Annotated in this window: 55 protein-coding genes (1 of these 55 running past the window's edge); 26 read left to right on the plus strand and 29 right to left on the minus strand. The window is 57.7% G+C overall.

What is annotated here, in order from left to right; translation table 11 throughout:
• The 5 genes in view from NP603_RS08200 to NP603_RS08220 are tightly spaced (at most 45 nt apart) and all read right to left on the minus strand, a layout consistent with a single transcriptional unit that may run on beyond the window.
• Nucleotides 1–1,830, minus strand: partial view of a peptidase domain-containing ABC transporter gene (locus NP603_RS08200; protein WP_256610374.1) — the 5' portion only. 291 nt of this gene lie to the left of the window's left edge; 1,830 of the gene's 2,121 nt are visible here — the first part of the coding sequence; the start codon lies at nt 1,828–1,830; its stop codon lies off the left edge, out of view.
• A gap of 2 nt (nt 1,831–1,832) precedes the next feature.
• Nucleotides 1,833–3,080, minus strand: coding sequence for an HlyD family secretion protein (locus tag NP603_RS08205; protein WP_256610375.1), 1,248 nt, complete (start codon nt 3,078–3,080; stop codon nt 1,833–1,835).
• A 45-nt stretch (nt 3,081–3,125) separates the two neighbouring features.
• Nucleotides 3,126–3,560: a nitrogen fixation protein gene (locus NP603_RS08210; protein ID WP_256610376.1), complete on the minus strand. Its 435-nt coding sequence runs from the start codon at nt 3,558–3,560 to the stop codon at nt 3,126–3,128.
• A gap of 7 nt (nt 3,561–3,567) precedes the next feature.
• Nucleotides 3,568–3,849 carry a hypothetical protein gene (locus NP603_RS08215; RefSeq protein ID WP_256610377.1) on the minus strand — a complete coding sequence of 94 codons (282 nt, stop codon included), beginning with the start codon at nt 3,847–3,849 and terminating at the stop codon, nt 3,568–3,570.
• A gap of 31 nt (nt 3,850–3,880) precedes the next feature.
• Nucleotides 3,881–4,072: a hypothetical protein gene (locus NP603_RS08220; protein ID WP_256610378.1), complete on the minus strand. Its 192-nt coding sequence runs from the start codon at nt 4,070–4,072 to the stop codon at nt 3,881–3,883.
• Nucleotides 4,073–4,580: 508 nt separating this feature from the next.
• Here NP603_RS08220 and NP603_RS08225 point away from each other — a divergent pair.
• The 7 genes from NP603_RS08225 to NP603_RS08255 all read left to right on the plus strand — a co-directional run bounded on the left by NP603_RS08225 (nt 4,581) and on the right by NP603_RS08255 (nt 11,502).
• Nucleotides 4,581–4,739 carry a hypothetical protein gene (locus NP603_RS08225; protein WP_256610379.1) on the plus strand — a complete coding sequence of 53 codons (159 nt, stop codon included), beginning with the start codon at nt 4,581–4,583 and terminating at the stop codon, nt 4,737–4,739.
• Nucleotides 4,740–5,135: 396 nt separating this feature from the next.
• Nucleotides 5,136–6,593: an FAD-linked oxidase C-terminal domain-containing protein gene (locus NP603_RS08230; protein ID WP_256610380.1), complete on the plus strand. Its 1,458-nt coding sequence runs from the start codon at nt 5,136–5,138 to the stop codon at nt 6,591–6,593.
• A complete protein-coding gene (glcE, locus tag NP603_RS08235; protein ID WP_256610381.1) occupies nt 6,593–7,642 on the plus strand; it encodes a glycolate oxidase subunit GlcE in 1,050 nt (349 codons plus the stop codon). The genes NP603_RS08230 and glcE overlap by 1 nt, the downstream gene beginning before the upstream one ends.
• 4 nt (nt 7,643–7,646) lie before the next feature.
• Nucleotides 7,647–8,864, plus strand: a complete 1,218-nt coding sequence (gene glcF, locus NP603_RS08240; RefSeq protein WP_256610382.1) for a glycolate oxidase subunit GlcF — start codon at nt 7,647–7,649, stop codon at nt 8,862–8,864.
• 123 nt (nt 8,865–8,987) lie between these two features.
• Nucleotides 8,988–10,064 (plus strand): SGNH/GDSL hydrolase family protein, encoded by a 1,077-nt coding sequence (locus NP603_RS08245; RefSeq protein ID WP_256610383.1) that lies wholly within the window; start codon nt 8,988–8,990, stop codon nt 10,062–10,064.
• A complete protein-coding gene (locus NP603_RS08250) occupies nt 10,049–10,378 on the plus strand; it encodes a hypothetical protein (RefSeq protein WP_256610384.1) in 330 nt (109 codons plus the stop codon). Before NP603_RS08245 ends, NP603_RS08250 begins: the two co-directional genes overlap by 16 nt.
• Nucleotides 10,379–10,695: 317 nt before the next feature.
• Nucleotides 10,696–11,502, plus strand: coding sequence for an alpha/beta fold hydrolase (locus tag NP603_RS08255; protein ID WP_256610385.1), 807 nt, complete (start codon nt 10,696–10,698; stop codon nt 11,500–11,502).
• A 63-nt stretch (nt 11,503–11,565) separates the two neighbouring features.
• On the opposite strand, the gene NP603_RS08260 is transcribed toward NP603_RS08255, so the two are convergent.
• Entirely contained in the window at nt 11,566–16,023 is a 4,458-nt protein-coding gene (locus NP603_RS08260; RefSeq protein ID WP_256610386.1) for a PAS domain S-box protein, read from the minus strand.
• 196 nt (nt 16,024–16,219) lie between these two features.
• On the opposite strand from NP603_RS08260, the gene NP603_RS08265 reads away from it, so the two are divergent.
• The 3 genes from NP603_RS08265 to NP603_RS08275 all read left to right on the plus strand — a co-directional run bounded on the left by NP603_RS08265 (nt 16,220) and on the right by NP603_RS08275 (nt 18,664).
• Nucleotides 16,220–17,944: a glycoside hydrolase family 17 protein gene (locus NP603_RS08265; protein ID WP_256610387.1), complete on the plus strand. Its 1,725-nt coding sequence runs from the start codon at nt 16,220–16,222 to the stop codon at nt 17,942–17,944.
• The gene (locus NP603_RS08270; RefSeq protein ID WP_256610388.1) at nt 17,941–18,108 is read left to right on the plus strand and encodes a hypothetical protein; all 168 of its coding nucleotides are present in this window, start codon (nt 17,941–17,943) and stop codon (nt 18,106–18,108) included. The genes NP603_RS08265 and NP603_RS08270 overlap by 4 nt, the downstream gene beginning before the upstream one ends.
• A 124-nt stretch (nt 18,109–18,232) precedes the next feature.
• On the plus strand, nt 18,233–18,664 hold the full coding sequence (locus NP603_RS08275; protein ID WP_256610389.1) for a desulfoferrodoxin family protein: 432 nt from the start codon (nt 18,233–18,235) through the stop codon (nt 18,662–18,664).
• Nucleotides 18,665–18,995: 331 nt separating this feature from the next.
• Here NP603_RS08275 and NP603_RS08280 read toward each other — a convergent pair whose 3' ends face one another.
• The gene (locus NP603_RS08280) at nt 18,996–19,313 is read right to left on the minus strand and encodes a hypothetical protein (RefSeq protein WP_256610390.1); all 318 of its coding nucleotides are present in this window, start codon (nt 19,311–19,313) and stop codon (nt 18,996–18,998) included.
• Between the two features lie 120 nt (nt 19,314–19,433).
• Complete coding sequence (locus NP603_RS08285) at nt 19,434–21,239, minus strand: PAS domain S-box protein (protein ID WP_256610391.1); 1,806 nt, start codon at nt 21,237–21,239, stop codon at nt 19,434–19,436.
• Between the two features lie 203 nt (nt 21,240–21,442).
• On the opposite strand from NP603_RS08285, the gene NP603_RS08290 reads away from it, so the two are divergent.
• Nucleotides 21,443–21,898 carry an exonuclease/endonuclease/phosphatase family protein gene (locus NP603_RS08290; RefSeq protein WP_256610392.1) on the plus strand — a complete coding sequence of 152 codons (456 nt, stop codon included), beginning with the start codon at nt 21,443–21,445 and terminating at the stop codon, nt 21,896–21,898.
• 106 nt (nt 21,899–22,004) lie between these two features.
• Nucleotides 22,005–22,544, plus strand: a complete 540-nt coding sequence (locus NP603_RS08295) for a hypothetical protein (protein ID WP_256610393.1) — start codon at nt 22,005–22,007, stop codon at nt 22,542–22,544.
• A gap of 277 nt (nt 22,545–22,821) precedes the next feature.
• On the opposite strand, the gene NP603_RS08300 is transcribed toward NP603_RS08295, so the two are convergent.
• The 5 genes from NP603_RS08300 to NP603_RS08320 form a co-directional block, all read right to left on the minus strand.
• Nucleotides 22,822–23,802, minus strand: coding sequence for a hypothetical protein (locus NP603_RS08300; protein ID WP_256610394.1), 981 nt, complete (start codon nt 23,800–23,802; stop codon nt 22,822–22,824).
• Nucleotides 23,803–23,805: 3 nt separating this feature from the next.
• Nucleotides 23,806–24,906: an AAA family ATPase gene (locus NP603_RS08305; RefSeq protein ID WP_256610395.1), complete on the minus strand. Its 1,101-nt coding sequence runs from the start codon at nt 24,904–24,906 to the stop codon at nt 23,806–23,808.
• Complete coding sequence (locus tag NP603_RS08310) at nt 24,884–26,065, minus strand: DUF262 domain-containing protein (protein WP_256610396.1); 1,182 nt, start codon at nt 26,063–26,065, stop codon at nt 24,884–24,886. Before NP603_RS08310 ends, NP603_RS08305 begins: the two co-directional genes overlap by 23 nt.
• Nucleotides 26,066–26,283: 218 nt before the next feature.
• The gene (locus NP603_RS08315) at nt 26,284–26,832 is read right to left on the minus strand and encodes a M15 family metallopeptidase (RefSeq protein ID WP_256610397.1); all 549 of its coding nucleotides are present in this window, start codon (nt 26,830–26,832) and stop codon (nt 26,284–26,286) included.
• Nucleotides 26,833–27,033: 201 nt separating this feature from the next.
• Entirely contained in the window at nt 27,034–28,899 is a 1,866-nt protein-coding gene (locus NP603_RS08320; RefSeq protein ID WP_256610398.1) for a sigma-54-dependent Fis family transcriptional regulator, read from the minus strand.
• Nucleotides 28,900–29,178: 279 nt separating this feature from the next.
• On the opposite strand from NP603_RS08320, the gene NP603_RS08325 reads away from it, so the two are divergent.
• The 10 genes from NP603_RS08325 to NP603_RS08370 all read left to right on the plus strand — a co-directional run bounded on the left by NP603_RS08325 (nt 29,179) and on the right by NP603_RS08370 (nt 35,278).
• Complete coding sequence (locus NP603_RS08325) at nt 29,179–29,454, plus strand: BufA1 family periplasmic bufferin-type metallophore (protein WP_256610399.1); 276 nt, start codon at nt 29,179–29,181, stop codon at nt 29,452–29,454.
• Between the two features lie 12 nt (nt 29,455–29,466).
• Entirely contained in the window at nt 29,467–30,348 is an 882-nt protein-coding gene (bufB, locus tag NP603_RS08330) for an MNIO family bufferin maturase (protein WP_256610400.1), read from the plus strand.
• Nucleotides 30,332–31,102, plus strand: a complete 771-nt coding sequence (locus NP603_RS08335) for an HvfC/BufC N-terminal domain-containing protein (protein WP_256610401.1) — start codon at nt 30,332–30,334, stop codon at nt 31,100–31,102. Before bufB ends, NP603_RS08335 begins: the two co-directional genes overlap by 17 nt.
• Before the next feature lie 14 nt (nt 31,103–31,116).
• Nucleotides 31,117–31,593, plus strand: coding sequence for a DoxX family protein (locus NP603_RS08340; RefSeq protein ID WP_256610402.1), 477 nt, complete (start codon nt 31,117–31,119; stop codon nt 31,591–31,593).
• 3 nt (nt 31,594–31,596) lie between these two features.
• Complete coding sequence (locus tag NP603_RS08345; protein WP_256610403.1) at nt 31,597–31,983, plus strand: Rossmann-fold NAD(P)-binding domain-containing protein; 387 nt, start codon at nt 31,597–31,599, stop codon at nt 31,981–31,983.
• A 78-nt stretch (nt 31,984–32,061) separates the two neighbouring features.
• A complete protein-coding gene (gene msrP, locus NP603_RS08350) occupies nt 32,062–32,994 on the plus strand; it encodes a protein-methionine-sulfoxide reductase catalytic subunit MsrP (RefSeq protein ID WP_256610404.1) in 933 nt (310 codons plus the stop codon).
• A gap of 3 nt (nt 32,995–32,997) precedes the next feature.
• Complete coding sequence (gene msrQ, locus NP603_RS08355; protein WP_256610405.1) at nt 32,998–33,636, plus strand: protein-methionine-sulfoxide reductase heme-binding subunit MsrQ; 639 nt, start codon at nt 32,998–33,000, stop codon at nt 33,634–33,636.
• A gap of 19 nt (nt 33,637–33,655) precedes the next feature.
• Nucleotides 33,656–34,069 (plus strand): gamma-glutamylcyclotransferase family protein, encoded by a 414-nt coding sequence (locus NP603_RS08360; protein WP_256610406.1) that lies wholly within the window; start codon nt 33,656–33,658, stop codon nt 34,067–34,069.
• Nucleotides 34,066–34,518, plus strand: a complete 453-nt coding sequence (gene dtd, locus NP603_RS08365; RefSeq protein ID WP_256610407.1) for a D-aminoacyl-tRNA deacylase — start codon at nt 34,066–34,068, stop codon at nt 34,516–34,518. The genes NP603_RS08360 and dtd overlap by 4 nt, the downstream gene beginning before the upstream one ends.
• Before the next feature lie 196 nt (nt 34,519–34,714).
• Nucleotides 34,715–35,278: a hypothetical protein gene (locus tag NP603_RS08370; RefSeq protein WP_256610408.1), complete on the plus strand. Its 564-nt coding sequence runs from the start codon at nt 34,715–34,717 to the stop codon at nt 35,276–35,278.
• A gap of 101 nt (nt 35,279–35,379) precedes the next feature.
• On the opposite strand, the gene NP603_RS08375 is transcribed toward NP603_RS08370, so the two are convergent.
• Nucleotides 35,380–35,775, minus strand: a complete 396-nt coding sequence (locus tag NP603_RS08375; RefSeq protein ID WP_256610409.1) for a CBS domain-containing protein — start codon at nt 35,773–35,775, stop codon at nt 35,380–35,382.
• A gap of 234 nt (nt 35,776–36,009) precedes the next feature.
• Between NP603_RS08375 and NP603_RS08380 the strand changes: the two genes are divergently transcribed.
• From NP603_RS08380 to NP603_RS08390, 3 genes are all read left to right on the plus strand, one after another.
• Nucleotides 36,010–38,049, plus strand: a complete 2,040-nt coding sequence (locus NP603_RS08380; protein WP_256610410.1) for a methyl-accepting chemotaxis protein — start codon at nt 36,010–36,012, stop codon at nt 38,047–38,049.
• A complete protein-coding gene (locus NP603_RS08385; RefSeq protein ID WP_256610411.1) occupies nt 38,027–39,202 on the plus strand; it encodes a right-handed parallel beta-helix repeat-containing protein in 1,176 nt (391 codons plus the stop codon). Before NP603_RS08380 ends, NP603_RS08385 begins: the two co-directional genes overlap by 23 nt.
• 72 nt (nt 39,203–39,274) lie before the next feature.
• Complete coding sequence (locus NP603_RS08390) at nt 39,275–39,541, plus strand: hypothetical protein (protein ID WP_256610412.1); 267 nt, start codon at nt 39,275–39,277, stop codon at nt 39,539–39,541.
• A gap of 15 nt (nt 39,542–39,556) precedes the next feature.
• Here NP603_RS08390 and NP603_RS08395 read toward each other — a convergent pair whose 3' ends face one another.
• The 11 genes from NP603_RS08395 to NP603_RS08440 form a co-directional block, all read right to left on the minus strand.
• A complete protein-coding gene (locus NP603_RS08395; protein ID WP_256610413.1) occupies nt 39,557–40,552 on the minus strand; it encodes an alpha/beta hydrolase in 996 nt (331 codons plus the stop codon).
• A 584-nt stretch (nt 40,553–41,136) separates the two neighbouring features.
• Nucleotides 41,137–41,592, minus strand: a complete 456-nt coding sequence (locus NP603_RS08400; RefSeq protein WP_256610414.1) for a YaiI/YqxD family protein — start codon at nt 41,590–41,592, stop codon at nt 41,137–41,139.
• Between the two features lie 901 nt (nt 41,593–42,493).
• The gene (locus NP603_RS08405) at nt 42,494–42,823 is read right to left on the minus strand and encodes a hypothetical protein (RefSeq protein ID WP_256610415.1); all 330 of its coding nucleotides are present in this window, start codon (nt 42,821–42,823) and stop codon (nt 42,494–42,496) included.
• Between the two features lie 239 nt (nt 42,824–43,062).
• Nucleotides 43,063–43,473 carry a type II toxin-antitoxin system MqsA family antitoxin gene (locus tag NP603_RS21990; protein WP_371928801.1) on the minus strand — a complete coding sequence of 137 codons (411 nt, stop codon included), beginning with the start codon at nt 43,471–43,473 and terminating at the stop codon, nt 43,063–43,065.
• A gap of 301 nt (nt 43,474–43,774) precedes the next feature.
• Nucleotides 43,775–44,053 carry a hypothetical protein gene (locus tag NP603_RS08410; RefSeq protein WP_256610416.1) on the minus strand — a complete coding sequence of 93 codons (279 nt, stop codon included), beginning with the start codon at nt 44,051–44,053 and terminating at the stop codon, nt 43,775–43,777.
• Nucleotides 44,054–44,104: 51 nt separating this feature from the next.
• On the minus strand, nt 44,105–44,353 hold the full coding sequence (locus NP603_RS08415; RefSeq protein ID WP_256610417.1) for a hypothetical protein: 249 nt from the start codon (nt 44,351–44,353) through the stop codon (nt 44,105–44,107).
• An 18-nt stretch (nt 44,354–44,371) separates the two neighbouring features.
• Nucleotides 44,372–44,893 (minus strand): DUF4760 domain-containing protein, encoded by a 522-nt coding sequence (locus NP603_RS08420; protein ID WP_256610418.1) that lies wholly within the window; start codon nt 44,891–44,893, stop codon nt 44,372–44,374.
• Nucleotides 44,886–45,569, minus strand: a complete 684-nt coding sequence (locus tag NP603_RS08425) for a TSCPD domain-containing protein (RefSeq protein ID WP_256610419.1) — start codon at nt 45,567–45,569, stop codon at nt 44,886–44,888. Before NP603_RS08425 ends, NP603_RS08420 begins: the two co-directional genes overlap by 8 nt.
• Before the next feature lie 61 nt (nt 45,570–45,630).
• Entirely contained in the window at nt 45,631–45,879 is a 249-nt protein-coding gene (locus NP603_RS08430; RefSeq protein ID WP_256610420.1) for a DUF2442 domain-containing protein, read from the minus strand.
• Nucleotides 45,880–45,882: 3 nt separating this feature from the next.
• Nucleotides 45,883–46,152, minus strand: coding sequence for a type II toxin-antitoxin system toxin DhiT (gene dhiT / locus NP603_RS08435; RefSeq protein ID WP_256610421.1), 270 nt, complete (start codon nt 46,150–46,152; stop codon nt 45,883–45,885).
• A gap of 20 nt (nt 46,153–46,172) precedes the next feature.
• Complete coding sequence (locus NP603_RS08440) at nt 46,173–48,323, minus strand: adenosylcobalamin-dependent ribonucleoside-diphosphate reductase (protein WP_256610422.1); 2,151 nt, start codon at nt 48,321–48,323, stop codon at nt 46,173–46,175.
• A 404-nt stretch (nt 48,324–48,727) separates the two neighbouring features.
• Here NP603_RS08440 and NP603_RS08445 point away from each other — a divergent pair, with 404 nt between their 5' ends.
• Complete coding sequence (locus tag NP603_RS08445) at nt 48,728–49,045, plus strand: hypothetical protein (RefSeq protein ID WP_256610423.1); 318 nt, start codon at nt 48,728–48,730, stop codon at nt 49,043–49,045.
• A gap of 36 nt (nt 49,046–49,081) precedes the next feature.
• Here the strand turns inward: NP603_RS08445 and NP603_RS08450 are convergent, their stop codons facing one another.
• The 4 genes from NP603_RS08450 to NP603_RS08465 form a co-directional block, all read right to left on the minus strand.
• Nucleotides 49,082–53,302, minus strand: a complete 4,221-nt coding sequence (locus tag NP603_RS08450; protein ID WP_256610424.1) for a DEAD/DEAH box helicase — start codon at nt 53,300–53,302, stop codon at nt 49,082–49,084.
• 125 nt (nt 53,303–53,427) lie between these two features.
• Nucleotides 53,428–54,315, minus strand: a complete 888-nt coding sequence (gene sucD / locus NP603_RS08455; protein ID WP_256610425.1) for a succinate--CoA ligase subunit alpha — start codon at nt 54,313–54,315, stop codon at nt 53,428–53,430.
• A gap of 24 nt (nt 54,316–54,339) precedes the next feature.
• The gene (locus NP603_RS08460; protein ID WP_256610426.1) at nt 54,340–55,557 is read right to left on the minus strand and encodes a malate--CoA ligase subunit beta; all 1,218 of its coding nucleotides are present in this window, start codon (nt 55,555–55,557) and stop codon (nt 54,340–54,342) included.
• A gap of 130 nt (nt 55,558–55,687) precedes the next feature.
• Nucleotides 55,688–56,641 (minus strand): HpcH/HpaI aldolase/citrate lyase family protein, encoded by a 954-nt coding sequence (locus tag NP603_RS08465; protein ID WP_256610427.1) that lies wholly within the window; start codon nt 56,639–56,641, stop codon nt 55,688–55,690.
• Between the last annotated feature and the right edge of the window lie 474 nt (nt 56,642–57,115).

Raw genomic sequence — 57,115 nt, forward strand, 5'->3', positions numbered from 1 at the left:
AGCCATCGGCATCGCTACGATGTCCTGGTGTACCGCCGCCAGTTGGGCGCAGGTTTCGATCCAGGCCTGGTCCGGTTCCGGATCGAAGAAACAGATGTTGTCGGCGATCGAACCGGCAAAGAGTTGATCTTCCTGCATCACCGCCGCGACCATGTCCCGATATTCGCGATTGTCGATTTGCGGCAAGCGCACGCCGCCGACCAATATTTCGCCGGAGCTCGGCTGCAACAGGCCGAGAATCAACTTGGCCAGCGTGGTCTTGCCGTATCCGGACGGACCGACGATGGCCACCGATTCGCCGGCCTGGATGTCCAGACTCAGATTGCTGATCACCGCCGGTTCCGACGGCGCATAGCTGAACTCCAGATCGCGGATTTGCAGCGAGGCCGGCAAGTCGCGCTGGCCGCAGCCCAAGCCGGCGCGCTCGGTGTCGGCCAGGGCGATATCGGCCACCCGCTCGGTATGCAGGCCCAGCATTTTGAATTCGATACTTTTCTCGATGAAGCTGCCGACCCGGTGGGTGAATTGGTCCTTGAACGACATGAAGGCAAACAGCATCCCCACCGAAAAACCGCCGTCCAGAATGAACAGCGCGCCAAGCCAGACCACGGCGATGTTTTCCAGACCGAACAACAGGCTGTTCAGTGCCTTGTAGACGATGCCCAGCTTTTGCACGCGGATGCCGGCGTTGAAGTGGTCCACCATCAGATTCTGGTAACCGACCTTGCGTTGCGACTCGCGGTTGAACAACTTCACGCTCTGCATGCAGCGCACGGTTTCCAGCAGATTGGTCTGCTGTTTGGCGCCGCGCAGGATTTGTTCCTCGGTCGCCAGCCGCAACGGCGTGAACAGGCCCAGCCTCAATAGACCGTATAACGCGGCCGCCAGGCAGACGATGGCGGCCAGTTTCCAGCTATAGACCAGCATCATCGCCAGCGTGGCCAGCGCCATCGCGCCGTCGACGATGGCTTCCAGGAAACTAGTGGTCAGCGTGCGTTGGATCACGTTCAACGATTCGAACCGGGAGACGATGTCGCCGAGATGGCGTTTTTCGAAAAAACTCATCGGCAACTGCAGTAAATGGCCGAACAGATTGCTCAGCAATTGCAGATTGGCCGAGGTGCTCAAGACCAGGACCACCCAGGAGCGCAATGCGGTAATTGCGGTCTGGATCAGAAACAGCAACAAAAAGCCCAAGCCCAGTACGGTCAGCAGGTTGTCGTCGCGGGCCACGACCGCGTTATCGACCACCAATTGCATAAAAAAAGGCGCGACGATGGCAAACACTTCAATGGCCGCAGCCAATAAAACGATTTGCCAGATCGCGCCGGCGGCCCCATCCAACTGGCCAATCAGGCGGGAGAGCTTGATTTGTTGACGTTCGGTTTTCGGCGTAAAGCTTTGGGTCGGCGCCAGCTCCAAGGCGATACCGGTGAAATGTTTGGAGATTTCGCTATACGGCAGATTCAGCACGCCTTTGGCCGGATCGTGTATTGTCGCCACGCCGCGCTTGACCTGGGCCAGCACCACGAAGTGGTTGAAATCCCAATGCAGGATCGCCGGCAGGCTCAGCTTGCTCAGCTCCGGCAAATCGACTTTGACCGGGCGCGAGGCCAGATGCAACTGGTCGGCGATGCGGATCAAATGGTTCAGGGTCGAGCCTTTCAGCGACACCGAAAACTTGCGACGTAAACTGGCGACGTCGAGCCGGTGGCCGTGGTAGGACGCCACCATCGCCAGACAGGCAAGCCCGCATTCGGCGGCTTCGGTTTGCAGAATCGACGGCGTTTTCTTGCGGCCGGAAAAATCCAGCATGGCTTGTATGCTCATGGTTACACCCTTCCGGCAATGCTATAGAGCGGTTCGAAAATCCAGTCGATCAAGCGGCGGTGGTCCAGCCAGATGTCGGCATCCAGCAACATGCCGGACTGCAACGGGATCTCCTGGCGATAGGCCTGCACCGACTGTTTATCCAGCACGACCGTGACGCGGTAAACCGCTTCCTGCAAGGTCACCGGCAAATCGGCGTCCTTCGGCGTGATCAGCGTTTTGGCGATTTCAACGATGCGGCCCCGGTGGCTGCCGAAACGCTGGTAGGGAAAGGCCTGGTAACGGATCGCCACGGTTTGGCCGGTCTCGACGAAACCGACCGCGCTGGACGGCACCAGCAGTTGCGCCTGCAATTGAGCGCCGGCCGGCAAGATCGACAATAACGGATTGGCGGTGCCGGCATTTTGGCCCTGTTCGGCCAGAATCGCGGTCGCGGTGCCGTCGTGCGGCGCAGTGATGACGATGTTGCGCCGCGACTCGGATTCGGTGATGTTCTGGGTCAAGGTCGAGATGTTGCGTTCGATTGCCGCGCGCTGGTTTTTAAACTTCATCTGGCTGCTGTCCACTTCCAACTGGGTGGCGCGGATGTCGCGCTGCAGCGTCATTTCGATGCGTTGCAAGGCCTGCAATTTGGCTTGGTGGTCCAGCCATTCGTCCTGTTTTTGCTGGGCCTGTACCGCCGAGACGAACTTGGTCGGCAGCAACTGCTGGTAGCGCTGCAGCGTGGCTGCCGCCCCGGCCAGGCGTTGCTGTTGGGTAGCGATTTCGCTATTGACCTGCTGCAGTTCGCGTTGCATGCCTTGCAAGCGGTCCAGCAGAGCGCGGTATTGAATCCGGTCGATTTGTTCCTGCTTGCCCAACTCGGTTTCCAGGCTTTCCCGGCGCTGCTTGAGCTGTTCGATTGCGGCGGCCTGGGCCTGCGGCGTGTCGCGGGAACTGCTGTCGGTCGACAATACGAACAAGGTATCGCCGGCTTTTACGGTTTGGCCTTCCTTGACGTGTTTTTCGATCAGGGTGCCGGCTTGCGGCGGGTAAACTTTGATCAAACCCATGCTCGGCGCCAAATAACCGCTGACATGGGATTTACGGGTGTATTCGCCCCAGAAGGCGAAGGCGATCAGCAGCACCGCGCTGCTAACCGCCAATGCGGTAAGTAAGGAAAACGGCAAAGCTTCCACCCGTATCACCTCTCCCAAAGGCTTGTCTCTTTTGTAATCCAAGGCTTGTTGCCGAAATAATGCCGGTTTCATGCTGCCGTTCTCCTCTCACCTGTGCTGTGTTAAAGACCAAAGCGCTCAGATAACGCCGTAATCGGCCGCCCGCCGCATCTCGTCGCTGGGTTTGAGGTTATTGGTCACCACTTGCGGACATCTGAAACAAGCCGCCTTCCCCTCCTGGTTCCACCAGCGGCAATCGGCGCGAATCGCGCACACCGGCAATTGCTCGGTAACCGACGGCGTGAAGCGCACGACTTTTTCGGCCAAGCGACATTTCGATTCCTCGGCGGCAAAATGGCCGCATCCGCTGCAGGCGCAAGGCGCGGAGAAGCGAAACACTTCGGCCGGCGTCAACGGGCCGGCCATGGCCAGCACTTGCTCGGTGACCGGTTGCGGCGTATTCAGATAGGCCATTTCCGGCTGTTCCGGGGTACCGGCCACAACTCCGATGACTTGGGCTCCGTCCCACTCCGGCTGCGCGCTGGGGCATAACACTGCGTTATCCGAGGCCATGGCGCGCTCAACCCAGCCGGGTTGCTCCTTGGATACCGGCCGCCAAGCCGCCCGCGGCTGGGTTGGTGGCCAAGCCGTTGACGGCTTTGAATTGGTCGAACCATGGGCCGCCGGCGATGATGCCTTTGCTCAGCACCAGGCTGACCGAGGCGCCGCCGCTGACTTGCTCCAGTTCGGCGGCGCTCAATTCGCTGCCGGCCGCGGCGCGGGCCTGCAATGCGCGTTGCTTGCCTTGTTCGGCGAAAGCGGATAAGTCTTCGGCGGAAATCCGGGTAGTTTTATTTGACATGTTTGCTCTCCAGAATGTGGTTGGAAAATCCCTAGCGCACCAGAACGTTCTGGGCCAAGGTTTTAGCGTTGATCACGCTGGCGCCCGGATTGATCACCGGCCAGAATTTGCGCGGAAACTGGCTCAAGTCGCCTTCCGGGCCGATCAGGCCGCCGGATACCAGCGCCGACTCCTGTGCCGACAAGACCTTCAGGTCTGAGGTAAATGCTTGTTGTTTGGACATGTTCTTGCTCCATCGGAAAGAAAAATCCGGACCGGGTCCGGCGTCGTGAACATGCGGAATCGATACAGCCGTCGGGCCGTCTCGCTACCGCTCCCCGCCTGCGGCCGCTAGCCGTTGGCGGGTGTGGATACTTTAGGGACGCCGGCCGGCCGGAGGCTGTGACAAATTGCACTGCCCGGCTGTGGAGTTGTTAACCTGGAGAATCGGGAAGTTAGGATCGGTCGGGCGGGCTGCAGATTGCGACTGAAGGGTATTGTTCGTCCAGCCAATACCGCTCGATTCCGCGAAGAATAACCCCGATGGAGGCCAAGGCCTGTGGGACGATCGCTTTCGGTTGATAGCGCAAATTTCGCGGCCGCGAAGGTTGGATTTCGGGTCTGGCCCGGCCGCGGCGATTCGGTCGTTAGCGAATCCCAACGACCGTCAAAACGATACCGATCGGCATTGATCCTGCCTGGATATCAAAGACGCCCCGTTAAGAAAGTAATCTCTGAACATGAGGAGTCTTATGGAAAACAAGGATCAAACAGCCGTTACCACAGCAAAGCCTAAACGCAATAAACATACGCCCCAGTTTAAAGAGCAAGCCTTGGAGCGTGCCAAGCAAGATGGCGTCCCCAAGGCAGCCAAAGATTTAGGCATTGCCCAGGCGATGCTTTATAGCTGACAGGCCAAAAGCCGCCAAACCGGTCAGCCATTTGAAGAGCAAAAACTGCAACAAGCAGAAATCGCGCGGCTTAAACGGGAAAGTGCTCGCCTGGAAGCGGAAGTCGCTTTTTTAAAAAATCAAAGGAAAAAACGTCCACCCTCGCCAAGAGCGCAAGCGCAGGAAGCCATGGCCGATGCAATCAAGAGGGTATTTGACGATGAAAAGTCACGCGCCGGTTCGCCACGCATAGCCAAGCGTCTCAACGCAGCGATACTCGCGCGATATAAAAGGCGCCTTCGGCATTTTCCGCTACTCAGTTTCTTGCCTGCGGTTAAAGAACCAAGTCAATGTGAGTCGCCCACCCTCGTATTCATACCCTGGCGAACGCTCGCCGAGTTGTGGTTATAATCCGCTATGCCTTTGTCCGCCGCCTTTACCCGCCAATGCCTCGACTTGCTCGGCGCCGCCAACATCGTCACCGAGCCGGAGCGCTTGCGGGTTTACGAATGCGACGGCCTATCGGCCTACCGCACCCTGCCGGAGTTGGTGGCGTTGCCGGAAACCGCGGAACAAGTCCTGGCGTTGATGCGCTTATGCCGCGAGCAGCGGGTGCCGGTCGTACCGCGCGGCGCCGGCACCGGTCTCGCTGCCGGCGCGATGCCGGTGGCCGGCGGCATCGTGGTCGGTTTGAGCAAGATGAACCGCATCCTGGCGCTCGATCCGCTGAACCGCACCGCCACGGTCCAGCCCGGCGTCAGAAACCTGGCCATTTCCGAAGCCGCCAAAGCGCACGGCTTGTTTTACGCACCGGACCCGTCGTCGCAAATCGCCTGCAGCATCGGCGGCAACATCGCCGAAAATGCCGGCGGCGTGCACTGCCTGAAATACGGCTTGACCGTGCACAACGTGTTGCAGATCAAATTGGCGACGATAGACGGCGAGCTGCTGACGCTGGGCGGCCCCGGCCTCGATGCGCCCGGCTACGACCTGCTGGCGTTGGCGATCGGCTCGGAGGGTTTGCTGGGTATCGTGGTCGAAGCCACCGTCCGGCTGCTGCCGTTGCCGCCGGCGACGCGGGTGCTATTGTCGGCTTTTCCCAGCGTCGAGCAAGCTGGCGCGGCCGTGGCGGCCGTGATCAGCTCCGGCCTGCTGCCGGCCGGCCTGGAACTGATGGACAACCCGGCCATCCGCGCCACCGAAGCCTTCGTCCACGCCGGCTATCCGCTCGATGCCGCCGCATTGTTACTGTGCGAACTGGACGGTTTGCCGGAACAGGTGGCAGCCGACAGCGAACGCGCCATCGCGGTGCTGACGGCCGCCGGCGCCAGCGAAATCCGCAGCGCCGACGACGAAGCGCAACGCAAACGCTTCTGGGCCGGCCGCAAGGCCGCGTTTCCGGCGGTCGGTCGCATCGCCAGCGATTACTACTGCATGGACGGCACGATTCCGCGTAAACACCTGGCCGAGGTATTGCGCCGAATTTCCGAGATGTCGGCCGAATTCGGCCTGGCGGTAGTCAACGTATTCCACGCCGGCGACGGCAATTTGCATCCTTTGATTTTGTACGACAACGGCGTCGACGGCGAATTTGCCAAAGCCGAGGCCTTCGGCGGCAAAATACTGGAACTGTGCGTCGCGGTCGGCGGCACCATCACCGGCGAACACGGCGTCGGCAGCGAAAAAATTCCCTATATGTGCGTGCAGTTCGGCAGCGGCGAATTGCAGCAATTCCAGCGCTTGAAACGCGCCTTCGACCCTTACGCTCTGCTGAATCCGGGCAAGGCGGTGCCGACCTTGCACCGCTGCGCCGAATTGGGCCGGATGCACGTCCATCGCGGCGAACTGCCGCATCCGGATTTGGAGCGATTCTGATGGCCGCCGATAGGAGCGCCGAATTGCGCGAGCACATCGAACGGGCCGCGGCGACCAACACGCCGCTGCGCATCGTCGGCGGCAACAGCAAAGCCTTTTATACCGGACCGGGAGCAGGCGTCGAACTATTGGAAGTAGCCGAACACACCGGCATCGTCGGTTACGAACCCAGCGAACTGGTGGTGACGGTCCGCGCCGGCACCCGCCTCGCCGAGCTGGAAGCCGCGCTGGCCGGACACGGCCAGATGTTGGGCTTCGAGCCGCCTTATTTCGGCGCCGACGCCACCATCGGCGGCACTCTGGCCTGCGGCTTTTCCGGCCCGCGCCGGCCATTCGCCGGCAGCGCCCGCGATTTCGTGTTGGGTTGCAAGATCGTCAACGGCCTCGGCGAAGAGCTGAATTTCGGCGGCCAGGTCATCAAGAACGTGGCCGGTTTCGACGTGTCGCGGCTGATGGTCGGCGCGCTGGGCAGCCTGGGTCTGTTGTTGCAGTGCTCGTTGCGGGTACTGCCCAGGCCGGAAACCGAGACGACCGTGGCATTCGCGCCGTCCGAAGCGGCCGCCGCGATCGAGTTCATGAACCGTCTGGCCGGACGCCCCTGGCCGCTGTCGGCGCTGGCTTACGCCGGCGGCCGCGTCCGGGCCAGGCTGTCCGGCGCCTCAGCCGCGGTGAGCGCCGCCGCAACCAAGATCGGCGGCGATATCGACGCCGGCGGCGACGCGTTCTGGCAGGACTTGCGCGAACAACGTTTGCCGTTTTTCCAGCAGCCGGGCAATTTGTGGCGGATTGCGATGGCGCCGGCCGCGCCGCAACCCGAACTGGCCGGCGATTGGTTGCTGGATTGGGGCGGCGCCCAGCGTTGGCTGAAAACCCGCGAATCGGCTGAATCGGTGCATCGGGCCTGCGCCGCTGCCGGAGCCCAGGCACGGCTGTTTCGCGGCGAGGCCGCTCCGGACCGGCAGCGCATCGCGCCGGAATTGGCCGCGCTGCAACGCCGCGTGCGCCAGGCCTTCGATCCGCTCGGCCTGTTCGTCCCCCTCCCGGATTAAGCCCATGCAAACCCAAATCGATCCAAGCCTGGCCGGGCACCCCGGTATCGACGCAGCCCAAGCGGCGTTGCAGCGCTGCGTCCATTGCGGCTTTTGCAATGCCGCCTGCCCGACCTACCGTTTGCAAGGCGATGAACTGGACGGTCCGCGCGGCCGGATTTATCTGATCAAACAACTGCTGGAGGGCCAGAACGCCACCGCATCCAGCCAACATCATCTGGACCGTTGCCTGGGCTGCCGCGCCTGCGAATCGGTCTGCCCGTCCGGCGTCGAGTACGGCCGCTTGCTCGATGTGGGCCGGGAAATCGCCGCCGGCCGGATCGCGCGGCCGTGGCGGCAGCGCTGGCTGCGCCGGGCCTTGCTGGCGATACTGCCCTACCCGCGCCGACTGTCGCCGCTGGCCACACTGGCGCGGCTGGCGAAACCGTTGCTACCGGCCGCGTTACGGGCCAAGGTACCGGCCAAACCGGCGCCGGAAACCTGGCCGCCGCTAAGCCACCGGCGGCGGATGCTGATCCTGGAAGGTTGCGTGCAGCCGGCGCTGGCGCCGCGCATCAATGCCGCCGCGGCGCGGGTGCTGGACCGTCTCGGCATCAGCGTGATTCGAGGCCAAAGCGCGTGTTGCGGCGCGCTGGCTCACCATCTGGACGAGCGCGAAGCGGCACTGGAGGCGATCCGGCACCGGATAGACGCCTGGTGGCCGGCATTGCAAGCCGGGGCGGAAGCCATCGTCATCACCGCCAGCGGCTGCGGAACCATGGTCAAAGATTACGGCTATCTGCTGCGCGACGACCCGGACTATGCCGCAAAGGCGGCGCAAGTCACGGCCGCAGCCAAGGACATTGCCGAAATCATTCAGGCCGAGGATATCGCCAAATTGTCGGTGAGCCCGCGCAAAATCGCCTTTCAAGCGCCTTGCAGTCTGCAACACGGCCAGCCATTGTCCGGCGTCGTCGAAAGTCTGCTGACCGGCTTGGGTTTCGAGTTGGCGGAGGTCGCCGATGCCGGGCTTTGTTGCGGCTCGGCCGGCAGCTATTCGTTGCTGCAACCGGAACTTTCCGGCCGCCTGCGCCTGGCCAAACTTACCGCACTGCAAGCGGGGCAACCGGAATTGATCGCCAGCGCCAACATCGGCTGCCTGCTGCACCTGCGGGAAACGGCGGGAGTGCCGGTCGTGCACTGGATCGAATTACTGGACAGTGCGGACGGTTTAAACATTTAAGGCCCGGACGATGGCAAGGTTCGGCGCCGCAAGCAGCGCATAGCTTTCGGCCAACTGCACTAAGAATTCAGGAGCAAAATCCGCCGGGAAGGCCTAACTTAAACTGTCAAAAGGGAGAGTCCCATGAACAACAAGCTATCCGTCGTCGCCCTGTTTCTGATCGTGGCAACCGCCGCGGGTCGAACCGAGGCGGCAAATTTTTCCAGCGTCTACGCCTTCGGCGATTCGCTGTCCGACAGCGGCAAAAGCGCCTCGTCGGTCTGGAGCATTTACAATTTTTTAAACGGTTACCCGGGGCCGATCAATCCCAACGGCAATTGCGACGCCACTCATCCTTGCCCGCCCTATTTCGAAGGCCGTATTTCCAACGGACCGACTACAGTGGAGCGCATAGCAAATTCGATTCTGCCCGGCGGCAGCAATTCGAGCAATTTTTTCAATTATGCGGTAGCCGGCGCCACCAGCGGCATCGGTAACTTCGGCGACGGCGGCTCGCAGTCGGCCCCCGGCGGTTTCCTGCTACCGGGCATCGCCCAACAAATCGGTTTTTACCTGAACAACGCCGTCCCGACCGCCAATGCGCTGCACTTCGTTTGGGGCGGTGCCAACGACTATCTGACCGACGTTTATATCCCGCTGGCAACGCAACCCGGCCTCGACCCCAGCGCGGTCGCCAAAAACGCGGCACAAACCGCCGCAACCAACATCGCCAGTTACGTCGGTGCGTTGGCCGATTTCGGCGCAGAAACCATCTTGGTGCCCAACTTGCCCGATTTGGGCTTGACGCCGTTCGTCGCCAGCCAAGGTCAGGGCGTAATCGACCCGGCGCGCGAATATTCGTTGACCTTCAACCAAACCCTGGCCAGCCTTTTGGGTCTGGTCGACAACAAGTTCGCCGCCACCGACATCGTCGAATTCGACTCGTTCGGTTTATTCAACGCGATCGTCGCCAATCCGTCCGGCTTCGGCTTCGGCGACGCGGTCAGCGCCTGCGTCAGCTTACCCGACGCCTGCGCCGATCCGAATAACCACGTGTTCTGGGACGATTTCCATCCGACGGCGGCGATGCATACGCTGGTCGCCGACGCCATGGTCAGCCAGGTACCGTTGCCGGCCGCCGTCTGGCTGTTCGCCGCCGGCTTGTTCGCGCTGTGCCGCCGCCCCCGGTTTACCGCGCCGGCACAGTGCAATCCGCTCTGAGTAAACTACGCTTCGTTACGAGCGCCGCCGGCACCGCGACGGCGGCGACTATCGACCGGGCGGCGAAATATGCCGAAGGCATGATTTTTATCCCCTTATTCCGCCCCGAGCATCCTAACCTTTGCCGAGAACAAGCCCGCATCGGGCGCAGCAAGGAAGCCGGGCGTTTTCGGAGGGCTGGGACAGCCCTTCCGCAAACCCTCGCCAACGGTGTGAAGCGCAGGATCAAGGCGGTATGGAGCCGCCTTCTCTTTGCTTTCTTTTTGGCCGAGCAAAAAAAGCAACTCGGCTGTCGGTCCGAAAACGACCTTTAATGAACTTCGCTTAGCGTTTTGGGAGCCTCTAAAAATTATCCGTTCGTGCTTCGACAAACTCAGCACGAACGGATAATGCTCTGATTTATAAAGGCTGCCGTTCGCACTGAGTTAATCGAAGTGCAATTTTTAGAGGTTTCCTTTTATCGAAATCCGCATCGGTTCGACTGCCACCATCGATTACTCAGCCGGTCGAAAAGCGGTGTCGGAGCTTCTATAATACGGGTTTATCATGGAATACTGATTTCGAATACGCCTGGGCCATAACGCTCCCGCCTCGGCGCAGGATACGGTTTTCCACCGCCCCAGACCCGAGCATGACAGCACCAACGCCTCTGCAAAAAAACAACGTCAATATCGCCGGCAAGCGGGACGCCGGCCAAGCCATGGTATTCGTGCACGGCTTCGGTACCGATCAAGGCGCCTGGCATAAAATCGTTCCGGCATTCAGCCAAACTTATCGCATCGTGCTGCTGGACCAGATCGGTTCCGGCGGCTCGCAAAGTTCGGCGTATTCGATTTGCAACTATCTGAATCTAAAACCCTATGCCGACGATTTGACCGATGTGTTAGCGCATCTCGACATCACAAATGCCGTTTTGGTCGGCCATTCGGTGGGGGCTATCGTGGCTGTCCTCGCCGCACTGCAGACGCCGCAACGCATTTCGAAATTGGTATTGCTCGGCGCGAACCCGCGCTATTTGAACGAAGACGGTTACACCGGCGGCTTCGCCAGACAGGATATCGACGATATCTACCGCGAAGCGACGCAAAGCTACCCCGACTGGCTGGCAAGTTTCGCGTCCGCCGCGATGGCGAATCCGGACCGTCCCGAACTCGCCCGCTATTTCGCCAAGTGCTTGAACAGCTACCCGCCGGAATGGCTGTTGACCGTACTGTGTTCGGTGCTACAGACCGATTACCGGCAGGAAATCGGCCAACTCGAAATCCCGGCCCAAATCATCCAATCCCGAAACGACCCATTCGTGCCGCTGGCCACGGCCGAATACATGCAAAGCCGAATCAAGCACAGCGTGTTGCAGGTCATCGACGCCGACGGCCACTTTCCCCACCTCGGCGCGGCGGAACAGGTCATCGCGGCGATGCGCGGTTTTCTTGGCTAGTCCGGCACCGCTGACCACTGCTGCCTGGCGCTACCGGTCGAGCCGGCGGCCGCATACAAACCGTCACTGCGGACGGCCCTGATTCAACTCGGCGATGGCCCGCTGCAAGGCCTCGATCAACTCGTCGGCCTGGCGCAACGCATGCTCGTCGCCAAGCCGGGCCGAGCGCAGCACCCGGAGAGAAATCGCTTCCAGCTCCGGGGCGCAAATATTGCCGGCCATGCCTTTGAGATTATGCGCGACCTGCTCCAACGCCGTCAGATCGCCGCTGGCCGCCGCCTGCCGCAATCGTTCGGCGTCGCCGGCGTGGCAGTCGACCGCCATTCGCACCAGGCGGTCGACGAATTGTGCTTGGTTGGGAAACTTCCTGGCCAGCGCGGGCCAATCGACAGCCGGTACCCGGATCGGCTCGTCAAGGTCGGCCGCCAATGGCGGCTGCACTTGCTTGCCGGCGGTTTCTCCGGTGTGTTCGAGTATGGCTGCCACCAGCATTTCGATATCGAGCGGCTTGGTTAGCGTCGCCGCCATGCCCGCCGCCAGGCAACGCATATGTTCTTCCTTCAGGGCATGGGCGGTCTGGCCGACGACCGGCAGCGACGGCGCCAGAAGTTTAATCTGGCGAGTGGCCTCGTAGCCGTCCAGCTCCGGCATCTGCACGTCCATCAGCACCAGATCGAAACCCTGCGGCGCTTGTTGCACCGCCTCCACAGCCAAGCGGCCGTTGCCGACCATGCGCACCTCGGCGCCTTCCTGGCGCAAAAAATCCTCCAATACCATTTGGTTGATCGCGTTATCCTCCGCCGCCAGAATTCGCAGGCCGCTGAGGCGTTTATCGCCGACCGTCCGCGGCAAGGCGGCCGGACTGGCGCTTTGATCGATTTCCCGCAGCGGCAGGCGCAAGGTAAAAGTGCTGCCGCGACCCAACCCACTGTTCACGCCGAGCGTGCCGCCCATTAACGCTGCCAGACGCCGGCTGATTGCCAGGCCCAAGCCGGTACCGCCGAATTTGCGGGTCGTGGCGCTGTCGGCCTGTTCGAAGGCTTCGAACAGCCGCGCCTGGTCAGCTTCGGCGATCCCGATCCCGGTATCGCGGACGCTGAACACCAGGTCGCCTTGTTCGCGGCCGGCGGACAGGCAAATTTCGCCCGCTTGGGTAAATTTGACGGCGTTGGACACCAGGTTGATCAGGATCTGGGACACCCGGAGCGGATCGCCGAGGCAGGCTTTGGGCAGCGCATTCTTAAGAGCGTATAGTTGCAGGCCCTTGGCGGCGCTGGCCGCGGCAAAGCTTTGCAACAGCTCGTCGACCAAGAAAGCGGGATCGAACGGCACGCTTTCGATTTCGAGTTTGCCGGCTTCGATTTTGGATAGATCCAAAATGTCGTTGATGATGGTCAACAGCAACTTGCCGGAGTCGAGGATGCGGGAAAATATCTGCTGGGTTTCGCTCCGGCCCACACTGTCGCGGTAACCGATCTGCGCCAATCCGAGTACGCCGTTCAGCGGCGTGCGAATTTCGTGCGACATATTGGCCAGAAACTCGCTTTTCATCCGCGCCAACTGTTCCGCCGAGCGGCGGGCTTCTTCCCTGGCCTGGTCCGCCAGGTAACGTTCGGTGTTGTCGTAAAAGCTCATCACCGCTCCGGACACGCGCTCTGCATCCCGGATCGGGTGAGTCGCCACGGACACCGGAATCGGACGTCCATCGGCATGCCAGAATACTTCGCCGTCCAGGCGCAACACTTTGCCGCCGACCACGGCGTTGAATAACGGGCAGTCGGCCGCGGCGCAAGGCGAGCGGTCGGCCCGGCGATAATGAATCGTGTCGTGCACGTTACGGCCGAGAAAATCCTCGGTCCGGTAACCCAGCAAGCGCGCCGCGGCCGGGTTCGCCATCCGCACTGTGCCTTGGGCATCGAGTTCGAAGATGCCCTCGGCGCTGGACTCGACTACTTGCCGGTAGCGCTGTTCCGCCTGGCGGACTTCCTCGGTGCGGGCCTCGACCAAGCGTTCCAGATGGAAGCGGTGTTTTTCCAGCTCGGCTTCGGCGCGCTTCAGATGGGTCACGTCCGAGACGATGGCGTAAAACCCGCACACCCGGCCGTCCCGAACATCGGGCAGATATTGCACCAGGGCGTGGCGGGCCGGGCGGCCGTTGCGGGCCGGATACTGCTTGTCGAACACTTGCCTCTCGCCGCGCAGTACGGCCTCGATGTGCGGCAAATTCTCCTGGTATAGTTCGTCGGCCAGAACTTCTCGGACATGTTTGCCGGCCATCGTCGCGGTATCGATGCCGAACCATTCGGCGTAGGCGGCATTGCCGAATACGTTGACCAGATCCTTGTCCCAATATCCGATCAGGGCCGGGACGTTGTCGAGAATCGTGCGGTAAAAAATTTCCCGCGCCGCCAATTCCGCTTCCTTGGCCTTGATCTCGCGCAAATCGAAAAGCGTGGTCATCAAGCCGATAAACTGGCCGTGCCTGTCGCGAATGCTGGAGACCGTCAAAAACACCGGTACGATAGTGCCATCCTTGGTAATTCGCACGACTTCCCGCGCACAGCCGCCCAGTTCCACCGCCTGGCGCAAGATATCGCGTTGTTCGGCTTTGATTTCCGGGTCGTCCGGTGCCAGAAAACTCGGGTGGCGACCGTAAACTTCGTGCTCGGCGTAACCGAACAATTGCAGGAAGGCCGGGTTGACGAATTCTATGGTGCCGTCGGCGGCCGTTATCGCATTCGGCGCGGCCGATTGGCGTAACGCTTCCGATAGACGGTAACGCTCGCTTTCGGCGGCTCTGCGTGCGGTGATGTCCTCGGTGAAGATGACGATACCGCCGACCGAACCGTCTCGCGCCGGCCAGGGCCGCACCTCCCATTTCAACCATTGCATACTGCCGTCGCCGCGCCGAAAACAGTCTTCGTCGTTGCGGACCACTTCGCCGGCCAAGCCGCGGCGGTGAACGGCTTTTAATTCCTCGCCGATCTCCGGAAACACTGCATAATGCGATTCGCCGTAGAGCGCCCGGGAACCAAGGCCGTAATCGTCGCGCCAGCGCTTGCTGGCCGCCAGGTAACGCATGTCGCGGTCGAACATTGCCAACGCTACCGGCGCATGTCCGATCAGTATTTGCAGACGCTCTTCGCTGTCCGCCAGCGCATCTTCCGCTCGTTTGCGCTGAGTAATATCCAACGCCGATAGCAGCATTTCGTCACCCAGCCGGACCCGACCGAGCAGTACGGTTTTGATGCCGCCGTCCTTGCACCGCACCGCCAGCTCCAATTGAGTTAAGGCGGTGTCGGTCGACTCTTCCGAACTGCGCTGCCAGATTTGGGCTAGCCGTTGGCGCTGAGCGGGATCGAGAATCACTTTGTCCCGCCAATCCTGCACGGTCGGCAATTCGTCGAGCCGATAACCGAACAGCTTGACGAATTCCCGGTTCATCGAGATTAAGGCGCCTTCGCGGTTACTGGTGGAGAAGGCTACCGGGGATTGCTCGTACATCCGGCGAAACCGGGCTTCGCTGGCGGCTAGCGCCGCGCGCTGTTGCTCGATGGTATCCATCAAGCGCTTGCGTTCGGTCACATTGCGGGCAACCGCGAACATACCGACCGGTAGGCCGTTGCGATCGAGGATCGGCCCTTTGATGGTCTGGAATTCCAACACCAGCCCGTCCCGATTCTCCAAATGCTCGTCGAGCATAATGGTTTTCCCGGCCAACATCGCAGCACGGTCGTTCGCCATAAAGACTTGGCCGATCTCCGGGGGGAACAGCGCCAAATCGTCGTTGCCGATGATCTCCTCCAGCGCTTTACCGACGAATTCGCAGGTGGCGGCATTGGCAAGAAGGTAGCGGCCTTGGGCATCCTTGACGAACACCGCGTCAGAAGTGCCGTCGACGATGGCTTGCAGCATGTAACGGGTCGATTGCGCCTCCTGCAACGACCGCTGCAAACGGCCGCTGAGCCATGACACGACAGTACCGGATATCAGGAATATAACCAATTGCAAACCGTCGACGGTGGATGCGACCGTTAGACTGTTCAGCGGTACCATGGCCCAGTAGTTGATGGCGGCAGCCGACAACAGCGTCGCGCTGAGGCCGGGCCCGGTGCCGCCAAGCAAGGCGCTGATCACCACCGGTAACATAAATAATACCAACAGCGGTCTCTCGCCGAACGCTACGGGCAACGCCAATCTGACCCATAACGTCGCCAGCGTCACGCCGGCTGCAAATAGATACATCGGCCAGCGCCGCGGTTTATCGTAAAACCGCCCGGCTGCGGCTGCCAGGCCGGCCTGGGTTTGGTCGGGAAACGCCGCCGGCGGCACCGCATTCAAAGCGAAATACAGAAAACCGGTGGTAGCGACGATGAACAACACCCCTTTCGCGGTGGACAACCACACCAGCGACTCGATGTCCGGGATGTACCCCAGCAAGAGGTCGGACAGAAAGATCCAGGCCAGGCCGAACACAAGGTAGGCGGCCGTCGCCAAAAAAATGAAGTGGTTTCTCGCCACATCTAACGATCGAAGTGGTTCCAATGGATGATCAGCCGAGTCCGGGCGCGCCTGGGCCTTAACTTACCGGTAAGTTTGGCACAGTTCGCAATTCCGGCCGCCGCCGCCAGGATACCGCGGCCAATGTTTCGCGCTAGCAGCAACCCGGCAGCCGAATCGGTACTGAGCCCGCCGGTGTATAATGCCGGCTCACTCCGTGATTAACTCATATTCCCGCATGCCGCCGCTGAAAATTCTGTTCTGCTTGTTATTCGTGTTTCTCGCCCACGGCACGCTCGCCTGGTACCAAAACCAACCGCAATCCGCTGGCCCGGACGTGCCGTCTGGCAAATTGCGCAGCCTGTCGTTTGCGCCGTACCACGCCGGCTTCAGCCCAATCGCCCATAAATTTCCGTTGCCGGAACACATCGAGCGCGACGCCCGGCTGATTGCCGACAAAACTTATACGATCCGCACCTATTCGGTACGCGGCGGTATGCAGCCGACGCCGGATTACGCCCGCCAATACGGCCTGGACATGATGATGGGCGCCTGGCTGGGCGACGGCCACCCGGAAAACCAAACGGAAATTCAAACTTTGATCGAGGCCGCCAACCGACATCCGGACGTCGTGAAGCGAGTGATCGTCGGCAACGAAGTGTTACTGCGCAAAGACATGGACATCGACACACTGATCGATTACATCCGCCAGGTAAAACAGGCGGTCAAACAGCCGGTGACCTATGCCGACGTCTGGTCCAGCTATATGCAATATCCGCAATTGTTCCGGGAAGTGGATTTCATTACCATCCATATCCTGCCGTATTGGGAAGACGAACCGGTCGCGATCGAACACGCAGCGGACCATGTCGAAAAAATCGTACGCCAGATCGAAGATAAAGCCCGCAGCGTCGGCGTCGACAAACCGATTCTGATCGGCGAATCCGGCTGGCCTTCGGTGGGTAGACAGCGCGGTGCGGCGGTGCCCAGCGTGGTCAATTCGGCGCGTTACATTCGCGATTTGATCCAGGTCGCCAACCGCCACGGCTTCGATTACAACATCGTCGAGGCCTTCAACCAGCCCTGGAAAAGCCACAACGAAGGCGTAGTCGGCGCCAATTGGGGCTTGCTCGATATCGACCGCGAACCGGTGTTCCCGTTGACCGGACCGGTCCTGGAAAATCCGGACTGGCTGCAACAATTCGGCTGGGCGGTCGCATTGAGTCTGATAGCAACCGGCGTCGGCTTCCGGGAATTGCGGCGTTTACCGTTGCCCAAATTGGCGGCTTATCTGGCCTTGAGCCAGGTATTTAGCGTCTGCCTGGTGAACCTGGCCGACCTGTCCTGGGAAACCAGCTACAGCGCGTGGCAACAAGCTTATACGCTGACCATGGTCGCCGCCAACGCAATGCTGGCCGGCCTGTTGCTGATTCAGGTAGCCGCGGCGGCCGGCAACCGAATCGTTGCCGAACCCTACCGCAAAGCGTTGCAGACCGCTTACCTGCTGTTCATGACGTTGGCCGTGGTAAAAACCTATTTGCTGGCGTTCGACGGCCGCTATTTGAGCTTTCCGGTAGAACAATTCGCGATTCCGGCCCTGGGCATTTTCGCATTGGCTTGTTGCCGGCGTCTGGGCGAATTGGTACCGGCCGCCGACGCGGTAGCCGGCAAACACAGCAACCGTCTGGCGTTTTTGCTGGGTTTCGGCATCTTCGGCGTGGTCGCCGGCGAAACCTATTCCTTCATGTCGGCCTACGACTTCATCCAGGCCCATCCCAGCTTCGGCGAAGGCCTGCCGGTCGCGCTCGGCTACGTGTTACAGAACCGGCAATTGCTGAGCTGGCTGCTGTGTATCCTGATTCTGGCGTTACCGTTTTGGCCGAAACCGCGCGCCCGGCGCCAACCGCAAATCGATATCCGAATTAACGGAGAGCAGCGATGAAAGCATCCTCCATCACCCGGCTCAAATGCGCCGCGGTATTCGTGGTGTTCATTATTTTCAGCGTCGGACCGGTTCCGATCACCAGTGCGTTGGGCTTGTACGTGGTGATTTTTCGGCCGCGCTGGTTCAAGGATTTGGTCGCCCGGGTTTACGCCGACGACTAGTAGCGGCTTGCACTGGCCGCATCCGGCGCGGATCGGCGGTTTACCCGGCCGGATTTATCCTTTATCGTTATTGGCCGGGCGCTAACCGCCCGAATCCAGCCACCCTCAACCCAGGAAAATTACTATGGAACGTCGCGATTTTATTAAATTCGGCGCGGCCGGCGCGGTCGCCGGTTTGGCCCTCCCCCACGCCGGTGCGGCAGCGGCCGGCTCCGTGCCGACGCCGCTCGGCGACCTGTTTTACACCAAGGATGCGCAAGGCCGCTGGGCCGGCAAAGCCGCCACCCATTTGCCGGTGGTCGAGGTCAGCAAAGACGGCGGCAAAACCACGGTAAAAGTCACGACTCCGCACGAAATGAAGGGATACGAGCATTACATCGTCAAACACGTGTTGTTGGACAAGGATTACAAATTCCTGGCAGAACATTTGTTCGACCCGGCCAAGGAAGCCGTGCCGGTGTCGACGTTCACGTTGGAGGGCTACAGCGGCAACTTGTACGCGCTGAGTTTATGCAACAAGCACGACTTGTGGGTCAGCACAGTGGAAGTCGCTTAACTTTCGTCGTTAGCGGCTCTCCGCCAACTCCGCCAAACCGCGCGGCCTCGCCGGCCGCGCTCCTCCAAGGGCGTTAAGTCGAACAGTCGTTCCCGGAATGGAATCCGGCTCCAAGGGACGTGGAAAGCCTGCACCAGCCTTGGCCGGGGCAGCGCGATGTTGTTAGCTTAACGGTAGTCCGCGCCCTTCTCGGCCGAACAAACTCGCTGCCTGCAGAGCGGGCATCACAAAAACATGACTGGGTTGCCAAGAACTACCCCGGGACACGGCGTGTTTTGAGCACAAAGCGGCATCTCGTGAACGATCGAAAAGCTTTAATGCCTGGAAGGGATTAGCCATTGCCAACTTCCGACCGGTCGCTTGCGATAAGCTCGCCGACCTCGCAACTGCCAAATTGGGGGCAGTGTCCGCATTTCCGTGCAGCATCGGATAACAGGTCGGTCTGCTTGGCTTCGGCGATATTTTCTATTAATTCTACGGCGAATTTAGTATCCGATAAGTTCTGGCCGAAACGCGGATAGCCAAGTCCGTACAGCAAAGCACCAGCATATTGGGCCTTGCGGCCGCCGCCCTCCAACATCGTTACTTCTTGCAAGTATCGCGTGAGGGCGCAATTTCCATCGAAGCCTATTTTGCTCATCATCAACATCGTGTGGCATCTAAATATAGGCTCAGCATAAGAGATAGAATTAAAAAAGTAACCAACACTTTATGGTAATTATTTAAATAATACAGACTAATTCCATAGCGAGCGTAGGAGCTGTAGGTCTTATTTGCCGGCAAGCAAGCCGTGGTCGATCGCGAAGCGTGTTATTTCCGCAGTGCTGTGAAGATCCAACTTTGCCATCAGGTTGCGGCGATGGCAGATAACCGTCGGCGTCGCCAGGTGCAGCCGTTCGCCAATCTCGGCCGAGGTCATCCCGATCGCAATCATCCCGATAATTTGTCGCTGCCGCTTGGTCAGGCTTTCTACGGCTTTATTTGCTTCCGCTTTCACCGGCGAACGGGACGAACTCTCGCGTATCAGCGACTCGATCCGCTTCAGCAAGTCAATCCCCTCATCATTCAGGCGCTTGCGCTGGCTGATATCCAGTATCGTGCCCACCATGCGTAGCGGATTGTTGTCTTGGTCCCGCCGAGTCACCTTGCCTTTGGATTCGACCGTCACCCAATGGCCATGCTTATGCCGCAACCGGTGTTCGCTTTCGAAGTTGGCGGTTTCGCCCGACAAATGCGATGCAATCTCCTGTTTGACGCGCTGCAGATCTTGGGGATTGATCAAGGCCGTCCAAACATCTTCGTTGTGGCCCAGTTCCTCAATCGTATAGCCGATTAATTCCACCACGCGATTGCCTGCCGTCATTTTATGTTCGGGTATGTTCCAGTCCCACAAAACCAGCTCCGATGCCGCCAGCGCCAGCTCCAGCTGCTCCTCGCTTTGCGCCAAGGCCAATTCGGCCTGCTTTTGCTCCGTCACGTCCTGCCCCATCCCCATCCACTCGACGATACCGCCTTGTTGATCGCGTATCGGTACCGCGCGCATGCTCATCCAACGCCAAGCGCCATCGTCGCGGCGAATGCGAAACTGGCTCAGGAACGGTTCGCCGCTCTCCACCGCCGATTGCCAATGTACGGCAACGGCAGCCGCATCGTCGGGATGCACGACCTTGGTCCAGCCCGCGCCGCGCATTTCTGCCGCTGTCTGGCCGGTAAATGCCATCCAGGCCGGTTGCGGGACGATATTGAGACCATCGGCCGGGCAAAACCAGGTCACGACACTGGTAGTATCGACCAGTGTGCGGTAGCGTTCCTCGCTGGCCTGCAACTTGGCCAAAGCCTCGCGCTGCGGCGTGATGTCGCGGCCGACCGCCTGAATTTCCTTGAGCGTCCCGTCCTCAGCGTAAAACCCGCGATTGACGAATTGCATCCAGCGCAGCGCGCCGCCGGCGGCAAACACTCGATTCTCGATAACGACGACGTGATTATCCGGCGACATCTCGCCCAGCTTGGCCTCGATCATGGCCAAATCATCGGGATGGGCGGCGGGATGCCAGCGGCGGCCGAGCAACTGTTCCGGTGTCTTGCCGAAAAATCGGCAATAAACCTCGTTGACGAATATGAAGGTGCCGTCCGGCAAAAACCGGCTGATGACTTCGGTCTGGTCTTCGACCACCGAGCGATAGCGCGACTCGCGCTGTTCCAGGCTGCGGGCATCCAGGTAGCTTGCGGTTCTATCGACGATTGCGCCCACCACCAGCTCCGGGTCGCCCGCCAGACTGGAAACGTTGAATTCGTACCAACCCACCGTACCGTCCTTGCGTTTCTGCGGGATGGTTCCGGTGTAGGTTTTGCCGTCGGCGATAGCCGAAGCCGCCTCCCGGCCGAAAGCTTCGTAGCTTTCCTGATCCAGAAACAGGTTACGGGTGGATTGCCCGATCAATTCTTTCGGCTGGTACCCGAAAATACGGTGCATCGCGCTATTGGCCCAGACCAGGTGCCGATCCCTGACGATAGCGATGGCAATAAAGTCGCTATTCAGGATTGCGGCGGATTGGCCAATTGAGTTTTCGATCATCGAACAGCCTCGGCTGGAGAGCAATCGGATTATTCTGCCAGAAGGACGCGGTTTAAGCCTCCGCCAATTGCTTCCACATCCACCAGGATTGGAGCCATATCGGTTTTCAACGTTGGCGGGAAGCCACCATAATCCTCAGCCGCCATCCGCTGCGGCACAACTATTCCGCCTATGTGTCGCACGATTGCGACAAAGACAACTACATGTCGCGCAACGTTACGCTGAGCTGCATCGACATCCCCCGCTTCGGCCTGCTGCACCTGGCCAACGTGCATTTGAGCTGGGCCCACCACGGCTTCCATCACGAATACGAACGGCTGAACCGGCTGATCGGTTCGCGTTACCCTTTCGGCGTCCGCGCCGATTTAATGGTTGGCGATTTCAACGCGCCGGCCGGCGAACAGGCTTACCACCATATTGTCGGCAACGGCGAATACGTCGATCAATACCACGAACTGCACCCACAGCGGTTGTACGAACCGACCTTTCGCGGCCAGATCGACGGCTGGCGCCACAGCCCGCCGCGGCGCATCGATTTCAGCTTCAAACGTAACCACCAGCCGTTGCGGGTCCGCGAAATAACACCGATATTCAACGACGCGTTTTATCCCGCCGTATCCGACCACTTCGGCTACCTGGCCCGCTTCGAATTGTTTTGAGCCGAGGGCGCTGGGCTCGCGTCAAATAACCGTAACCGGACCTTAACCGTTCTGTCACGGCCGCCCCCTAAAATCCAGGCTTTATTCCCGGCTCCGGACACGTGCCATGACAATCCGCATTCTGATTTTGTTGGCGATAGGCTGGCTGGGTGGCTGTGCGACCGGCGCCGACCGGCACGCGGCATGGCCGGCCAGCTTGCCGGCGCAAGCCGGATTTACCGCGTCTTATCTGCAAGACCGCCGCAATGCCGAGCTGCAAAGCTTGGACCAGTACCTGGCCTGGGTCGAACGTTTTTATCAGGGCTGGGACCTGTATCCGACCGGCTGGAACCAAATCAGCCGGAATTTGGCCGGCAAAATTACAGACCGCGGCGTTAAACGCGAAATAGAAGCCAAACTGCGCCGCTTGGGCATCGCCATCGCCGCGGAATGGGCCAAAGACAATAGCGTGCGCCGCATCACGACCCGGCACGTCGGGATATGGGGCAACGCGTTGCAGAAATCGGCCGAACGCGCCGAAATCCCGAACATCGTCGACCGCGTGCTGGACGACGTCGACAACCTGCTCAACAACCGCATCGCCGCCGACGTCATCACCGAAAACCGCTTCTACGTCGAAGAAGACGTGTTGAACGAAATTAACTGAGTTTTTGGGTGGATGGTCTGTCGGTATAGGTCGGAACCGTGCGCGTCATTGATCCAAGCAATATGGCATGGCGCATTGGAAGCGGCTATTTCGATCGAGCGTTCACTGCTAGCCAGCAAAGCGTTGAATTGCCGCTCCAATCCTCGCACCGCGCTCGTTCATAGCCGCGTTTGAATTGTCTGAGCTCTACACTAATCGCGGCTCATAATTGCACTTCTTGTCCATTACGACTTTCTAGACTTTAAGAGTCGCCGTTTTTTACTCGTATCTTTCGCAATCAATGCGGAAAAAGCACAGTCGGAAGATGATTTCCGATATAACCGATTATGAAATCCCGCTCATTTCTGTCTTCAATAAAATGAATACGATGACTCTTCGAAAAATCAGTATGGCGTTCAAATACGCCAAATACGTTTCCCTTTGGCATACGGAATTTACGGGCAGCAAGGTGATCGGAGTTGCTCATTGTAGAAGTGCTTTCTCCTCGCCATTGAAACAGGTAACTCGGAGCAACAGATCCGGCGTCACGCCAATGTTCCGCTGTTTCATTCATTTTGGCTAATTTTGCCAGCACTCCGCTAATGTATCGGGAATCAAGTTGTTCGATTTGATCTGCGACATCAGGCGAAAATCGTAAATTTGGGAAAAGCTTCCCTTTCTCAGAATTCAATTCTGCTGCCGTGGTAACCGAGCTAATATATCTTTTCTTGAACAATTCCAGAAGCGAATAACAATGACTTTCGCGACTGGCATGATCAACCATAACTTCTCCAACGATTGATAGATCCTTACAAACATAAGCTTTGAGCTGATGCACATCCCATAAAGGGGATGTAGGCACACTGACTACAATATCTCCGCGGTAAAGAGCGAAACCAACTGCAAAACAGTCTGGCCCTTCAACGGTTGCTATACGGTACTCTTGACCAATCAACGCCTCTTCAAGCTCTTGATCAAGTGATATGCCATTCTCAATTGGTATTTTCGTATCGAGTGTCAATACGAAGGATCGCATTTCACGATCTATGGTGCTATCAAATAACCATTCTTCTACCGCCCATTCATCATCAGACTGTGTCGGTATACGGACATCCTGAAGGCAGCATTGAGACCGGACGACATTATTAGTGGCCCCGATGTCAATTAGTGTACCGATAACCGAAACAAACTCTTCGAAAGCTATACGCGCAGTTGTGAGATCGGGGACGGAACAACTTGTAACAGATGCTTCATTGAAAATGATATCTGGCGTACGCATACATCAGTTTTTCGATTTACGGACGAGTGCCGCGAGCATACGCTCGTGTTCATCAAAAAAGCCATCAGGCCAGAAGGAAAGTCTGCCGTTAGCATCAATTTCTGGTGTTTCAATATAGGCATTTGTCCCTTCACGTTGGAAATAATGAAATGCAACGTTTTCAGGTGTTAATTCTTCTCGTCGAACTGCTACACGCAATCCATTCATGACATGGTCACTGTGAGTCTCTAAAATAACCTGCACATTTTGACCAACTAAAGCAATCAACCTTGCGAGTTCGGCTTGGCCTCGTGGATGTAAATGAGCCTCAGGGTTTTCCAATAGTAATACGGTGCCGGACTCAGCAGAAAGCAGAGCAACTACGAGTGGCAGACAATACGTCAAACCGAAGCCGACATGAGTTGGCCTATAGTAACGTGAAGCCACATCACCCCGCCGTTCGAACCCATAACCTAACAGAGAAACCCCGGCATCGCGTAGCGGCTTCACATCTATGCGTACACCGGGACTAAGTTCGCCTAACCATGCCTGAACATGATGAATAAGGCTATCGCCTTTAGCGGCTGGGTGGCGCACGGCAATATTTGCTACAGGCGCCTCGCCATGTTCGATTAGGTAACGAATTGCATATTCACCATAGATACCTAACCCTTTGGTTTGCTCGACATCTTCGTATGGATAAGTGAGTCGAGGCCCCCAGCGTTCCGCGCTTAGATACGAAAACCGTAACTGATCAAGAGTAGCCAAATCCTTGCGCTCGAATACGTCTTCTGTAATCAGCCGGTGAGTCTGGGGATTGTATTTGAAACGCCACGAATGGGACTGCAGAGACGATTCACAGGCGATTAGTATTTCGTCAGACTCGGCAAACTCGTATAACAACTCTCGACCACTACCTTGAGATACGTAATCGCCATTCGGAAATAACTCGACGTAATCGGTGCTTGGATCTCGTTGATAATCGATTTGCTTTAAAAGCAAGAGCGCTTGGATAACCGAACTTTTACCTGCACTGTTCAATCCGGCAAGCAGCGTGACGTTGCGAAATGGAATTTCTAAAGCCTTAAATCCCTTGAAGTTTTCAAGATACAGCTTTTTCAGCATGCATAACTCCCTGAATCAGCTTTTCGATTTTGTTAAACCGTTCCCGAACATTTGAGACAGAGCCGGTAGCGACTGAAATCGACGATTGGAATGAATAATCTTTCATCATTAGTTCTGCGAATCTCTTCATAAGGTCATCACGATATTTCTCAAGATAATCTACCTCTGCGTTCGAAAGTTTTGACAAATGTACAGCCCAAACTTCGAAAAGTGCCTTGTTAATTGGGCTTAACCTATTTCCATAACCGTAATATTTTCTAAACGCCCATTTACCAAAAATTCGCTTTGCGACATCCATCGTATTTTTGAAGCATTTGGTTAGATCCTGGATTTTATTATCCGGCCACGAATTGATTTCATCCATCGTTTGAATTAACAATGCATCGAGATCGCCGGTATTGTATTTATTAGGGGGGGTAATGTAGAAAGCGCAAAATCTGAGTACGCACTCCCGATCGGCCATGCGCTCGTCGCGAATACTGTTACGAGTAACCTCTTTAAAATTTTTGGATTCAGCCAATTCCTTTAGTAGTTTTGTAGCGGCTCCTTGCTTGATAGCATGGCGAATTTCCTGTGCCGATAACGGCAATCCGCCGGTATTGATACGTTTGAAGATATTAAACATAACCGGTGAAGGAGTACCCGGCTGAATTATGTGAACGGTGACTTCACTTTCTAAGATTCGGCGTTGCATCTGCCGATTAAGATCAACAAATTTTTTACCATTCAGCTTATGAAGAAACTCTAATCCCTGTAACACCAACTCTTTGTCGTGAATGAACTCCTTGAGTGTCGTGATACGTTGCAGGCCGTCAACTACAGACCAGCAATCATGTTGATTTGAAGCGACGTAAAATACAGGTAAGGGAATCCGCAGCAGCAAAGATTCAATGAGGCGCGATTTCCTAGTCAGGTCCCATATACCGGCCCGACGTTGAAAATCAGGCATCAAGTCTATCTCTTCATCACCACCTCGAATCCTTGCCATGATTAAATCGACCGTCATAGGCTTAGTCTTGACATCGATCTTTTCAGGATCGAAGGGCTCAACAATTGCGACGGCGTCATCAGAAGTTTTCTCAACCTCTACTCCAGTACGCTGCTGATCAGAAGTCAATTCTTCCAACAACTCTTGTTCTTGCAAATTTTCTTTATCCATGTAACCCAGATCGCTTTAATCTTTGCCTAACAAATTGCTTATCACCAAAAACTACAAATTCAAAGAATGTTCGGGCAGCAATCACAATATGCTCATTATAAGTGGTTATATCAGGCTGCTGTCAGCGCCCTAATTAGAATTAGCCATGACCTCCGAGCCATGCACCTCAGTCATATCGCAAACCGTTGGCCAGTGCCGCTTCTTTAGCGGATAGCGATTCAGCCCCCTTCCACCCCCTGAAAACACCAATGCCAGGGTTCGTAACGATAACCCGACGCGTTGCCGGGCGGATAGGACATGACGAAGCCGAAGCGGTTGGCGTTGGCCTGCAACCAGGCGAAAGCAGCGGTCAGTTCGAAGCCCTGTTGCACCGCCGGCGCATCCGGACAGGTCAAATCCACGGCGCGGCCGGTGTGGTGTTCGCTGTAGCCGGGCGGCGCCAGCACGGTCAGGATATCGGCAATTGTCGCGCCGGCGTCGAGCTTGGCGCGGATGATCTCGGCCTGGCGTTCCACGCTGCGGTAGGCCGAGATCAGGTAAATTTCGATGCCGTCGGCCGCTGCGGCGGCTTTCATCGCCTGCCAGGCGCGGCCGGCTGCCGGGGCCATTAGAAACTCCCTGCCCTTATGGTCGACGTCGGCGACGGCCAAGCTTTCTGCCGCAGGATACAGGCGCAAGCCGCGGGCTTCGACCGCTTCGACGGCAATTCCCAGCGCAGCGCAGATCGCGCGCGGATCGTAGCTTGCCGTTTCCAGAGAATGCGTCATGTCCGCACCGGGTTAACAGGGCCATCCGCCGAACCGGCCGGCATTTGACTGAGGTGACGGCGATTTCGCAGCGGCCCTATCAAAGCGATCCAGCAACCGCTCCCGCAGGGTTTGGCCGAACGAGCTGAGCCGCCGAGTTACGTCTTTCATTCCCATAATTCCCTCAAAACAAGCCGTTCTGTTAAAAGCCGATCCAAGCATTCAGCGCGGTTTATGGATATCCAATTTCCGCATCCGATAGCGCAACGTGCTGGGCTTAACCCGCAAGCGCTGCGCTGCGCCTTGCGGGCCTTCTATGACCCAGCGGGTTTGCTCCAACACCTGCAGGATATGTTCGCGGGCGACCGCATCCAGGCTGGCGTCGCCGAGCTGGAGCGGCGCGGTTGAAATATCCGTCGCACTGCCCGGCAATTGCTCGGCGCCGATCTCCAGCCACGGCCCGTCGGCCAGGATGATGGCGCGCTCGATGATGTTTTCCAGTTCGCGGATGTTGCCGGGCCAGCGGTAGTTCTGCAAACGCCGCATCGATTCGGCGCCGACGCCGTCGATTTTTTTGCCGATTTTCGGCGCGAATTTGCCGATCAGAAAATCGGCCAGCAGCGGAATGTCTTCCAGCCGCTCCCGCAGCGGCGGCGTGGTCAACGGAAATACGTTCAGCCGGTAGAACAAATCCTCGCGGAAATTTTTGTTCGCCACCTCCTGCAACAAGTCGCGGTTGGTAGCGGTGATGACCCGCACGTCCATTTTGATCGGGGTCTGGCCGCCGACGCGTTCGAATTCGCGTTCCTGGATCACCCGTAATAATTTGACCTGCACGTCCAGCGGAATTTCGCCGACTTCGTCCAGGAACAGCGTACCGCCTTCGGCCAGTTCGAAACGGCCGATACGTTTGCCGATCGCGCCGGTAAATGCGCCTTTTTCGTGGCCGAACAATTCGCTTTCGATCAGGCTGGACGGCAACGCCGCGCAATTGACTTTGATCAGCGGCCGCTGTTTACGCTTGCTGGCGGAGTGGATGGCGCGCGCCACGAGTTCCTTGCCGGTGCCGGATTCGCCTTGAATCAGTACTGAGGCGTCGGTCTGCGCCACGCGTTGCACCTGGTGCAGCAACGAGCGCAGCGCCGGGCTGCGGCCGACGATTTCCTCGAAATTGTGCTCGGCCTTGATTTCTTCCTGCAGGTAGCGGTTTTGCGCTTCTAACTTGGCCTGCTCCCGCTCCATCAAGACTTGGGCGGTGATATCGATGAACATTGTGCGCATGAAGCGGCCGCTGGGATCGGTTTTCGACCACCACCGAATCCAGACCGGCCGGCCATCGTCCTTGCGCCGCAATTCCAGCACCACGCCGGCGCTATCCGTGCCTTTTTCGACCGATGCGAACGCCTGCTGCAACCGGGCCTGGGCTTCCGGCGTCTCCGGCACCAAAGAAATGCCGCGCGTGGTGCTTACCTGCTCCGGAGTTAAACCCAAAATTCGCAATGCCGCCTGGTTGGCTTGGAGAAACCGGGTTTCGACATCCTCGTGCACATAGGCGATCGGCGCTTCGTCGAACAATTCGCGGAAGCGCTGTTCGCTGAGCCGCAGTTGCTGCTCGATGCGCAGCCGGTTTAATTCCGCCGCGGCGCGGGCGGCGAAGATTTTGAAGACATAAAACAGATTGTCCCGCTCCGGCATCGCTTGCCTATCGAACAGCGCCAAGTGGCCGAGTATCTCGCCTTCGCCGTCGCGCAGCGGCACGCCCAAATAACTTTCCACCCCCTGCTCGTGCGGAAACATCTGCGACACGCCGGCAGGGTAATGGCAGAAATTGCCGCGCAACACGTCTTCGCACGGCGTACCGGGCAAATCCCATTCCTGATCGTCCAAAAATTCGCCGTCGGCCCAGAACGCCAAGCAGCGCACCCGGGTCTTAGCCTGGGCGAACTCGGCGACGAAACCGTTCGCCACGCCGGTCGCCAGGCATAAGTTGCGCACCAACGAGCGCATAAAGTCGCCGCCGGTAGCTTGGGCGGTGCCTTCGACCACCGCCTTCAGAATCGAAAAATCACAGGAATCGCTTGGGTCCATATTTACAAAAGAGTGGACGAAAAAAATTGATGCCGCAAAACGCCGCCACATTCTAGCCGCGGCCGCCAATTCAAGGCCACCATATTTGGCGGCCGCCGCGAAATATCGCGGCACTCTTCAGCGCAAACTTGACCAGCGATAGCGCCAAGTTTTGACAAGCCATTGATTAAATTTAACTAATTCCACACAACAGGACCTGGCACGACGCTTGCGATATTAGCTGCGTCGGACGGCGCAGGCTGCCGACACTTCACTAATCTAACTCAACGGAGACTATCCATGAAAAACCCAACTACCGTCGTCAGCACCGCTTTGGCTTCCATCCTTGCCATGAGCGCTATGGGATTGCCATCCACGACCGCTGCCGCCGACAAAAACGATATGGAGAAATGCTATGGCGTCGCCAAAGCCGGCAAGAACGATTGCAAAACCTTGTCCAACGCTTGCGCCGGCCATGCAATCAGCGATAACCAAAAAGATGCCTTCATCGCGTTGCCGGCCGGCACCTGCGAACGCATCAGCGGCGGCAGCCTGCAAGCTCCGGCCGGCATGTAATCCGGATCGGTCATGGCGCAGTCACGCAATACCCTATCCTTCGGCGCCGTTAACGCTTCGATTCCGGCTGCGGCCGGAATCGGGCTGCGTTCGCCGCACTACCGCGATGCCTTGCATAGCCCGGCCAAACCGGCCTGGCTCGAAGTGCACAGCGAAAACTATTTCGCCGCCGGCGGCCCGGCGCTACGGATGCTGGAAAGCCTGCGGCGGGACTATCCGCTCAGCCTGCACGGCGTCGGCATGTCGCTGGGTTCGGTAGTCGCTCCGGACGGGCGCCATTTACGCCAGTTGCAGCAGTTGATCGAGCGCGTCGAGCCGGCTCTGGTGTCCGAACATTTGTCTTGGAGTGCGTTCGGCGGCCGCTATTTGAACGATCTGGCGCCGATTGCCTATACCGAGTCCGCCCTCGCCGCTTGGGTGCGGCGGGTGGCACAGGTGCAGGACTTTCTCGGCCGGCCAATCTTGCTGGAAAACCCGTCCAGTTATCTGCAGTTCGACTATGCCGACTACAGCGAAGCCGAATTCCTGAGCCAATTGGCCCGCCGCAGCGGCTGTGGCCTGCTGCTGGACGTCAACAATCTTTACGTTTCTTGCCGCAACCACGGCTGGGATACGCTGGATTATCTGCTCGCGCTCGACGCCGGCTGCGTGGCCGAATTCCATTTGGCCGGCCACCGCCGCAACCGGATCGGCGCCGACGTGATCCTGATCGACAGCCACGACGGTCCGGTCGCCGAACCGGTATGGCAGTTGTTCCGCATGGTTTTACAGCTGTTCGGCAACCGGCCGACGTTGATCGAGTGGGATGCGGATTTACCGGATTGGCACACCCTGATCGGCCAGGCCGCACGCGCCGATCGCTATATGGAGCAAAATTATGTCCAGGCTGCATGATCTGCAACGCGATTTTGCCGGCTTCGTGTTTGGCGACTCCAGCCGGGTTCCGGCCGGTATTGTCGCCAACGGCATCGCCCCGGAGCGGCGGATGGCCGTTTACCGCAACAACACGCAAACCGGTTTGAGCCAGGCCTTGCGCGACACCTACCCGGTTATAAACCGCCTGGTCGGCGCCGGCTTCTTCGACCGGCTGGCGCGGGCCTATATTGGCAAATATCCGCCGGCCGCGGCTTGCCTGCTCGAATTCGGCGCCGATTTCGCCGAGCTGATTGCCGGCTTTGCCGCTGCCGCCAGCCTGCCCTACTTGGCCGATGTGGCGCGGCTGGAGTGGCTTTACCACCGGGCCTACCACGCCGCCGAATCCCCAGTTCCGGCGTTGACGACGTTGCGCGATTTCAACCAGGTCGATTGCGGCGAGTTGACTGCAAAGTTGCATCCCAGCGTCGGTTTGCTCGAATCCGACTATCCGCTGCTGCCGATCTGGCTCAGCAACCAAGCCGATTATCTCGGCGATCCGCACGTCAATCTGGATGCGGGCGGTTGCCGGCTACTGGTGTTCCGGCCGCAGTGGGACGTCGAGATCCGGCCGTTGGCATTGGCGGAATACCATTGTTTGGCGGCCTTGGCCGGCGGAACCGGTTTAACCGCCGCGGTCGGCGCCGCTTTGGCATGCGATCCGGATTTCGCCGTCGAGTCCTGGCTCTTGGCCGGACTGTGCAGCGGTCTGCTGGCCGATATCGTTTTACTGTAACCGAGGTTAAAGCCATGAATACGCTGATTTCGAATCCTGCCCCGGACGCGCCAGGCAAAGCCGCAAACACATTTCTCCGAAGATTGCAGCGCCTGCTGACGCCGCTCGCCGACGTATTGCTGCGCGCTTGGGTCGGCTACGCGTTCTGGATTTCCGGTTGGCTCAAGTTGAACAGTTGGGACAGCACCTTATATCTGTTCCAATTCGAATATGCGGTGCCGCTGTTACCGAGCCCGGCGGCAGCCGTGCTGGCCACAACCATCGAACTGTTGGGGCCGCTGGGTTTGTTTCTGGGCCTGTACGCGCGCTCGGCGGCGGCGTTACTGTTCGGTTTCAATATCGTCGCGGTGGTGTCTTATCCGGAACTGGGCGCGGCCGGCCTGGAACAACACCGGACTTGGGGTTTGCTGTTACTGGCGCTGATGGCGCACGGCCCCGGCCGTTGGTCGGTGGATGCCTGGCTGGCGCAGTTGCGGCGCCGGCCGGGTTGACGCATGTCGCCTTCCAATACCTTATTGCCTCTGCACGGCAAAACCGCGCTGGTGATCGACGCGACTTGCGCCGCAGGCGCGGCCGGCGCCAGAGTCATGCTGAATTACCCGGATCGGCGCGATGCTGCGGAGCATCTGGCGGAACGCATCCGCAACCGCGGCGGCCAGGCCATGGCGTTTCGGGCCGATATTGCTGTTCCGGGAGAACTACGCAGCCTGTGCGACGTGCTGCTGGCCTATTGGGGCCAACCGGACCTGTTGGTCGGCGCCGGTTCGCACGCCGTAGCGCTATCGGCGGCTTTGGGCTCAACCGATCCGCCGGCACTGGTCCTGAGTTACGACGCCGTTGCGCCGTTTTTGGCCGCGGCTGGCGGCGCAAGCCAAACCTAATCGGAACTTGGCGGCAAAATCCTTATCACTGATCAACGCAATCCGTCTGCTATTTAATTTCCGGACCAGAAGGCATCCATGAAAAATTACCACTACCCCAAAATCCCGGCCGCCGAAATCACGCCCAAGCACTTATTTCAAGCCCGCCGCAAATTCATGCAAACGGCGGGCGGCGCGGCGTTGGCGGCGTTGTTACCGCAACCGCTATGGGCGGCGGGCGGCTTCGGCGAGATCAAAAAGTCGGAATTCAGTACCTCCGAGGCCTTGACGCCGTTGCAGTCGGTCACCGGTTATAACAATTTTTACGAATTCGGCACCGGCAAGGACGATCCGGCCGCCCGCGCCGGCAACTTGAAGACCCGGCCCTGGAGCGTCCGCATCGAAGGCGAAGTCAAGAAACCCATAACCTTGGATATCGACCAGATCTTGAAAATAGCGCCGCTGGAGGAGCGGATTTACCGCCTGCGTTGCGTCGAAGCCTGGTCGATGGTGGTCCCCTGGCTGGGGTTTCCGCTGGCCGAATTGATCAAATGCGCGGAACCGACCGGCAAGGCCAAATACGTCGAGTTCGTCAGTCTGCACGACCCGCAGCAAATGCCCGGCCAGAAATCGGCGGTATTGGACTGGCCCTACCGCGAAGGCCTGCGCCTCGACGAAGCCATGCACCCGCTGACGCTACTGACCGTCGGTTTATACGGCGAGGTGCTGCCGCCGCAAAACGGCGCGCCGCTGCGGATCGTGGTGCCGTGGAAGTACGGTTTCAAGAGCGCCAAATCGATAGTCGCGATCCGCTTCCTGGAACAACAGCCCACCACCAGTTGGATGCAGGCCGGTCCCAGCGAATACGGGTTTTACGCCAACGTCAATCCGGAGGTGGACCATCCGCGCTGGAGCCAAGCCAAGGAACGCCGCATCGGCGAATTCCTGAAACGCAAAACCCTGATGTTCAACGGCTACGCCGAACAGGTCGCGCCGCTATACGCCGGCATGGACTTGGCCCGCTACTTCTGACCTATGGCTAACGTATCGCTAGACGGCAAAGCCCTGGCCCGTATTAAAATCGCGGCGTTTTGCCTGGCCTTGCTGCCCTTGGGAAAATTGGGCTTCAACGCGTGTCTGGACAATTTGGGCGCCAATCCGATCGAAAAGATTACCCACGTCACCGGCTTCTGGACCCTGACTTTGCTGATGGTGACATTGGCGGCGACGCCGCTGCGCCGGCTGTCGGGCTGGAGCTGGCCGATCCGGCTGCGGCGCATGCTAGGCTTGTTCGCGTTCGGCTACGGTAGCCTGCATCTGCTGGCTTATTTGGTACTGGACCAGTTCTTCGATTGGGAGGCCATCGTGCAGGACATCGCCAAGCGGCCTTATATCACGGTGGGTTTTCCGGCCTTTCTGTTAATGGTTCCGTTGGCGGTGACGTCCACCGATAAGATGCTGCGCCGACTGGGCGGCAAAAATTGGCTGCGCTTGCATAGTCTGGTCTACCCTTGCGCAATCGGCGGTGTCGTTCATTATTGGTGGCTGGTGAAAAAAGACTTGAGCAATCCGCTTGCCTTCGCCTCGGTTTTGGCGATACTGCTTGGCGTCCGCGTCGCCTACCGGCTCGGCGGACCGCTTTTTCGGCGACCGAAGCCAGCCCGATCAACCTGATTTTCTAACCAGCGCCCCCTTGAACCCGATCCGCGATTACCTGTTCGTCTACGGCAGCCTGCGCCGAAAACCGGGAGCTTGCAGCAACCACCCGCTGCTGGCAGGCTGCGAATGGGTCGGCCCGGCGACGCTGGCTGGCCGACTTTACCGGCTGGACGGCTATCCGGGCGCAGTCGACGCCGGCCGCGGCCGGGTCCAAGGCGAAGTCTACCGTCTGCGCAACGGCCGGCGCACGCTGGCAGCACTGGACCGCTACGAAGAATGCACGCGGCATTTTCCGCCGCCGCACGAATACCGCCGGGTGCGGCGTCCGGTGCGTTTGGCCGACCGGCGGGTTTTGTCGGCCTGGGTTTACCTATACAATCGCCCGACCGCCGGCTTGCGCGCTATCGCCGGCGGCGATTATTTTCTCCAACCTCAGGAACAGGCATGATCAGCGTCATCCAACGCGTCACCCAAGCCAAAGTCACGGTCGACGGCATCGATATCGGGGTTATCGGCTCCGGCATCATGGCGTTATTAGCCGTGGAAAAAGCCGACACCCCTAAGCAAGCCGATCGCCTGCTGGAGCGGATTCTGAATTACCGGATATTCGCCGATGCCGACGACAAGATGAATCTGAGCTTGCGCGATATTAACGGCGGCCTGCTGTTGGTGCCGCAATTCACGCTGGCCGCCGACACCGATCGCGGCAATCGCCCCAGCTTTACCATGGCCGCGCCGCCGGAGATGGGCCGGGAATTGTTCGAATACGCCCGGCAACGCGCCGCGGCAATCTACCCCCATTGCCAATTCGGCCGCTTCGGCGCCGACATGAAAGTCTCGTTGGTCAACGACGGTCCGGTGACTTTTACCCTGCGTTGTCTGGATAAAGCCCGCTAAACGCCGACCGCCTTGGCCGAAGTCGCAACCGCCTCGGCGGCGTCCTAACGCCGAACCAATCTACTGCTAGCGAAATACCGTTCGCTCCCGAAACGGTACTTCAAAATGAACTATGTTAAATAACGCAATTTAATTTGCAGCGTAACCCGCTTGCTACTAAAATCGCGCCACCCTAATCAACCATAGAGATATGCTTATGAAGAATCGTCATTTATTGCTGGCCATCGTGTTACCTGCTTTGTTTGCCCTCAGCGGCTGCGAATCGGCGAAACCGGTCGACGAGACCAATGCGGAACCGGCAGTAGTGGCGCCGGCTGCCGTCGCACCGGCTCCGGTCCCGGCCGTAGAAAGCGCGCCGGCAGTAAGTCCCGAACATTGCGCCAAACACAAAGCCGATGCGATGCACGACTGCGAAGCGCATTGCAAGAAAAGTAAAGGCAAGAAAGATAAGGCCTGCCTGAAACACTGCGCCGACAAAGCCTTGGCCGACCACGATTGCGCGAAACATTGCGCCGACCATCCGCACGCCAAAGACGCGGTCTGCGCCAAACATTGCGCGGGCGATGCCAACGCCAAACCTCACGAATGCGGCAGCGAGCACTGTGCGCACCACGAAGCCGACGCGGCCAAACATTGCGACGCCGGCCACTGCTCCCACCACAAAGGCGCAGCCGCCCATCAATGCGGCGCCGAACATTGCCATAAGCACGGCGGCAACATGGCAGACTGCTGCGGCAGCGGCCATAAATGCGAGAAGTAATTTAACGCCCGAAAACGGCGACGCTTATCCCATCGGGTAAGCATTGCCGCAATAAGCGAAACGGCCCGGCGCGATGCGTTCGGGCCGTTTGTTTTTTCGGCTCAGCGAATAGCCAGCAAGGCGCGCAACACGTCTATCCGGCTGATCATGCCCGCCAGTTCGCCGTTCTGCATGACCGGGAAACTGCGGGTAGCCGATTCTTGAAACTTGGCTGCGACGTCGACCAAACTGTCGTCGCCGTTGACCAGTTGCGGGTCCTTGTTCATATATTCGCCGACCGTACCTTCCAAGGTCTGGTTGTAGGCCGAGCCGACGAACACTTTCATGCCTTCTTTTTCGGAAAACACGCCGACCAATTTGCCGCGCTCGTCCACCACCGGCAAACTGGTGACTTTATGGTCCAATAATTTTTTAACGGCCTGAGTAATCTGGGTATCGGGAGTGACGGTAATCATTTTGGCCGACATGTAATCGGCCACCGCAATTTTGGCTAACATGGTAAACCTCCTGCGCTTATTATTGTTGTCGGCACAACACCCCAGCTCGGGCTTGGCACGCCGGAACCGGTTTCTGTACCGTAACAGCGATTATTATCAATATTCGGCCGGGTATCCAGCTTTATTATGTGCCGCCGGCACCACGGACAACCCACCAGCCAAATCCGCATGCCGGCTGGCAGCGCGGGCATTAACGGCTAAGCTTGTTGCAGGCAATTCCGACCAGAGACGACCATGGCAATGCACGATCAAGGACTTTCCGCGACAAGCGGCGAATTCTCGCTACGCAGATTGTTAATAACGCTGACTGCGACAGTTGCTGCGCTGCTGATCATCGGCAACGTCATCGTTTGGCTTACTCACGATCGGCTGGTTGCCGCGGAGAACGATAAGGCCCGCCTGACCGAAGCCACGCTGGCGTTCAAGAACGGCCGCTACCACGTGGTACAGATTCAACAATTTCTTACCGATGCCGCCGCAGTCGGCGAAAACGATTACAGCGAAGCGCTGGAGGAAAAAACCGCCGCGCATGGGGAGATGGCGCGTTTGATGCGAATATTGCCGGAATTTCAAACGGACATTGTGGCCGCCGACCATGCCGTGGACGAGTTGTACAGCGTCGGCAAACACATGGCCGACGCCTATTTCCGCGACGGCCGCGATGCCGGCAATACCATCATGAAAGCGCCCCAGACCGGCTTCGATGCTGCTTCGGCGGCACTGGCCGAAACCCTGGACAACCTGTCCGGGCGCCTGGAACAGCAGGTCAAGGCCGCAACGGCCCGGCAAAACCGGATATCCGCTCAGATGTTCGGCGTTAGCGCCGGCGTAGCCGGTTTGGCGTTGCTGTTGATCGTCTGCGCCAATATCTGGCTGAAGAGAAAATTGCTGGCGGTGCTGGGCGGAGAACCGGTATATGCCTCGAAAATGGCTAGTAAGATCGCCAAAGGCCAGCTGGATGTGGAGATTGAGGTCGTAAACGGCGACACGGCGAGCCTGCTGGCGATCATGAAAAACATGGGCAGCGAACTGTCCAGGCACATGCGCCAAATCAGCACGGTCAGCAAACAAATCGGCCAATCCTCATACCAGATCGCGAATATCTCCGGCGGCATTTCCAACGCCAACCGTTCCGAGCAATCGCGTTCTTCCGAAGTCCGCCAAGCCGTGCAGCAGTTGCGCCAGGCCTCGGAAGAAGTCGACCGCTTTACCGACACGATTCGGGAACGCACCCAGGAAACGCATAACACCGCTCAGCAAGGCATCCTGGCCGTGCAAGAAAATCTGGAGGAAATGCGGCGCGTGGTCCAGGAAGTGGAAAGCGCCGAAGCTAAAACCAACGCCCTACGCGAAGCCAACCGCCAAATCCAGGACATCACCACGACGATACGCAACATCACCGAACAAACCAATCTGCTGGCATTGAATGCGGCAATCGAAGCGGCCCGAGCCGGCGAATACGGCCGCGGTTTCGCAGTAGTCGCCGACGAAGTGCGCAAACTGGCGCAAAACGCCTCGGGCGCCACCGCGGAAATCGGCAGCATCATTGCCGAACTGACCAAGATCATCGAACAAAATACGCTGGCGATGGGCTCGATAATCCATCTCACCAAGCAAGGCATGGAAAAGGCCGAGACCACCAGCGTCGTGATCGATCGAATCGTCGGTCAAGTCGAGGAAAACGCCCGCACCGCCCAACAAATCTCGAATGCCACCGAAGCGCAACTGGACAACGTCGGCCAGTTGCAAACCCGGGTCGAGGCGCTGTTCGAAGCCCTGGGCCAGAACGAATCCAAGGTCCACATCACTCGCACCATCAGCGACGACCTATACCAAGTCACCGAAAAAATGCGCGAGATGCTCGAGCACTTTAACTTCGACGAACGCCGGGTGGCTAAACCGCTACCGAACGAACACCGCAAGTACCCGCGTACCGCTCACTACTTGCTGGCCCATGTCGAAAGCGGCAATTGCACCTTGGACGGCGTCACGGCCGATTTCAGTATGAGTGGCGCCTGCCTGCGCCTACCGCTGCCGCTACCGAATCGGGTCAACGACCACATCGACCTGCGGATTCGGATTCCTTACGGCAATATCGAAGAATACGAGGCGCAAACGCCGCTGGACCTGGATTGCAAGATCGTCTGGTACAAGAAAATCGACGGCGAGCACCATTACGGCGTCAAATTCGCCGAATTCCCGTCGCCGGAGACTACCCGCGGCTTACAAGCCTGCTTCGATTATTTCAACCATGCCGCGACCTACGAGAGCTGAGCGGTTCCGGCCGCTGACCGGCGCCGCGCTGACTTGCCTGCTGGCGTTGAACGCGGCAACGGCCAAGGATTGGTATGTCGGGCCGCAACGGACGCTGAAGCTGCCCAGCCAAGCCGCCCGATTGGCGCGGGACGGCGACACGGTTTACATCGATGCCGCAATCTACTCCGGCGATGTCGCGGTGTGGCCGCAGCACCGTCTGAGCCTGCGCGGTAGCGGCGGCTTGGCGCGACTGCACGCCAACGGCCTCAGCGCCGAAGGCAAGGCGATTTGGGTCGTTAAAGGCAACCAGGTCGAAATCGAGAACATCGAATTCACCGGCGCCGAAGCGGCGGCGTTAAACGGCGCCGGCATCCGCTACGAAGGCCGCTCGTTAACCCTCCGCCACTGCCATGTCCACCATAACCAGATGGGGTTGCTGACCGGTGCCGATCCGCAGCGGGAGATTCTGATCGAGGGTTCCGAATTCAACGACAATACCGTCGATTACCGTTTGCACGGCAAGTTGGGCCACAACGTCTACATCGGCAACATCAAGCGCTTCACGCTGCGTAACAGCTACATTCACGACGCCGAGACCGGCCATAACGTCAAATCCCGCGCCATGTTCAATGTCCTGCTCTACAACCGGATCGGCGACGAGACGCGGGCTTCGAGCTACTTGGTGGACTTGCCGGACGCCGGCGAAAGTTATCTGATCGGCAACCAACTGTACCAGGCGGCCGACAGCGAGAATCCGGCGATGGTATCTTTCGCCGCAGAACATAACCAGAACCAACCATACGCCCTGTATCTGGTGAACAACACGCTGGTCAACGCCAAGACCGGCAGTTATTTCCTGCATAACCACAACGTCGCCGCTGCAGTGCTGATCAACAATCTGCTGCTCGGCCAAGCCGCGACTATCCTGGGCCCGTTTCGCGAAGCGCATAACGTCCGGGCGGAGCGAGAGCTGTTCGCCGATGCCGGCCGTTTCGATTACCGTTTGCAGGCCGGAGCCGGAGCGATCGACCAAGGCGTTGCACCTGGCCTCTCCGCAAGCGGCGTGGCCTTGGCGGCCGAATTCGAATACCGCCATCCGTTGGGATTGAAAGTTCGGCCGAGCAACGGCCCGGTCGATGCCGGCGCCTACGAGTTTGATGGCAAGCGCTAAAGCCTTTTAAATTGCGCGGTTTTTCGGCACAATCGCCCTACTTCGCCTCATTGACGCCGACGGGTAACCGCTATGCCGCAAACACGCCGCTTCCCAAAATTAGCCCAAACCGCACTCAGCCTCGCGTTGCTGCTCGGCCTACCGGCCTTGGCGCCGGCCGCCGAAACCCAGACCAAAACCGGCTACGAAGTCGACGGAAGAACCTCGGCATCGGTACTGGCCGCCAAGCGCGCCCATACCCCGGTAAGTAGCGAAGAGACCGGTTTGGCGGTGTACTCCGCCGTTTTTGCGATCGGTTTGATCATCTTTTTCGCGCAATTGTTGAACGGAAAAAAATAAACTCTATCGGTCGCGTCAAAACCGGTTGGCGGCGGCTTGCAATTCGGCGCGTTGTAAGCTGTGGTCGATCCAAGCGTTTATGTCGCGCCAGATCACCGGCGCCTGCAGGTCGCGCAGCAACATGTGATACCCGTTCTGGTAATAAGCCACGGTTTTGTTGTCCGGCCGGCCGGACAACATCGCTTCGACAAACAGATTGGTCGGTTCCGGCGGGACGATCTGGTCTTTTCGCCCGTATAACAGCAAGGTCTCATCGTCAAGCTTTTCCGCCGCCCCCAAAGCGTTATCCATCAAATTGGTCAGGCCGTAGATTGCGTCGACCCGGGTTTCTTTGATCACCAACGGATCGCGCCCCAGCGCCCGCAACATCTCGATATTGTCCGACGGCATGATCTTCAGGCCTTTGCCGGTCAAGGTCATCCACGGTACGGTATGGTAGAGCGTCCACAGCAGCGAGGTCTGGTACCAGGGCATGGTATCCCGGCCCCAGACGGCAGGCGCCGCCAGGATCAGGCCGGCCACCGCCGGTTTGTCCTGCCGGGTCATCGCGTTGACGACGACCGCACCGCCCATGCTTTCGCCCAACAGATAAACCGGCACACCCGGATGCCGGGCCTGTACCAGCCGGGTAAATTGGCCGAGGTCGTCGGCATAGGTGTCGTCGCCGGCCCAGCGTCCGGGCGTCCGGCTTTCGCCGAACCCGCGCTGGTCGTAGGCATAACTGGCGACCTGCTGCTGCTGTAGATATTCCGCGGTGGCCGCGAAGAAGCGCCGATAATCGTTGAAACCGTGCACAGCAATGACGATTGCTTTGGGCTGGGCGGCCGGCCAGACGCTGACCCCCAGCGTCTCGCCGTCGGCGGTGACAAAGCGGCTATCGTCCAGACGAGCCGCCCCGGCGACAGGCAGCGGCGCCACCACGGCAGGCGCGCAGCCGCTGGCGACCAAAATCAGAAATAGCGCCGGCAACCAGCAGCGCACCGAACCGGACAAGCGTAAAACCACAGACATAAATCAACTTCCAGCCAAGGCCAAACAACAGGGCTACAGATTACTCTTTTTACCCAACACTGCTAAGGACAGCAACCATAACAATAAGTGCCGCGCCGGCCTCTTCTGTTTGTAGCGGCATCTCTTTCGCGACGGTTAACTGACATCGGTTCTCGGACTGAAAGCCGAATTTCTTTCTTTTGCGTCACTAAAAGAGAGCAAACAACAAGCACAAATTCGTTTGGAACGAATTTGAACAGCCGCTAGGCTGGTCCGCAGGGCGAAAACCGGGGATGGTTTTCGTAGCGAAAGTATCGCGACTGCCGGCTGGCGAACCGGCGTTGAATTGGGCTTCGCGGGAACGAAACATTAGAAAAATACCGGTTAAAACATGCGTCCGATGACGTGACCGATGCCCTTCGCTTCGTCATCATCCTGCTGCCCTATCGACGGCGGCATGTGGGAAGCGCGGTAATGAGCAAACGCGGTGCGTGCACTCGCCCGGTTAAGGTACAGAAGCTGATATCTTCATCTCCTGCTGTTTAAACCGATATGACAAGCGATAGAAAACGCTAGCTCACCAGGCACAACCGGAATCGAGCGGCTTAGCGCTCGCCGGCAGGCCGGGCCAGCAAGCGGTCCAGTTGGTTGGCGAAGGCTTGAACGTCGCGCGCATTCAACGCCGCGGGGCCGCCGGTATCGACGCCGCTGCTGCGCAAGCCATCCATGAAGTCGCGCATCGCCAAGCGTTCGCCGATATTGTGTTTGCTATAACGCTCGCCGCGCGGATCGATAACGTGGCCGCCTTTGGCTATCGCTTGCGCCGCCAGCGGAATGTCGCCGGTCACGACCAAATCCCCCGCCACCATGCGCTGCACGATCTCGTTATCCGCCACGTCGAAGCCGCCGGCAACGCGCAGCATGCGGATATAACGCGACGGCGGGATTGGGATGCTTTGGTTCGCCACCAGCGTGGTCGTCAATTGGCAGCGCTCCGCCGCCCGAAACAGAATGTCTTTGATCGCCTTGGGGCAGGCGTCGGCGTCGATCCAGATTTGCATGGTGAGTAGATGTTTTTTTATTTTTGGTGTCGCTATCGCGACGGATGCTTTTGAGTGCCGGTTCCCGCACCGGCAAGCGGGGTACTTTTCTTTGCTTGTCCAAAGAAAAGTACCCAAAAGAAACGACACCCGGCATTCCGCCCTAATCCTGCGCTTCTCGATTTTGCCGAGGGTTTTCCGAAGGGGCTTCCCGGCCCCTACGTAAAACGCGATGCATCCATGCATCGCCCCTTCGGGCTAATCTCGTCAAAATCTGCGATGCTCGGGGCGGAATAACGGGACCAACCCCGAACCGGTCTCGTAGGTAATTAACGGGTTACCGGGCAGCAGAATAATGCCGATTGGTTTGCTTCTTCTGGTTCCCAAACTCCAGTTTGGGAACTTTATCTTGAAAGCTCCAGCTTTCGTTAATTTAATCGAGAAGCAAGAGCTTCCAAGATCAGGTAACCAAGCCGGAGCTTGGTTACCAGTCAAAAAGGGCCGCAACGCGGCCACACCTTTTCGCGCGCAGCGCATACCAAATCCCCTATGCCGCGCCGAGCACCGGAGGGTTTGGGCGGATCAGCCCAGCAGGGGCGCGGCAGGGATGCCGCGCGTTTTCGGAGGGCTAGGACAGCCCTTCCGAAAACCCCGCTCAAACCCTTAGGCGCGGAGGATCAAAGCGGCATCGGGGTGGCCTGCTGACTCGCGCCGTCCGGGCGCTCGCACTTCGTGCGCCGTTGGCGTCCAAATCCGCTCCCGGCGGATTTGTCTTTGGATACTTTCTTTTGGCCAAACAAAAGAAAGTATCGCGGTTGCCGGTCCGCGAACCGGCGTTAAATTGGGCTTCGCGATAGCGAAACAATTCATACAAGTTTTAAATTCCGCGTGGGCACAAAAACCGTGCCCACCCTACCCCGCTTTAGCTTGGCAAATTACAATTCGCAATTGTCTTTCCATTCGAAAATGGCGAATATATTCGTATTTTCCAATCACCATCATCAAAATAAACCTTATCCTTGGCTAACATGCCAACTATTTGCTTACATATTTGAATAGCTTCTTTCGATGAGGTATCAATTGATACATCTACAGAAAAATTTGAACCAGAAACCTTGCATTTTTCGCTTAAGAGACCGGTCCCATCAAAAACAGCACACAACTTAAAAGCCTTATCAATAGAATCCTCAGCCAAAACAGAATTTGATAAAAATGAGATAACTAAACTGAGAAATATTATTTTAACCAACATCGAGTTAAGCCTTGTATTGTGAATGGATTATTAAACCTTGTTATAGATGATCGATTTAATTACAGTCACTTCGACCCTGTAACCAATTATTACTACAACAATAGCAAACATTATTCGGTCTTTTTATAATCATAAATTTCCTAGTCCCAAACTCCAGACTGGGAATCTTTATATTGAAAGCTCCAGCTTTCGTTAATTTAATCGAGAAGCAACAGCTTCCAAGATCAGCCGGAGCTTGGTTACCAGTCAAAACGTCGTACTTGAAATTGCGAGGACTGGCTTAATGGTGAGCTTGCCTGCGTGAGAATCGACGCAGTGATATTTCCCTCGAAATACTCTTCGCCACAGTTATTGCAAACCTTGGCAGGCACATTTTTGAATATTAAAACCGCCTTGCCAGAGTCCAGCGTTACATTCGATAAAGAATCAATCATAAAGCCAAATTTGCAAATCGGACAACGCATAGCTTTTGCCGGTATAAATAATTTTGCGATGCGCCCACAACCCCCTATGCCGCGCCGAGCACCGGAGGGTTTGGGCGGATCAGCCCGACAGGGGCGCGGCAGGGATGCCGCGCGTTTTCGGAGGGCTAGGACAGCCCTTCCGAAAACCCCGCTCAAACCCTCCGGCGCGCAGGAAATAAGCGGCATCGGGGTGGCTTTTTCTTTGGATACTTTCTTTTGGCCAAACAAAAGAAAGTATCGCGGTTGCCGGTCCGCGAACCGGCGTTAAATTTGGGCTTCGCGATAGCGAAACAATATTGTTAAAAGTTTTAAATTCCGCGTGGGCACAAAAACCGTGCCCACCCTACCCGGCTTTCTTTTGGCTACGCAAAAGAAAGTATCGCGGTTGCCGGTCCGCGAACCGGCGTTAAATCAAGCTTCGCGGCAGCGTATCATTGCTTCATCCTTCCCACGTTGGAACGTGGGAAGGATGAAAAAATCTACAGCCCTACACATCTATTGTATGCGTCCATCTTGGCACTCCTCCATGAGATAAGTAATCAACAAGATTTTTTGAGCCATAAAACTTGATACGCCCATTCTGATTATAAGCAAGTGCTGATTGATCAACATTCAATCCTGCTAATCGAGCCTTAACTGTAAGTTGATTTAGCAACGTGTTGTTATCAGAATCACTTCCTGAATTTGATCTTGCGTCAAATATTGCAAAATCAATCCATCCACCTGAAGCGGCGCGTTCTCGGAGGTGAGCCATATTTATTTTCATAGAATACTCCTAAATAAATTTAACTTAAGACTACTGAGTAAAAAATCAATCTTACGATTTACCGCTACCATTACAACAACCGCAAGGCTGACCTTTAGGGCCTAATACCGCATCGTACGTCATTGACTTACTAAGTCTTGATTCATTAAATTGCAGAGGTTTTTGAGCAACTTTGTTTACAATAACTTCATACCTAACCCCCGTATTCTCATCATAAACGTAATGTCTAAACGGAAGAGGAGATTTTTCTTTTATTAATTCCTGAATGAGTCTATCAACTATTTTTGTATTTACTGCCACTTTAGAATTCCTTATATATTAAATTGCGTTACTATTTAAGTGTTCATTTTTAAGCTTTTCATAGAAAAGACTAGTAGCTTTAGAATCCAACAGAAGTTGTTTTCCAGATTTACTTAAGCCTGGAACAATATTACAAGACTCTATTGCTCTGTACATAGACATATAATTGTCGCTAAATGTTCTCTTGATTATCTTTTCATCAATCATTCCACCTTCGCAGCACAGTGCAACAAGTTCTAAAGTATTAACTGCTTTTACAATATCAGGTGTCACCGGCTGCAGCGGATCGATTTCATTTAAATCCGATATATAATCCCAAAGCGGAACAATTAATTGACGTTGCGCGAGTAGCTGTTGGCTATCATTTATTTTTGTGGTTAACAATATTTGGCTGTCATTGATTTGTTTAGTTAGTATCTTTTGATTTTTGTGTATAAATACAGAAATACCAAGACCAATTATTGCCACAACTGCAGAGGCAATAGTTCCCCAAGCAGATAAGACTGTTGCTGTATTTAAATCAAACATAAAATCACCCACACTTCGACTCCCCACAATTCAAACAAGTCATACACCCATCCATCAACACCATCGCCTTAGTCGAACATTTATTACACAGCACCGCCTTCTCCGGAAACGCCTGCCCTTCCGTCGTGCCGTGCAAGGCCTCGAATTCGCGCCGCTTTTCGTCCAATAACTTCTGGTGATGGTCGCTGAGCTTTTCCGGCTTGATCATGCCGATATGCTTCAGGTGCGACTCGATCGCGGAACCGATTTCGGCGACCAAGGACGGCATGAACACGCCGCCCTTTTTGAAATAGCCGCCGCGCGGGTCAAATACCGCTTTCAACTCTTCCACCAAAAACGTGGCGTCGCCGCCTTTACGAAACACCGCCGAGATAACCCGGGTCAAGGCCAGTACCCACTGAAAATGCTCCATGTTCTTGGAGTTGATGAAGATTTCGTAGGGCCGGCGCTCTTCGTGCGCGGTACCTTCGTTGAGCAGCATGTCATTGATGGTGATGTACAAGGCGTGCTCGGACTGCGGGGTTTTGATTTTATATGTCGAGCCGAGCAGCATTTCCGGCCGCTCGACGTTTTCGTGCATCGACTCCAGCGAGGGTTTTTCCGCTTCCGGTTGTTGCACCGCTTCCGCGCTGTCTTTGCTCAGCACTTTGTAGCCGACGATTTTTTTGTTGATTTTGTGTAGGGTCATGTCGTTTACCTAAAAAGGTTGTCGACTCGCCGATGTAACGAGCCGTGTATGTTCTTAAAAATCAGGAGGCGTTTGCCAGTTTTACCGAATCGAGGTAGAGCGTATCCGGGCAAATATCCTGCTCGTGCGGCCAGACCACCGTGCCATCGACCACTGCGGCGCGTTTGAAATACTGCCTGTCTCTCAATTCCTTGAATACGCCGAAATCCAACAAGGGTTTGCAGTCGTAAACGCCTTGACTACCGTCGGTGAACTCCAACATTAACGAGTAGTCGTCGCTGGCTTGTACCGATTTGACTCTCGGATTCATGGCTTACCTCAACGGTTCGATTTTATAGGGTTGCTCGCCGGTAACAGCCAGTTGCCAGTCGGCAATCAGTTCGTCCTTATGCAGCTCGATCCAAGCTTGCAGCAATTTCATTTGGGCTTTGGGTATCTCGCCTTCCAGAACTTCGCCTTCGGGAATTGCGACTACGACTTCGTGATCTTGGTATTTGGCATGGATATGCGGCAGTTTGTGCTGCTTGTTATCCAGAAAATACATATAGACGATGATGCCGTAAAACATTGAAATCGCTGGCATGGCAATTCTCCCAAGACGAATCAAAACTTGCCGTAATAGCCTTCCTTCAACGCATCGAACAAGTTGGCCGCAGTGTGGATTTCGCCGTCGTATTCCACTTCGTCGTTGCCTTTGAATTCGACCACGTGGCCATCTTCCAGCGTGAACTGGTAGGTGGTGTTTTCCAGATCCGATTCCTTGACCAGCACGCCCTGGAACACTTCCGGGTTGAAGCGGAAGGTGGTGCAGCCTTTCAGGCCTTGTTCGTAGGCGTATTCGTAGATCGACTTGAAGTCTTCGTACGGGTAGTCGGTCGGCACGTTGGCGGTTTTGGAGATCGACGAGTCGATCCAGCGTTGGGCGGCGGCCTGGATGTCGACGTGTTGTTTCGGGCTGATATCGTCGGCAGCGATGAAATAGTCCGGCAGTTTTTGCCTGGGATCGTCGCTGTACGGCATCGCGTCGGGATTGACAAGATGGCGGTAGGCCAGCAGTTCGAACGAGAACACGTCGATTTTTTCCTTGGACTTTTTACCCTCGCGGATCACGTTGCGCGAATAGTGGTGGGCGAAGCTGGGTTCGATGCCGTTGCTGGCGTTGTTGGCCAGCGACAAGGAGATGGTGCCGGTCGGCGCGATCGAGCTGTGGTGGGTAAAGCGGCAGCCGACTTCGGCCAGTTCCGCCACCAATTCCGGTTCTTCCTGGGCGACTTTCTGCATGTAGCGACTGTACTTGGCGTGCAAAACGCGGCCCGGCACCTGGTCGCCGAGTTTGTAGCCGTCGGCTTTCATTTCCGGACGTTTGTGCAGCATTTCGCCGGTCACTTCGAACATCTGCTCCATGATCGGCGCCGGGCCTTTTTCTTTGGCCAGCTCCAGGCCGGTGCGCCAGCCTTCCAAAGCCAATTCCTTGGTGACTTGTTCGGTAAAGGCCAGCGAATCGGCATCGCCGTATTTCATGCCCAGCATGGTGATGGTCGAACCCAGGCCCAGATAACCCATGCCGTGGCGGCGTTTGCCGATGATTTCGTCGCGCTGTTTTTCCAGCGGCAGGCCGTTGATCTCGACCACGTTGTCCAGCATGCGAGTGAAGATGCGGATGGTCTTGCGGTAATCGTCCCAATCGAACGACGCTTCCTTACCGAACGGTTGCTGGACGAAGCGGGTCAGGTTGATCGAACCGAGCAGGCAGGAGCCGTAAGGCGGCAGCGGCTGCTCGCCGCAGGGGTTGGTGGCGCGAATGTGCTCGCAGAACCAGTTGTTGTTCATCTCGTTGACCTTGTCGATCAAGATGAAACCGGGTTCGGCGTAATCGTAAGTGGAGGACATGATGATGTCCCACAGGCGGCGGGCCGGCATGACTTTGGTGATCCGGCAGGCCACCAGACCGTCTTGGTTGACGACGTAGCCGGCCTTGTTGGGCAGATCGCGCCAGATGATTTTGCTGGTGTCGGTCAAATCCAGTTTGTCGGCGTTGGCTTCGCGCTCGGTGACCGGGAACGACAACGGCCACTGGCCGTTGTTTTTCACCGCCTCGACGAATTCGCTGGTAATCAACAGCGACAGGTTGAATTGGCGCAAGCGGCCGTCTTCGCGCTTGGCGCGGATGAAATCGACCACGTCCGGGTGGGCCACGTCGAAGGTGGCCATTTGCGCGCCGCGGCGGCCGCCGGCGGACGAGACGGTAAAGCACATCTTGTCGTAGATATCCATGAACGACAGCGGGCCGGAGGTGTAGGCGCCGGCGCCGGAGACGTAGGCGTCGCGCGGGCGCAGAGTGGAAAACTCATAGCCGATGCCGCAGCCGGCTTTCAAGGTCAGGCCGGCTTCGTGGACTTTGCGCAGGATGTCGTCCATCGAGTCTTCGATGATGCCGGACACGGTGCAGTTGATGGTCGACGTGGCCGGCTTATGCTCCAGCGCGCCGGCGTTGGAAACGATACGGCCGGCAGGAATGACGCCCTTGCGCAAGGCCCACAGAAATTCCTTGTAATGCTTGTCCTGCAGGGCTTTGGTTTTCTCGACGCTGGACAAGGCCTTGGCGACCCGCTTGTAAGTGTCGTCGATGGTTTCGTCGATGGCGCGGCCGTCCTTGGTCTTCAAACGGTACTTGCTGTCCCAGATGTCCAGCGAAGCGCTTTGCAGCGGAATGTCGGTATCGTTTGGCGTCACAACATGAAGTTTTGCGGTCATTCGTGGCTTCCCTTTTTATGCTTTGAGTGGTTTACGGAACGGTGTCGCCGGCTGGCCGGGTCGCCGCAAAGTTCGATGCGGCAAGCGTTGCGGCATAAAATGCCCATCGCTAACGCATACTGTATATAGTGCTTTATAAAAATATTAGCACAAGATATTGTGTTGAAAGCAGGTTTTTTTACTAGTGCTTCGCTATTTTTGCAGTTGTTTTTTTAACTCAACGGCTTAGCGGAAAGTGTTAATTCCGCAGGCAATGATCGCCGGCCCCGCCAGCGGCGGCGAGTTAAGGCGGAGTTAATAAACCGGGCTAAAATGCCGCTACCGGTGCGGTATTTCTAACGCGCCGGACGGCCACCCTGCCGCATCAGCGGCGGTGGGATATTCATTTTTTCGAAGAGGCACAAATGAAGAGTTTTAACCAAGCCGGCTTGTTGGCCGTTACGCTGCTTTGCCAAACCGCCTGGGCCGAGGTCGACATGCCGCGCGTCGACCGCCGCCAGGAAATCCAGCAACAACGCATCGAGCAAGGCGTCGAGTCCGGAGCATTGACCCAACGCGAAGCCAATCGCCTGGAGCACCAACAGATGCGGATCGAACGCCAGGAAAACGTCGCTCAGGCCGACGGCACCGTGACGCTGGCGGAGCGCGCCCGGCTGAATCACCAGCAAAACAAGGCCAGCCGCAACATCGCCCGTAAGAAACACAATTTGCGGCGGCAATAACCTTGAAAAAATCCGGCTGCGGCCGGATTTTTTGTATCAGGCGTCACCTTTCATCAGACTCAGCAGTTCGTCCGCCGAGACTTTGCCGCTGACGTCGGCGCCGTCCAGCAGGCTATCGGCCAGATCGCGTTTGTGGCCGTGCAGCGCAACGATTTTTTCCTCGATGGTCTGCTTGGCGATCATCCGGTAAATCGTTACCGGCCGCTGCTGGCCCATGCGGTGAGCACGGTCGGAGGCCTGATCTTCCACAGCCGGGTTCCACCATGGATCCATGTGAATCACATAATCCGCGGCGGTCAGGTTCAGACCGACGCCGCCGGCTTTCAGACTGATCAGAAACAGCTCGCCGTCGCCGCGCTGAAAAGCATCCACCCGCTGCTGGCGCTCCTTGGCCGGGGTACTGCCGTCCAGATACTGGTAAGCGATGCCGCGCCGCTCGACGTATTCCCTGATCAATTGCAGATGGTCGACGAACTGGCTGAACACCAGGGCTTTGTGCTTGTTGTCCAGCAATTCGTCGACAATGTCGCCGAACGCCGCCAATTTACTGCTGGGTAAGGCCACGCCGGAATTCACCAAACGGGTATTGCAGCAACTGCGGCGCAACTTGCTGATTGCCGCCAAAATCTGCAATTGTTGTTGCCCGGCCGGCGCGTCGGCACTGGCCAAGGCTTCCAGAGTTTCCCGGCGTAGCGCTTCGTAAAATGCCATTTCTTCCGCACTGAGTTCGACGTAAACCGGTATCTCGGTCCGCGGCGGCAATTCCTGCAACACTTGGGTTTTGGTGCGGCGCAGAATGAAGGGTTGAATCAGTTTTTTCAGCCGGTAGCGGGCTTCGGCGTTGGCGTCGCGCTCGATCGGCCCGGCGAATTGGCGGTTGAATTGTTCCAGCGAGCCCAACAAGCCCGGGTTGATAAAACGGAACAGGTTCCACAGCTCGCCCAAATGGTTTTCCAGCGGCGTGCCGGTCATGATCATTTTGAAATCGGCCTGCAAATTCATCGCCCCTTGCGAGCGGCGGGTGGCGATATTTTTGATCCATTGCGCTTCGTCCAGAATCGCGGTCCGGAACCGGATCTTGGCCAGCATCTCCGCAACCGTCTCCTGTTGCAGCAAGCCGTAACTGCAAATCAGCAGGTCGTAAGGCCCCAGTCCCTCGATCACACCTTGGCGATCGCCGCCGGCCAGGATTTGCGGATTCAAGGTCGGCGCGAAGCGGCGCGCCTCGTTTTCCCAGTTCATGCAGACCGAAGTCGGCGCGACGATCAGACTGGGTCCGTCCGGCGCCCGCGCCAACAGCAGGGCCAAGCCCTGGACGGTCTTGCCCAGGCCCATGTCGTCGGCCAGACAGGCGCCAACGCCCCAATGCGCCAACCGCGCCAGCCAGCGAAAGCCGGCCACCTGGTAGTCGCGCAGCTCGGCCTGAAACGTCGACGGCAGTTGCGGCTGGTAGTCGCGCGAGTCTTTAAGCCGTTGCAACTGGTTCTGCCAATGCTGGTCGGCCTGAAAACCGGCCTCGTCCTGCCAATCTTCCAGCGTCAATGCCGCCAGCGGATTGAGCCGGACTTTCTTGCCGGTCAAATCGGCGTAAGCCTTTAAATCCTCCAGCCGGCGGCGGAATTCTTCGGTCAAAGCAAAAAATTGGCCGTCTTTCAGTTTCAGGAAGCGGCCCTGGCGCTCGTCCAACAAACCCAGCAATTGCCGAATCTCGACCACGGTATTCTCGTCGACGCGCAACTCGCCCTGGACGCTGAACCAATCGTTGTCGCGCCGGACCTGCATGTTCAAGCCGGTGCCGGTCGCCTGGCCGAGCAGCTTGAATTTGACGCCTTCCGGCCACTCCAGAATGGCCTGGCCTTGATCAAAACTTTGCAGTTGCAACAGCAATTCCAGGCATTGCTCGACGTCTTCCAGCAGATATTCGCCGGCCGCGTCCTGTTCGGCCAGAGCCAGTGCCGGGCAGGCTTGCAATACGCCGGCGGCGCGCTGTTTTTCCAGCGCCAAATCGCGCACGGCCTGCACCGGACGCCCGTCAAGCTCGGCCAGCACACTCTCGCCGCCATGGCCGGGCCGGTAATAGGCGCCGCCGTCGGCCAACGGCCGAATCAGAACCGCGACCCGCAAGCCCTCGCCCAACGGCAGCAGATGCACGCGCGGGGTACTGTCGGCCGCAACCTGCTCGGCGTTGGCGGAACTGCCGCCGATATCGGAATGGACCGTCAGCACGCCGGAGATGGCGGTCAGGGCTTGCAGCACCCGTTCCTGCGCCGACGCCGGAGCTTCAAGGCCGTTGGGCCCGAGCACGCCGTGGATTTTATGGTGTTCAGCGCTGAATTCGACCACCCGCAGCCGAGTCGGCGTTTCCTTGCCGACGTGGAATTTCTGTTCGTAACCGGGTTGCGGCTCCAGCGTGATCTTGATTTTGTCGCCGCCTTCCAACTTCTTGACCCGCAGTTCGGCATCGCCTTTCAGTACTTCGACTTTGGCGTCGGGCGCATCGGCCCAGAACAGTAACGGGTGACCGATCAACGCCTGCGGCATGCCGCTGTCGAAATCGAAGAATGTGGAACCGCCGTACCAACCGCTATCGCGGTATTCCTTGATGTGGGCACACAACTTCAGATCTTGTTCGGTCAGATAATCGAACTGATCAGTTTCCTGCGCCAGCCGCTTCAAGGCCACGGCCCGCCCCTTGCTCCAACTGCCTTTGGCTTGCAGCTTTTGCTCGCGCGGCTCGATCCGCACCCGGTGGCCGTTCTCGTCGTAAGTCAACAGCCAGATCAAGCGGGTGGGTTTATCGATCGCCGGTGCGGCGGCAACTTTCCTGTCGGCCAGCGGCAAATTGGCCAGCGCATCCAGCGCCAATTCCCAATCGGCGCGGCTGGCGAACAAATCGCTCAAGGCCGGGCGGCCTTGCAGAAAACCGCAATCCCATTGTTGCGAGCGCGGCGGCTCGATGGTTTTCAAAACATTCGCCAGCTCGGCGGCCGGCCAGCGGTAGCCGTTATCCTGCAAATGCCGGTAAAGTTTCTGCGTCAGCGGCTCAACCCGCTGGAAATGGTCGGCCTTGACCCAAAATTTGACCAGCAACGACAACACGTGCAGCAGCAACGGCGGCGCATGCAGAGTCTCCGGCAATCCGCTGTCGCGGTAGCCATCCCCGATTTTGTAGGGCGGATCGGGCGCCAGCAATTGGCTGCGCAATGGCAGTTCGCCTTGCAGAAAGCGGTTGAACAAGGCCAGATCGTGGTAGACGCCGATCCAGTAACCATCGCCTTTGATCGCTTGATTGAGCAGCGTACCGAGCTTGGCGCGTTGCTTGGCGTCGTTGTGCTTCAGAATCGCCAGCGGATAAAACACGCCGGCCAGACCGTAAAAATAGGCGTTGCGCTGGCCGGCTAGTTTGCGTTGCGCCGTCAGCGCGGTATCGTACAGTTTGACGGCCTCGGCATAGTCGCCGCGCAGAAAAGCCAATGCTGCGCCGAGCGCCTGCAATTCGGGATCCGCAGTGCCGCGGGTCCTGGTCTCAACCGTTTCCCAGTCACCGCGCAGTAGCTGCAGTTCCAGAGCGACCCGATTCAGAAAATCCAGACCTTCGCCGTTATCGGCAAACATCAACGCCGCCAGTAATTCGTCGAGCTTCGGATCGGCATAAAGGTACAGTAACTGGTGCAAGCCGGCGAATCCGGCTAGTCCAGCCAGTAATTGCGGATGGTTTTTACGGTACCAGGCGCTGTCGAGCGGATTCAAAAACCAGGACAAATACAATTCGTTGGTAGCCGGCAATTTGCCCAGATAGCGGGCACCGCTTTCCAGGCATTCGTCGGCCTTGCGGTAATCGCCGCGGTAAAACTGCAACCGCGCTTCACGGATACAATCGTCGACGCAGCTGTAACGGTAATAGCCGATACTCGGCGGATTGGCGGCCAGTACCGCGGAGGCGTAACGCGAGAATTCGCCGGCATCGACCATCTGCCGGGCAATGACTTCGACCAAGGTCCGGCAACAGCGGGTTCCGCCGGATTTAGCGTTCTCCTCGACCAACCCCAGTTTCAATAACGGCTTCAGGCGGCTTTTAACCACTTCCGACTTCAGCGCCTTCCCGGCCTCCTTGATGCCAATGTTGGCCAGACACTTAGCCAGATTGGTCAACGAGCTATAGCCGTAACACAGCGCCAACAACTTCATGACGGTTTGCTGGTCGGCGGTCAGGGATTGGTAAGCTGTCAGGCGCTCTATTAAACGTGCGGATTGCATGTTGCGACGGAAAACAAAAACCAGCGATAGTACCAGTTTGCCGGCGCCGGATGAAGCCGAGCGCCGGCAAATGGCATAAAAAAGCCCGCAAGGGCGGGCTTTGGTGAACTTAGGCCTAAACCGGTTTACAGTTTGGCGAGCACTTTGGCCACGGTTTCCCCCATCGCTGCCGGCGTCGGCGCGATGGTTACGCCGAATTGTTGCAACATTTCGACCTTTTCCGCCGCCGACTCGCCGGATGCGGAAATGATCGCGCCGGCATGGCCCATGCGGCGGCCCTTCGGCGCGGTCAAGCCGGCAATGTAGGCGACGACCGGCTTGCTCATGTTTTCCTTGGCAAACTGGCCGGCTTCGACTTCCTGCGGTCCGCCGATCTCGCCGATCATCATGACCACCTTGGTTTCCGGATCCTGCTCGAAGCGTTCGAAAATATCGCGATGCGAGCTGCCGTTGATCGGGTCGCCGCCGATACCGACCGAGGTCGACACACCTATGCCCAGACGTTTCATTTGGTCGGCGGCCTCGTAACCCAGGGTGCCGGAACGGCCGACGATGCCGACGTTGCCGGGCATGTAGATGTGGCCCGGCATGATGCCCAGCATCGACTTGCCCGGGCTGATCGTGCCGGCGCAGTTGGGCCCGGTCAGGACCATGCGCTTTTCTTTCGGAAACCGGCTCAGGAAGATTTTGACTTTCATCATATCCTGGGTCGGGATGCCGTCGGTGATCGCCACGCAATACTTGATGCCGGCTTCGGCGGCTTCCATGATCGAATCGGCCGCGTAAGCAGGCGGCACGAAGACGATGCTGGCCTCGGCGCCGGCCTGCTCGACCGCTTCCTTGACGGTATTGAATACCGGCCGGTCCAGATGTTTTTGGCCGCCCTTGCCCGGCGTAATGCCGCCGACCACGTTGGAGCCGTAGTTGATCATGTCTTGGGCATGGAAGGTACCGATCTTGCCGGTAAAACCTTGAACGATGATGCGGGTGGATTTATCGATAAAAATTGCCATAGTGTTTCCTTATCCTTGCGCGCCTTACAGGGACGTAACAGTGTCGCGTGAAGCAGGAGGCTGGTAGCGACCGGCGACGACTTCGTTGCGGGCTGCAACCGCCTTCTCGGCGGCTTCCGCCAGCGTGTCGGCGGTAATGATCGGTAGCCCGCTGTCTTCGATGATTTTACGGCCCAACTCGACGTTGGTACCGGACAGGCGTACCACCAACGGCACTTTCATGTCGATGTTTTTCACGGCCTGGACCACGCCTTCGGCGATCCAGTCGCAACGGTTGATGCCGGCGAAGATATTGACCAGCATGGCCTTGACGTTCTTGTCCTGCAATACCATGCGGAAGGCTTTTTCGGTCCGTTCCGCCGAGGCGCCGCCGCCGACATCGAGAAAGTTGGCCGGCTCGCCACCCGCCAACTTAATCATGTCCATCGTCGCCATCGCCAAGCCGGCACCGTTGATCATGCAGCCGATGTCGCCGTCCAGGCCGACATAGCTCAAACCGCGGTCGGCCGCGGCCATTTCCCGCGGATCTTCCTGAGTTTTGTCGCGCAATTCGGAAATTTTTTGGCGGCGGAACAAAGCGTTGTCGTCGAAGCCCATTTTCGCATCCAGGGCGATGATGTCGCCGTGGCCGGTCACGACCAACGGGTTGATCTCGACCATGTTGGCGTCCAGATCGCGCATCGCGCGGTAGCAGCCTTGAATCAGTTTAACCGCATGCGGCACCTGGTCGGCATCCAGGCCCAGCGCGAACGCCATTTCCCGAGCTTGAAAATCCTGCAAGCCGACCGCCGGCTCGATGTGGATTTTTTTGATCGCATCCGGATTGGTCTCGGCCAATTCTTCGATTTCCATACCGCCTTGCGCCGACCCGACCATGACGATCTTTTCGTGGGCGCGGTCGATCAGCAAACTGAAATACAGTTCCTTGGCGATATCGGTGCCGGCTTCGACATACAGGCGCAGGCATTGTTTGCCGGCCGGACCGGTTTGGTGAGTGACCAGGCGTTTACCCAACAAGGCGTTGGCGGCATCGCTGACTTCCTCGTGGGTTTTGCAAACCTTGATGCCGCCGGCTTTGCCGCGGGCGCCGGAATGGATCTGGGCCTTGACCACCCAAACATGGCCGCCGATCTCGCGCGCCCGCTGCACGGCGTCCTCCGGGCTATAAGCCAAGCCGCCGTCGGCGATCTTTACGCCGTATTCGGACAGCAATTGTTTTGCTTGGTACTCATGAATGTCCATGAATCTCTCTCGTGGAATTAGAAAATGTAGGTTGGGTTTAACCCGCAGGGCATAAAAGCGAAGCGTAACCCAACATTTAAAGCCGTCGTGTTGGGTTACGCCTATCGGCTAACCCAACCTACTTAATTTTTTATCGAGTTTTGGCGGCGATCGCTTCGGCCATGCGCACGATGTTGTTGGCCATGCGCTCGGAGGCGGCGTCGATCAAACGGCCGTCCAACGCCGCGGCGCCTTTGCCTTGGGCGGCGGCTTCTTTCAAAGCTTCCAGAATACGTTTGGCTTTTTCGACTTCGGCCGGCGGCGGCGTGAACACTTCATTGGCCAAGGCGATTTGCGACGGATGAATCGCCCATTTGCCTTCGCAACCCAACGCGGCGGCGCGGCGGGCGCCGGCTTTGTAACCTTCCGGATCCTTGATATCGCCGAACGGACCGTCGATCGGCCGCAAACCATAGGCGCGGCAAGCCACCGTCATCCGGCTGATCGCGAAATGCCACTGGTCGCCCGGATAATCCGGGTTCAAACCGCCAATGTTGACGGTGCGAGCCCGGTTGCTGGCCGCATAATCGGCGACGCCGAAATGCAAGGCCTCCAGCCGGCCGCCGATGGCGCCTTGCTTGGCGATGTCTTCGACATTGGCCATGCCCAGCGCGGTTTCGATCAGAGCCTCGATACCAATCCGGTTTTTCAGGCCTTGCTGCATCTCCAATTGGTTCAGCATCGCCTCGACCATGTAGACGTCGCCGTAAACGCCGACTTTAGGCACCAACAAGGTTTTGATCTTGCTGCCGGCCTGCTCGACCAGATCGACCACGTCGCGCACCATGTACTGGGTATCGAGGCCGTTAATCCGCACCGACAGGGTGATGCCGTGGCCTTCCCAGTCCAGATCGTTGATGGCCTGGATCACGTTTTTGCGGGCTTGCAGTTTATCGTCGGGCGCGACCGCGTCTTCCAGATCCAAAAAGATGTAGTCCACACCACTTTTCAGGGCTTTTTCGAACATATCCGGATTGGAACCCGGCACCGCCAGTTCGCAACGTTGCACCCGTTGGGCATTGGCTTGGTAAAGAGTGTGGCTCATGAATACTTTTCCTAAGGTCTGAGAGCAAACGGCGGAATCGGCCGTTGCTTCTTGGCTAAAAATAGCCCGCCATTTTACTTTCGGGGTGAGTAAAGTCAACGCTAACGGGCATTTACAGGACTTTTCCGGCAAACGGCGGCGCTATTTCCGGCAGGCCCAGCCGACGCAGCTTCCGCGGACTGAAAATGCAGGCAGGGACTACAACCGAATGCAAGCGCCAATACGCCATCGGATTCTATTCCCCGCCCCGCGGACGTTTCGAAAAATGCGCCGCCCCATCCCGGTAGCGACCTAGATGCTACACGGCTCGAGCGGCCCGAAGCCCTTAAGTTCAAGAGAATTCCGTCGTTACGGCCGGAATTACCGGAACCCAGGTGCCAGAGGGCATTCACTTCCCTGCAGCCCTGGATAACGGCATTGGCAACCCGCCTCCCCCGGACTGGCGAAATGAGTCCGGACGAAAGGTTGATGTAA

The organism is Methylomonas aurea, from assembly GCF_024505045.1.
In the GTDB taxonomy this organism is placed as follows: Bacteria; Pseudomonadota; Gammaproteobacteria; order Methylococcales; family Methylomonadaceae; genus Methylomonas; species Methylomonas aurea.

Excerpts from the sequence above, each read along its gene's own strand:
- glcF (WP_256610382.1), top strand. The coding sequence starts at position 7,647 with ATGCAAACCCAAATCGATCCAAGCCTGGCCGGGCACCCCGGTATCGAC.
- NP603_RS08325 (WP_256610399.1), top strand. The coding sequence starts at position 29,179 with ATGAAAAACCCAACTACCGTCGTCAGCACCGCTTTGGCTTCCATCCTT.
- NP603_RS08390 (WP_256610412.1), top strand. The coding sequence starts at position 39,275 with ATGCCGCAAACACGCCGCTTCCCAAAATTAGCCCAAACCGCACTCAGC.
- NP603_RS08440 (WP_256610422.1), bottom strand. The coding sequence starts at position 48,323 with ATGACCGCAAAACTTCATGTTGTGACGCCAAACGATACCGACATTCCG.
- NP603_RS08245 (WP_256610383.1), top strand. The coding sequence starts at position 8,988 with ATGAACAACAAGCTATCCGTCGTCGCCCTGTTTCTGATCGTGGCAACC.
- NP603_RS08255 (WP_256610385.1), top strand. The coding sequence starts at position 10,696 with ATGACAGCACCAACGCCTCTGCAAAAAAACAACGTCAATATCGCCGGC.
- dhiT (WP_256610421.1), bottom strand. The coding sequence starts at position 46,152 with ATGCCAGCGATTTCAATGTTTTACGGCATCATCGTCTATATGTATTTT.
- msrQ (WP_256610405.1), top strand. The coding sequence starts at position 32,998 with ATGGCTAACGTATCGCTAGACGGCAAAGCCCTGGCCCGTATTAAAATC.
- NP603_RS08445 (WP_256610423.1), top strand. The coding sequence starts at position 48,728 with ATGAAGAGTTTTAACCAAGCCGGCTTGTTGGCCGTTACGCTGCTTTGC.
- NP603_RS08310 (WP_256610396.1), bottom strand. The coding sequence starts at position 26,065 with ATGGATAAAGAAAATTTGCAAGAACAAGAGTTGTTGGAAGAATTGACT.
- NP603_RS08275 (WP_256610389.1), top strand. The coding sequence starts at position 18,233 with ATGGAACGTCGCGATTTTATTAAATTCGGCGCGGCCGGCGCGGTCGCC.
- dtd (WP_256610407.1), top strand. The coding sequence starts at position 34,066 with ATGATCAGCGTCATCCAACGCGTCACCCAAGCCAAAGTCACGGTCGAC.
- NP603_RS08305 (WP_256610395.1), bottom strand. The coding sequence starts at position 24,906 with ATGCTGAAAAAGCTGTATCTTGAAAACTTCAAGGGATTTAAGGCTTTA.
- bufB (WP_256610400.1), top strand. The coding sequence starts at position 29,467 with ATGGCGCAGTCACGCAATACCCTATCCTTCGGCGCCGTTAACGCTTCG.
- NP603_RS08385 (WP_256610411.1), top strand. The coding sequence starts at position 38,027 with ATGCCGCGACCTACGAGAGCTGAGCGGTTCCGGCCGCTGACCGGCGCC.
- NP603_RS08340 (WP_256610402.1), top strand. The coding sequence starts at position 31,117 with ATGAATACGCTGATTTCGAATCCTGCCCCGGACGCGCCAGGCAAAGCC.
- NP603_RS08215 (WP_256610377.1), bottom strand. The coding sequence starts at position 3,849 with ATGTCAAATAAAACTACCCGGATTTCCGCCGAAGACTTATCCGCTTTC.
- NP603_RS08405 (WP_256610415.1), bottom strand. The coding sequence starts at position 42,823 with ATGTTGGTTAAAATAATATTTCTCAGTTTAGTTATCTCATTTTTATCA.
- NP603_RS08230 (WP_256610380.1), top strand. The coding sequence starts at position 5,136 with ATGCCTTTGTCCGCCGCCTTTACCCGCCAATGCCTCGACTTGCTCGGC.
- NP603_RS08315 (WP_256610397.1), bottom strand. The coding sequence starts at position 26,832 with ATGACGCATTCTCTGGAAACGGCAAGCTACGATCCGCGCGCGATCTGC.
- NP603_RS08220 (WP_256610378.1), bottom strand. The coding sequence starts at position 4,072 with ATGTCCAAACAACAAGCATTTACCTCAGACCTGAAGGTCTTGTCGGCA.
- glcE (WP_256610381.1), top strand. The coding sequence starts at position 6,593 with ATGGCCGCCGATAGGAGCGCCGAATTGCGCGAGCACATCGAACGGGCC.
- NP603_RS08370 (WP_256610408.1), top strand. The coding sequence starts at position 34,715 with ATGAAGAATCGTCATTTATTGCTGGCCATCGTGTTACCTGCTTTGTTT.
- NP603_RS08380 (WP_256610410.1), top strand. The coding sequence starts at position 36,010 with ATGGCAATGCACGATCAAGGACTTTCCGCGACAAGCGGCGAATTCTCG.
- NP603_RS08295 (WP_256610393.1), top strand. The coding sequence starts at position 22,005 with ATGACAATCCGCATTCTGATTTTGTTGGCGATAGGCTGGCTGGGTGGC.
- msrP (WP_256610404.1), top strand. The coding sequence starts at position 32,062 with ATGAAAAATTACCACTACCCCAAAATCCCGGCCGCCGAAATCACGCCC.
- NP603_RS08335 (WP_256610401.1), top strand. The coding sequence starts at position 30,332 with ATGTCCAGGCTGCATGATCTGCAACGCGATTTTGCCGGCTTCGTGTTT.
- NP603_RS08280 (WP_256610390.1), bottom strand. The coding sequence starts at position 19,313 with ATGTTGATGATGAGCAAAATAGGCTTCGATGGAAATTGCGCCCTCACG.
- NP603_RS08425 (WP_256610419.1), bottom strand. The coding sequence starts at position 45,569 with ATGACCCTACACAAAATCAACAAAAAAATCGTCGGCTACAAAGTGCTG.
- NP603_RS08225 (WP_256610379.1), top strand. The coding sequence starts at position 4,581 with ATGGAAAACAAGGATCAAACAGCCGTTACCACAGCAAAGCCTAAACGC.
- NP603_RS08205 (WP_256610375.1), bottom strand. The coding sequence starts at position 3,080 with ATGAAACCGGCATTATTTCGGCAACAAGCCTTGGATTACAAAAGAGAC.
- NP603_RS08450 (WP_256610424.1), bottom strand. The coding sequence starts at position 53,302 with ATGCAATCCGCACGTTTAATAGAGCGCCTGACAGCTTACCAATCCCTG.
- NP603_RS08290 (WP_256610392.1), top strand. The coding sequence starts at position 21,443 with ATGTCGCGCAACGTTACGCTGAGCTGCATCGACATCCCCCGCTTCGGC.
- sucD (WP_256610425.1), bottom strand. The coding sequence starts at position 54,315 with ATGGCAATTTTTATCGATAAATCCACCCGCATCATCGTTCAAGGTTTT.
- NP603_RS08410 (WP_256610416.1), bottom strand. The coding sequence starts at position 44,053 with ATGAAAATAAATATGGCTCACCTCCGAGAACGCGCCGCTTCAGGTGGA.
- NP603_RS08465 (WP_256610427.1), bottom strand. The coding sequence starts at position 56,641 with ATGAGCCACACTCTTTACCAAGCCAATGCCCAACGGGTGCAACGTTGC.
- NP603_RS08375 (WP_256610409.1), bottom strand. The coding sequence starts at position 35,775 with ATGTTAGCCAAAATTGCGGTGGCCGATTACATGTCGGCCAAAATGATT.
- NP603_RS08210 (WP_256610376.1), bottom strand. The coding sequence starts at position 3,560 with ATGGCCTCGGATAACGCAGTGTTATGCCCCAGCGCGCAGCCGGAGTGG.
- NP603_RS08345 (WP_256610403.1), top strand. The coding sequence starts at position 31,597 with ATGTCGCCTTCCAATACCTTATTGCCTCTGCACGGCAAAACCGCGCTG.
- NP603_RS08460 (WP_256610426.1), bottom strand. The coding sequence starts at position 55,557 with ATGGACATTCATGAGTACCAAGCAAAACAATTGCTGTCCGAATACGGC.
- NP603_RS08430 (WP_256610420.1), bottom strand. The coding sequence starts at position 45,879 with ATGAATCCGAGAGTCAAATCGGTACAAGCCAGCGACGACTACTCGTTA.
- NP603_RS08285 (WP_256610391.1), bottom strand. The coding sequence starts at position 21,239 with ATGATCGAAAACTCAATTGGCCAATCCGCCGCAATCCTGAATAGCGAC.
- NP603_RS08395 (WP_256610413.1), bottom strand. The coding sequence starts at position 40,552 with ATGTCTGTGGTTTTACGCTTGTCCGGTTCGGTGCGCTGCTGGTTGCCG.
- NP603_RS08400 (WP_256610414.1), bottom strand. The coding sequence starts at position 41,592 with ATGCAAATCTGGATCGACGCCGACGCCTGCCCCAAGGCGATCAAAGAC.
- NP603_RS08270 (WP_256610388.1), top strand. The coding sequence starts at position 17,941 with ATGAAAGCATCCTCCATCACCCGGCTCAAATGCGCCGCGGTATTCGTG.
- NP603_RS08320 (WP_256610398.1), bottom strand. The coding sequence starts at position 28,899 with ATGGACCCAAGCGATTCCTGTGATTTTTCGATTCTGAAGGCGGTGGTC.
- NP603_RS21990 (WP_371928801.1), bottom strand. The coding sequence starts at position 43,473 with ATGCCGCTTATTTCCTGCGCGCCGGAGGGTTTGAGCGGGGTTTTCGGA.
- NP603_RS08300 (WP_256610394.1), bottom strand. The coding sequence starts at position 23,802 with ATGCGTACGCCAGATATCATTTTCAATGAAGCATCTGTTACAAGTTGT.